Source organism: Amycolatopsis sp. NPDC005003 (assembly GCF_053600695.1).
The window spans coordinates 165,822-221,184 of the sequence record NZ_JBSGAI010000008.1 but is presented as its reverse complement, the minus strand read 5'-3'; the positions used below and the strand labels follow the sequence as shown (position 1 = coordinate 221,184).

Sequence of the window (55,363 nt, the reverse complement as noted above, 5' to 3'; positions counted from 1 at the left end):
GGCTGGGTGAACGCGATCGTCACCGTGGCGGGATCGGTGGCGGAGATGGACTTGACCTTGGCGAAGTTGTTGCGGTAGTTGGAGGCGACCTTGTCGTCGAGGTTGCGGTTGAGGCTGTAGGCGGCGTCTTCGGCGGTCATCGGCGCGCCGTCGGAGAACTTCACGCCCTGGCGCAGCTTGAGCACCAGGGTCGTCGGGTCGGCGAAGGTGTACGACTCGGCCAGGCCGGGGGAGCGGGAGTAGTCGGGCGCGACCCGGATCAGCGGTTCGCAGATGTTCGGAATTGCTGTCTCTTCCGGATAGTCCTCCACTTTCACCGGATCGAGGGAGAGCAGCGGGCGGTAGTCCCCGGACCAGGTGATCGTGTCGACGTCCTTGGTCGCGGTCCCGGTGGAGGCCTGGCCGGCGGCGATCGCGGAGACCGCGCCGCCCGAGGCCGGGGAGCCGGAACCGCTGCAGGCGGTCAGGGCGAGCAGGGCGGTGCCGGCGAGGCAGGTGCCGGCCAGCCGCGCGGGGCGGTGCTGGTTCATGAGTACCTCTTCGTGTGCCGGGGCTGTTTTTCGGGGGATCAGTCGGATTGGTGGACGAGCCGGCCGTCCACGTAGGTGCGGGCGACCCGTGCCCGGGCGATGTGCATCGGCGGGCCGTCGAAGAGGTCCCGGTCGAGGACGACGAGGTCGCCCCGCATGCCCGGCCGGATGGTGCCGGAGAGGTGCTCGACCCGGTTGGCCCAGGCCGACCCGGCGGTGTAGGCGGCGACCGCGACCGGCAGCGAGAGGCTCTGCCGGGGGGCCAGCGGATCGGTTCCGGCCGGGGCGTCGTCGAGGATCCGGTTGACCGCCACGTGGATGCCGGCGATCGGATCCGGGCTGCTGACCGGCCAGTCACTCCCCATGACGAGGGTGGCGCCGTCGCGGTGCAGCTCCCCGAACGGGTACAGCCGGGCCGTTCGCCGCGAGCCGAGGAACGGGATGGTGAGTTTGTCCATCTGCGGTTCGTGACGGGCCCACAGCGCCTGCAGGTTGGCCGCCGCGCCCAGCTGCCGGAAGCGGGCGATGTCCTCCCGCCGGACCACCTCCAGATGGGCGAGCATGTGCCGCCCGGCGGAGAAGCCGTTGGCCGTCCGCGCTTGCGCGATCGCGTCGAGGACGTCGCGCACCGCCCGGTCGCCGAGGGCGTGGAAGTGGACGTCGAAGCCGGCCGCATCCAGGGCAACGGTGGCGCGGCACAGGGTTTCCGGGTCGAGGAAGCTGATCCCGTGGTTGCCGGTGGCGTGGCCGCAGCGGTCGAGGTAGGGCTCCAGCATGGCGGCGGTGAACGTCTCGATCACACCGTCCTGCATCACCTTGACGCTGTGCACCCGGTACCGGTCGCCTTCGGCCTCGGCGTCCTTGCGGATCTCGGTCAACCGGGCCACCTGTGCCTCGATTTCCCCGATCGCGCAGGCCCGGTCCCACCACAGCGCCCCGGACACCCGGGCGGTCAGCCACCCTTCCCGCTGTGCGCGCAGGTAGGCGTCGTGCACCGACGGCTTGCCCGAGGGGCCGTCGACCCGGACGAGGGCGTCCTGCCAGCCCACGATGCCGAGGGAATGCAGGTACCGCTGGGCTTCCCGCAGTCCCTCGTCGTACTCCTCCTGGGTGTCTTCGGGCAGGAAGGGCGCGATCAGGTCCATCGCGCCTTCGTGGAGCAGGCCGGTCGGGACGCCGTCGGCGTCACGCTCGATCCGGCCGTCCGCCGGGTTCGGCGTGTCCGGGCCGATCCCTGCCCGGTCCAGCGCCGCGGTGTTCACCCAGGCGGAATGGTGATCCCGGTTCGGCAGGAAGACCGGCCGGCCGGGGACCAGCTCGTCGAGGAGCCGCCGGTCCGGCCTGCCGCCGGGGAACGAGTCCATCGACCAGCCGCCGCCGAGGATCCAGGGCCGGTCCGGGTGGCAGCGGGCGTAGGAGGCGATGATCTCCCGGCACGCGGCCGCCGAGCGGGCCCCGGTGAGATCGCAGCGCGCCCGTTCCAGCCCGCCGTTGACGGGGTGGGCGTGGGCGTCCACGAAGCCGGGCAGCAGCGTGCGTCCGTCGAGATCGACGACCTCGTCGGCCCGGGACAGGTGGTCTGCCACCGCGTCGTCCCCGCCGACGGCCACGATCCGGCCGTTCTCGACGGCGACCGCGGCGGCCCAGCTCCGGGCGGCGTCGGCGGTGAACACCCGGCCGTTGCGGAACACGGTCGTCGATGCGTCGTGGTGAGTCATGCGCGCAGCCCCTTCCTGGGGCGGGGTGCGGACCTCGTGGTCCGGAACTTGTGCCGAGACGTACGTCCGGCGGGCGGCGTGGCGCCGGATGCGGGCTCCTGGCCGTGGATCGGGGTGTGACCCACGTCCCAGGGTTCGAATTGAAGCGCGCCCGTACCGCGTTGTCAACACTGTTGACAACGTACCGTGTTACGATTCGCGCTTCGGTGAAACGGGGAGGTGACATGACCGAACGACAGCCCGGCGGCGCGAACGGATCACGGGCCCGGCGCGGCCGCACGAGCGCGCTCAGTGCGGACTTGATCGTCGACAGGGCGCTCGAGCTGGCCGAACGGGAAGGCGCCGCGGCCTTGACCATGCGCCGGCTCGGGGAGGAGCTGGGGGTCAACGCGACCGCGTTCTACCGGTACTTCCGGGACAAGGACGACCTCGTCCTGGCGTGCCTGGACCGGATCATCGGGATCGCCTACGCGGCCATCGAGCCGGGCCTCGACGGGCTGGACTGGCGGGGCGTCCTGCGCGCGGTCGCCGACCGGACCTGGCAGTCCTGCGAGGCGCACCCGGCCTTCTATTCGCTGGCGTTCTTCCGGACCACCGGCGGGCCGGGCGAGCGGAAGATGGTCGAACTGCTGGTGTCCACGCTCGCGGAGACCGGGCTTTCCCCGGAGCAGACCGTCTTGCACTACCGGCTGTTCGTCGACTCGCTGCTGGCGATGTGCGGGATGAAGGCGGGCATTCAAGCCTTGGACCCGCAGTTGCGGGAGAAGGACGCCAGCGCCTGGACCAGGATCTACGCGGTCCTCCCGCAGCAGGAGTACCCGGCCGCTCGCGCGCATGCCACCCACCTCGCCGAGGTGACCGAACGGGCCATCTTCGGCGCGGTCACGGATTCGGTGATCGCCCGCATCGACGAGTCCTTGCGCGGCGCCACTCGGTCCACGTCGGCGGACGCCTGAGCGCCGGCTACTTGGGCATGAGCTGCCTGGATCTCGCCACGCCATGGCGCGGTGCTTTCGGGGCATGTATGCGGTCGTCGTGCTCCCCAAGATGATCACTGTGCCTGGCCCGAGGTGACTTGGCCACGTTGGTCGCGCTGGAGGCCGAGCACGCCGCTCCGGCCGGGGCGGAGCCGCAGCCGGAGCGGGTTCCGCGGTGCCCTGCGGCAACTGCGAGCGACCCGAGCCTTGCTGGCCGGGCCTTGGCTGTTGGTGTCGCTGCCCTGGTGGACAACGTCGCCGTCGCCCAGCTTGGCCAGGTCCGCGGGCTCAGATCGAGAGCTCGATGAGCTGGCCGTTGTATTCGGCGCGGGCGCCGCCGTAGTTGAAGGCGCCGTAGCAGTTGCGTTGGAACGAAGAGTGATGCGATCAGCCTTGGCGGTCGTTTGGTTGTTGAACAAGGGGTTCCGACCGTCTCAACAGGATCGCTCGGGCAAGGAGTTCAAGCTGCTGACCGAGGCGATGGGACTGGAGCTGCTGCGTCCCGACCGTCGCGACGAGACTGCCGCAACGGCAATCTCGTCGCGGCGGTCGGCGCGTCGAGTCGGGCAACCAGATCCTCGAAGGCCGGCTCGATCTCGAAACCCGTCTCACCGGAGGGCCCGGTGACGTGTTGCCTGCGGGGCCGACCCCGGCTGTCTCCGGCCCTGGGTCAGAGCGAAACCTGAACGGTCTTGGTGTCGTCGGCCACCACGTCTGCCGTGCCACCGAAGGCGCCGCTGTAGCACCCCATGGTCGAGACAAGGCGGATCGTCGCACCCTTGGGGGCCACCATCTCGATGGTCGGGGTGCCCTGCGAAGCAGCCGAGCACTGGTAAAAGCGCTCACCCACGACGCGGTAGATCACCGACGGGTACTTCGCAACGCTGTTGTGAGTGACCTGGATGGTCACGGTGACGGTCTCCGTTGCGGCGCCGGCGGGGGTCGCTCCCACACCGGTGGCAACGGCAGCAGTCGCCAGCAGTCCTGACACAGCGATCTTTGCTTTGGGGGACAACACAGTCCCAACTCCTCTGCTTGATGCCGAAATACGTGATGGACAGGTAAACATCGTAGATCACATCTACGCCCTTCGACCCCTGCCGACTGGCGGTAGCCGACCTGCCGGTCGGCGGTACCGACCCCCGCCGGCCGGCTGGTTTCGCGGGACTGCTTCGGAGCCGGCGCAGACCTGTATCACGCGTCGAACAACGACTTCCGTCCGAAGTGGACGAACCGGAGGTGTCGGGTAGGGACTACGATGCGAATGCCGGGTCGGTGTACACGATCTTGCCGCCGACCATCGTCAGCAGCGTCTTCGTCGCGGCGACGTTCGCGTCGAACACGAGCTGCATGTGCTTGCTGCGAGCGTGCGGGTCGCCGTGCCGGAGGGCGCGGGACACGTCGAACAGGCCACGTTGGTCGTGGTCGAGCACGATCAGGTCGGCGAGCTTCCCCTCCCTGATCGACCCGGTCTCGTCGTCGCGATGCATCTGGTAGGCGACGCCGATCGTCGCCGCCTTCACCGCCTGCGGGAAGGTGACCATGTTGTGCTCGCCGAGCCGGCCCTCGTAGATCGCGCGCTTCGGGTCGGCCCGTCCTTGCCGGGTCGTGGCCTGCTCGATCGCCGTCCACGGCTGCCACGGGGGAGTGACCGGCCAGTCGTTGCCGATGGCCAGGATCGCGCCCGCCCTGACCAGGCGGCCGGCGGGGTAGATCTCGGCCATCGACTCGGGGGCGAGGTATCCCTCGGTCGCGTCGATCGTCCACATGTTGCGCTCGAACCAGACCGGCGACATGCTCGCCACGACCCCGAGCCGGCCGAACCGCCGGATGTCGTCGTCGCGGACGAACTCGTTGTGTGCGATCGTCGCGCGGCGGTCCCACCGCGGGTTCCGCGCGTTGATCGCCGCGATGTTGTCGAGTGCCTCGCGCACCGCTCGGTCCCCGATCGCGTGCACGTGGAGAGACCAGCGTGCTTCGTCCAGCTTGGCGAACCCGAGCGTCGCGTCCGAGCACGACGGGTCCTCGCCCCGCCGGTCACCCGGTACGAAGACCGGGTTCTGCGGTGTCCCGATGTTCTTCCGGTACGGCTCGATCATCGCCGCGGTCTGCCCGGGGTACTCCGCCACGCCGTCGGCGAAGATCTTCACGGTGTCGACCGTGATGTCGCCGGGGCTCGCCGGGCTGCGGTAGCCGTCGTACTCGGCGCGCACGGCGTTCAGTTCGGCGATGACCTTGTCGAGGACGGCCGGATCCCTCTCGCCCCGGACCGCGTCGGCCGAGATGGCCTGGTTGACGCGTACGGTGAGCTTCCCGTCATCGGCCAGCTGCTTCAGCTCGGGCGACGCCGCGAAGCCGGGGTGCTGGATGGAGGTGATCCCGACACGGTTCGCGTTCCGGTAGTCCTCGAGCGCCCCGTCCTCCTCGGCCCCTCCGTCGGGGAAGGGACCCCAGTCGGCGGAGAAGTCGGCGAACTGGCCGTTGGGGTATCCGTCCGGGTCGCGGCCGATGAAGCCGCCCGGCGGCTGGGGGGTGTTCGCGTCGAGGCCCGCGTTCCGGATCGCCTTGGTGTTGGTGAAACGCTGGTGCTCGCCCATGTCGCCGACGACGATCGGCCGGGTCGTCCCCGTGCCGAACTCGTCCTCGGACGGGTTCTTGCCGAGCCGGTCGAGGTGGTGGCGGGTCAGCGTCGTGCCGCGCGGCAGCATTCCGTTGACGTTGAACTGGGTCGCGGACAACACGTAGTTGGTCTTGAGATGCGGTGCCTGGTCGGCGCGGAGCAGGCAGGCCTTGAGCTTGGCCAGCACCGCCTCGACCGTCCCGCCCTCGTAGTCCATCCGGCACGTGCCCCGTGCCCCGCTGTGGAGGTGCCCCTCGCCCAACCCCGGCATCAACATCCTGCCGTCCAGGTCGATCACCCGGGTCCTGGGGCCGATCAACCGTCGCGCGTCGCGGCTGCTGCCGACGAACGCGATGCGGTCATCCTTCACCGCCACGGCGCCGGCCCAGGCGACGTCATGGGACATGAGATTCCCGCGCTCCGGATAGAGCAGCACCTGCCCGTTGAGAAAGACGGTGTCGGCCGCCCGGCTTCTGGCTGAAGCCGTGTCGGTGGGCACCAACACGGACGTGGACACCACCAGTCCGGCCGCCAACACGGCGCGGCGCGGCAGCGCTGAACTGTCTTGTTCACTCATCCAGGTCTCCAGCCAGTTGTGGTGTCAGCACGTTCAAGTGCGCCGAACGGCGACGCCGCCCGCGTCGCGACGATCGCGGCCGGTGGTCAGAGGGCTTTGACTGAACATGCAGTTTAAATCGGACATTGACACCGGACAAGACTGAATGAAGGTTCAGTTGAAACTTGAGGTCAAGGTCTTGCACGAGCGTTCGGTCCATCCTACAGTCCGAGCTCACTGAACATTCATTCAAACATGGGTGGTGCCATGACAGAGCGCTCGCTACTCACCACCGATCTGGCCGCCGAACAACAGGGCAGGCTGCACCGAACGTTGGGTCGCGTCGACCTGGTGTTCCTGCTCATCGCCGCAGTCGTCTCGATCGAGGTCCTCGGGCAGGTCTCGAGCTTCGGTGGGCAGACCATCACCTGGATCGTGGTACTGGCCATCACCTTTCTGCTCCCGTACGCGATGGTCTTCGCGGAGATCGGTGCGCTGCACACCGATGAGGGAGGTCCCTATGTGTGGGTCAAGGCGGCATTCGGACGGATCGCCGCGGCCGTCGCGACGATCCTCTACTGGGTCACCGTTCCCGTGTGGATCGGAGGTTCGATGGCCTTTCTGGCCTTCGAGACCTGGACAAGGTTCGTCGGGCACCTGCCCAGTGGAGGAGTAGCCGACTACCTGTTCAAGCTGGTCTTCATCTGGATCACCATCTCCTCGGCGATCATCAGCCTCAGGCGCGGCAAGTGGCTGCCGACGGTGAGCGCGATCGCCAAGGTCACCATGCTGGTGTTCTTCGTCGGCACCACGGTCATCTACGCGGCCCGGCACGGCGTGCAGGGCATCGGCTTCGGCGACCTCGCGCCCAGCACCGTCGGCTTCCTCGGCCTGGTGCCGGTGCTGCTCTACTCGTTCCTCGGTTTCGAGGCCGGGAACGGCGCGGGAGGCGAGATGCGCTCCGCCGCCCGCGACGTGCCGGTCTCCCTGGCCCGCTCCGCGGCCGTCGCGGCCGCCTGCTATCTCCTGCCGATCGCGGCGATCCTCGTCGTGCTGCCGAGTTCGGCGATCACCGGCGTGTCCGGGCTGATGGACGCCATCGTCACCGTGTACTCCGTCTACGGTGGCGCCGCGGACGTGATGATCACCGTGACCGCGGTGGCGTTCGTGCTGGTGCTGATCGGCCAGGGCTCCGCCTGGATGATCGTCAGCGACCGCACCCAGGCTACGGCCGCCGCCGACGGCGCCTTCTTCGGCGGCTTCTTCGGAGTGTTCTCCCGGCGGCTCGGCACCCCGCTGCGGATCAACGTGCTCACCGGGCTGGTCGCTTCGCTGTTCCTGGTCGCGGCGATGAACATGGTGGCGGGCACCGCCGGAGCCGTGTTCAAGGTGACGTTGAGCCTCTGCGTCAGCACTTACCTGATGGCCTACCTGCTCATGATCCCGGCCGCGGCGAAACTGCGCCGGCACCGACCGGCCGATGCGACGTCGTACCGGCTGCCGGTCTCCGATCGCATCTTCTCGCTACTCGCCTACGTCGCCACCGGCTGGGTCGTGCTGGGTTCCTGGGTGGCGCTGTTCCCGGGCACTCTCGAGGGATTGCTCGGCATCGACTACGACTTCGGGGAGAAGTGGGGTGTCTCCCGGGGCGCCTTCGAGTCCTTCACCCTCGGCACGCTGGCGGTGCTGCTGGCCCTCGGCGTCCTCGGATATGTCCGCGCCGCCCGGGTCCGCACGGCCTCCCCGCCGGTGGCGAGCACGCCGAAGGACCCGGATCCCGCCGCGACCGGCTGAGTGGTGCGGGCTGGCCGGCGTCACCACCCCAGGGCGGCGGAGGCGTAGGACATGGCCAGATCGCGGGCGAGCTCGGCGTCGACGTTCGGGTCGTCGAGTGCCGTCTGGATCATGAGCCCGTCCAGGATGGCGGCGAAGCCGACAGCGAACCGTTCGATGTCGCGGCGGGTGATCGGCAGCTCCCCGGCGATCCTGGCGATCATGGTGCGCCACCGCTGGTCCTGGGCTGCGCGAGTGGCGACCTCCTGGTGTCGGGTGGCCTGTGACCAGGCGTCGATCCACAGGGACCAGAGCCGACGCGAATCGACCTCGTGACGCTCGCGGGTCCTCCTGTCGCAGTTCAGTGGAGGGGTGCCGCACCCCTTGACAGACCATTCCGGCGCCTGCAAGTCTTGTCTGAACGTTCATTCAAATCATCGTCGAGGGTAGGTTCCCATGTCCAGGCCCCAGGATCCGCACGTCGTCGACGCGGTGGATCAGGTCATCTCCGAGCAGCAAGAGATCTTCCTGAAGCGCCAGCCGCGTAGCGCGGAGCTGGTCCGCGAGGCGGAGCAGGTGCTGGCCGGTGGCGCGACGTCGAGCTGGCAGATCGCGAAGCCGCAGGCCGTGTGGTTGAGCCACGGCGCGGGTTCGAAGGTCTACGACGTCGACGGCAACGAGTACGTCGACATGCATGGCGGGTACGGCGCCTCGATCGCCGGCCATGCCCACCCCGCCATCGTCGAGGCGGTCTCGGACCGGGTGCGGCGTGGGACGCATTTCGCGCAGCCGACGGAGGACGCCATCTGGGTGGCTGGGGAACTGGCCCGCCGTTTCGACCTGCCGTTGTGGCGTTTCGGCAACTCCGGCACCGAGTCCACGATGGACGCCATCCACCTGATGCGCACCGTCACGGGGCGCGACCTGTTCCTCAAGGTCGAGGGCGGCTACCACGGCCACCACGATGCGGTGCAGGTTTCGGTCATGCCCGACGCCGCCGAGATCGGCGGCCGTGAGCACCCCAACCGGGTCATCGCCAACGGCGGGATTCCCCGGGTCATCGCGGATCTCGCCGTCATCGTCCCGTTCAACGACCTGGCGGCTGTCGAGCGTGCCCTCGCCGAACACGAGGGCCGGATCGCGGGCATGATCGTCGAGCCGGTGATGATGAACGCGGGCATCATTCCCCCGGATCCGGGTTATCTGGCGGGCCTGCGCGACCTGTTGCACAAACACGGCGCTCTCCTGACCTTCGACGAGGTCAAGACCGGGTTCACCACCGGACCCAGTGGCGCCACCGGGCGCTACGGCGTCGTCCCGGACATCGTCTGCCTGGCCAAGGCCCTCGGCGGCGGCATCGCGGTCGCGGCCATCGGCGGCACCCGCGAGGTGATGGCCGCGATCGTCGACGGCAGGTACGTGCAAGTCGGCACCTTCAACGGCAACCCGCTGGCTATGGCCGCCGCACGCGCCACCTTGTCCGAGGTCCTCACCGACCACACGTATGCACGACTCGACGCGCTCGCCTTGTCGCTGCGCGAGCAGATGGAGCAGGCCATCGCCCACGCCGGGGTGCGGTGGAACGTCGTCAGCGTCGGCGCCAAGGGTTGTGTGACCTTCAAACCCGAGCCCGTCCGCGACTTCCGTGACTTTCTCGGTGTGGACGATCGGTACAGTCACGCGCACTGGCTCGTGCAACACAACGGGGGAGCGTTCCTGCCTCCGTGGGGCAAGGTCGAGCAATGGTTGCTGTCGGCCCAGCACGACCAGGCGGACATCGATCTCTTCGCGCAGAACTTCCGTGATTTCGTCACGGCGGTTTCACACCAGTGACCACACAGCACTACGCTTCCCGTTCCGGAACGCGGCCAGGCGAACACGAAGGCGAGCAGCCACGCACGGCCGGGTTGCGCGCCATCCTGGCACCTCGGTCGATCGCGCTCGTCGGCGCGTCGGCGCGCAACGTCGCACTCGTCACCAACGTCCAGCGTGGAACGCGCGATGCCATCGGCGTCCACCCCACCAGCACCGAGGTCGCCGGCCTGCGCTGCGTGCCTTCGATGGCGGCGCTCCGGACACCGCCTGAGCTGGCCGTGCTGGCGGTCGGCCCGTCGGCGATCGCGTCCGTCATGCGCGACGCGCTGGAGATCGGCGTGCGGTCGTTCGTGGTGCCAGGGCTCGGCGCCGAGTCCGGAACCGCCGGCCAGGACACCATTGCCGAGCTTCGCCGTCTCGCGGAGGACGCCGGCGCGGCCGTCCTCGGGCCGAACTGCATGGGTGTGGCGTCGCCGGGGCTGCCTTCGGCATGGATCGGAACGCTTCCGCCGTCCTTCACCCCCGGCCCGGTGGCCGTGGTGAGTCAGTCGGGTTCGATCGCCGACGCCTTCGTCGCGCTCGGCCCGCGACTGGGCTACCGCGGCGTGTTGTCGTGTGGCGCGGAGCTCAACCGGGACGCGGCCGACTGGATCGCCTACTTCGCCGCGGACCCAGGCACGCGGGTGATCGCGGTCTTCCTGGAGACGGTGCGGCGCCCGGACGCGTTCCGTGCCGCGTTGAGAGCGGCGGCGGAGGCCGACAAGCCGGTTGTCTGCCTGAAGATCGGGCGCAGCGAACAGGCACGCCGGGCCGCGCTGGCACACACGGGTGCGATCGTCGGGTCGCACGCGGCTTTCTCCGCGGTGCTGCGCTCCCACGGCGCCGTTCAGGTCGACGACCTACCGGACATGATCGAGCTGGTCCAGGTGTTCGCCACCGTGCCACGTCCACGCGGAACCCGGATCGGCGCGGTCACGGAGTCCGGTGCCGAGGCGGCCCTGCTCGGCGACCACGCCGAGCGTGCCGGTCTGTCGTTCCCGGAGTTGCCGCCCCACACGCGAGACCGGCTGGGTGCGGCACTGCCGCTGCTGCCACTGAGCAACCCCGTCGACCCGTGGGCCATCGCCGAGCCGGTGGCCGCTTTCTCGACCTCGATCGAAGCACTGGCCGACGCCGGCGCCTACGACATCCTGCTCGCGCAGGTCGACCTGTCACGCCACCGCGGTGCCGGCGAGCAGGCATGGTGTGCCGCCGTCGTCGAAACACTGGCGGAGGCGGGACGACGGACGAACACCTTCACCGCCGTCACCACGGTTCACCACACCGATCCACCTGACGAACTGGCCCGCTACGCCGCCGCCCACAATGTCTGCCTGCTCAAGGGAATCGGCTCGGGTCTCACCGCGATAGCCACGGCGACGCGCTGGCACGCGGTGAGTGCACACCCAACCCAGGCCGTGCTGGCGGCGCTGCCGGCAGGCACGGCCGAACAGTTCGCCGCTCGACCCGATGGTCCGTTGCCCGAGTTCGACTCCGCCATGGCGTTGGAGCAGGCGGGGGTCACGTTCGCTCGACGGGTTCGCGCCGGGTCGCCGGACGAGGCCGTCGAAGCGGCTCGCGACCTCGGGTTCCCGGTCGTGGTCAAAAAAGACGGCCCGGCGCACAAGGCACGCGAGGGCGGGGTCGTCCTCGACCTGCACACCGCCGAGGCGGTCCGCGATGCCGCCACGAAGCTGGGCGGGCGGGTCCTCGTGGCCGAGCAGGTGCCCCCGGGTCTCGAGGCGTTCTGCGGGATGGTGCGTGATCCGACGTGGGGACCCACGTTCGCGCTCGGTCGAGGTGGCGCCGACGTCGAAAGAACCGAGCCACTCGCCTTCGCCGGTCCGCTGTCGCCCGAGTTGATGCGCTCCGTGATTCGCGCCGCCGGACTCGAACGCTGGCACACACCGGTCGCCGCGGCGTTGCAGGCCATGGCGGCGGTGGCGCACGACCAGACTCGGGTGAGCGAAATAGACATCAACCCGATCATTTGCGCGCCGGACGGCAGCGCCCACGCTGTCGACGCCCTGATCGTCCTCACGGCCCAACCCGCTGACGGACATGCGTGAGATCAACTCGACCTGGAAGGGAATCCATGCTCGCGGCCTACGTATCGTCGATCAATCCCGACGCCCCCCTGGCCGGCCTGACGGTGGGTGAGCGCCCGGAGCCGGCCCGCCGCGACGGGTGGTGCACGGTGACGGTGAAGGCGGCCGCGCTCAACCACCACGACCTGTGGTCGTTGCGGGGGGTCGGACTCAAGCCCGAGCAGCTGCCGATGATCCTGGGCGGCGACGCCGCCGGCGTTGACGAGGACGGCAACGAGGTGGTGGTGCACTCGGTGGTGTGCGCACCGGACTGGTCCGGCGACGACACACTGGACCCGAAACGGTCGCTGTTGTCGGAGGTCCATGACGGCACACTGGCCGAGCGGATCAGTGTGCCGCGCCGCAACCTGGTTCCCAAGCCCGCGTCGATGAGCTTCGAGGACGCCGCGTGCATGCCGACCGCGTGGCTGACCGCCTACCGGATGCTGTTCGTGAAGGCACAGCTGCCTCCCGGCTCCACCGTGCTCGTCCAGGGTGCCGGTGGCGGCGTGTCCACGGCGTGCGTCGTGCTGGCCAGGGCCGCGGGCATCCGGGTCTGGATCACCAGCCGCAGCGCGGAGAAACGGGACGCGGCGATCGCTCTCGGCGCCGACCAGGCCTTCGAGCCGGACGCCAGGCTGCCCGAGAAGGTCGACGCGGTCATCGACAACGTGGGCGCCGCGACCTGGCAGCACTCACTTCGCTCGCTCAAACCCGGTGGTGCGGTGGTGACGTGCGGTGCGACCACCGGACCGGCGCCCTCGGCCGACCTGAACCGGGTGTTCTTCCTGCAACTGCGGGTGCTGGGGTCGACCATGGGCACCCGCGACGAGCTGCGACGGCTGCTGCGGTTCGTCGAGAGCAACGCCATCAAGCCCGTCATCGACTCCCGAGTCGCGTTGTCGGAAGCCGAGGAAGGGCTGCGGCGACTGGAACGCGGCGACGTCATGGGCAAGGTCCTGGTCATCCCGTGATCTACAGCTAATTAGCGGAAAGACGGTGTTCACCCGATGAACCACTCACAGGTCGGCTATCCCCCGGCCGTACGCGTCCACGACCGCATCTACGTCGACGGTCAGTGGGTCAGCCCGGCTACGACCGCGCGTAGCGAGGTCGTGAGCCCGTCGACCGGGGAGGTCGTGGCCGTCGTGCCGTCGTGCGGCCCGGCCGAGGTCGACACCGCGGTGTCGGCGGCCGTGACCGCGTACGACACCTGGTCGCGGTCGAGTCCGCGCCAACGCGGCGAGATCCTGCGCACCCTGCACACGCTGTGCACGGCCGCCGCCGGCGAACTCGCGCAGCTCATCCATCTCGAGATGGGCTCACCGCTGGATTTCGCCCGCCAGGAGCACGTCGGCACCCCGCTGGCGATCATCGCCGACATCGCGCGCGTCGCGGAGGAAGGCGCGGCGCAGGACGACGAGGTCATCGGTTCGTCGCTGGTGGTCAAGGAACCCGTCGGGGTGGTCGCGGCGATCCTGCCGTGGAACTACCCCCTCTACCAGCTGGTCGCCAAGGTCATCCCGGCCATCGCCGCGGGATGCACGGTCGTGGCCAAGCCCTCGGAGCTGACACCGTTGTCGAGTTACCGGTTCACCGAGCTGCTCCACGACGCCGGGCTGCCCGCCGGGGTGTTCAACCTCGTCCCGGGCACCGGAGTGGCGGTAGGGCAGGCGCTGGCCGGCCATCCCGCCGTGGACATGGTGTCCTTCACCGGTTCGACCCGCGCCGGCAGCATCGTCGCGCAGGCCGCGGCTCCCACCGTCAAGCGAGTCGCCCTGGAGCTGGGCGGGAAGTCGGCCAGCATCGTGTTGCCCGGCGCGGACCTCGACCGCGCTGTGCGCCACAGCGTCGACTACTGCATGACCAACTCCGGGCAGTGCTGCAACGCCTGGACACGCCTGCTGGTCCCGCGCCCCCTGCTGGTGGCGGCCGAACGCATCGCCGCCGACCAGGCCGCGGCCGTCGAACCGACCCTGGGGCCCCTGATCAGCAAGCGGCAGTTCGACACCGTGCAGAGCTACATCGCCCAGGGCTTGGCCCAGGGAGCCCGGCTTGTCCACGGCGGCCCAGGGCGACCGGCTGACGCGCGCCACGGCGCCTATGCGCGCGCCACCGTGTTCTCCGACGTCACCCCCGACATGACCATCGCACGTGAGGAGATCTTCGGGCCCGTTCTGGTCATCCACGCCTACGACACCGTCGACGAAGCCGTCGCCATCGCCAACGACTCGATCTACGGACTGCACGGCGGGGTGTGGGCGGCAACCACCGAGGAGGCCGTCGCCGTCGCCCGCCGGATCAGAACCGGTCAGATCGACGTCAACGGCGCCGATTTCAACGTCGCCGCGCCCTTCGGCGGGTTCAAACAGTCGGGCAACGGCCGCGAACTGGGCAGACACGGAATCGAGGAGTTCTATGAGCTGAAGTCGATCCAGCTGCCCTGAACCGGCCGGCTGGGACAGGTGCTGATAGACCTCCGATCCTGCTAACTGTCAAGCCGCGGCCGCGGTTGGTGTGCAGAGTGCGGGGTCGAAGGCCTTGGCTGGGTCGTAGGTTTGGCCGGTCTGAAGGCAGTGGTGGAGCTGTCCGAGGAAGCGGTTGAACAGGTGTCGCAGGGCGGCGGCGTGCCGGTCGCCGTGTGCTCGGCGGCGGTGGTAGTGGTCGCGTGGTGCGCCGGCTCGGCCGATGCTGGCGAAGGCCCAGACGAAGCCGGCAGCGTTGAGACGGTCGTTCTTCACAGTGCGGCGGGTGATGGAGATGCTGCGGCCCGAGGCGCGGGTGACCGGTGCTGATCCGGCGTAGGCCTTGAGGGATCGGGCGTCGGTGAAGCGTGCACGATCGTCGCCGATCTCGCCCAGGACGCGCGCGCCGGACAGATCGGCCAGTCCCGGGGAAGCTGGTTATGATCGCGTGGTCCGGGTGCTTCTGCACTCGCGAGGTTGGTGGCGCTGCCTTTGGCGAATGCGGCGAGGAAGCCGGGGTAGTACTCGCGCAGCACTGCGCGGAGCTCCTGGGTGGCGCGGGATCGCCGCCAGATGGCGTCCTGGGTCGCGCGGGACAGCACCGCGACGGCCTGGACCAGTTCGCTGTCGGCAGGCAGTGGCCGGTGCGCGTGGGCGTCGGTGCGCAGGATGTTGGCCAAGGTCATCGCATCGACGTGGTCGGACTTCTTGCGCGAGACGCTGTGTCGCTCGCGATAGCGGGCCACCGCCATCGGGTTGATCGAGTAGACCCGTCGCCCGGTCTGGCGCAGGCCGGCGACCAGCAGGCCGCGCGGGGTCTCGATCGCCACCGGGATCGGGTCGGTCGTTGTGTCGCCGGCGTCGGCGAGCATGGCCAGCAGTTCAGCGAAGCCGTCGGCCGAGTCGTCGATCCGGCGCTTGGCCACCAGAGCCCCTTCGGCGTCGACCAGGGCGACGTCGTGGTGGCTCTCGGCCCAGTCGATCCCGCAGAACACCTTCACTCTCAAGCTTTCCCCTCAACCTAGCTGTTTGCGCTGGTCACGACACCCTGACGAGAAAGCGCGGCGCCCTAATGACGAGGCTCTGCGGCCTGACCTCCGATTGAGCCGTTCGCGATCCCAGCGATCCGCGCGGGCACCGGTCTCGACGGAGAACTCGGGTGGTTCCCGGTCACTGAGGTGTCCTCCGCGCGAACGGGCTCGGACAACGAACAAACTGCCCGATCAGGTCACGGGTGAGACGCGGACACGCCGGAGGCGCCGCTCCGCGATCGTCCCACCTGGACCGAGGTCACCGGCAGCTGACCGCTCGATCCGAGGCCGCGGATCGTGACTCGATGGAAGCTCGGCTTTGCGTCACGGTCGGCCGGGTCAGCTGTTCCGCGTGACAGCTCCCGCGATCAGCGTGGCGAGGCCATGCTCCAAGGCCGGTGCAGCTCCACGCGGAACTCGGCCGATGCCGGGTCCTGCTCGTAGGCGGCGAGCATGCTGGCCGAGGGTCGGCCCTGCGTCCACAGGCCACCGGTCAGGATCATCGCCAGGAAGCACGCCGACTTGGCCTCCTCCCCGGTCTCGGGTACGTACCGGCGGACGAGCTCGGCCATCTCGTCGAGCCCCGCGAGCGCGGAACGCTTGAAGCGCACCGCGACATCCACGGACACGTTGCGGCTCGGATCGACGCCGCCGGCCAGCTCCACCGCCACCTCGGCGAGCCAGGTCCCGAGCGCGCGGTCCAGCAGTTCGAGCAGCACGGCTTCGCGGGATTCGAAGTAGCGCAGCACGTTCGACTTGGCCAGCCCGACCCGGCGGCTGAGCTCGTTGAGGGTCACCTCGGCCACCGGCATCTCGTCGAGCATCCCGAGGATCGTGCGGCGCCGCTCCTCCCGCTGCTCCGCGCTGCGCGCTCGCTGGAACGTGGCTGCGGTTCGCTCGCGGCCGGCCGCGGGTTTCACGTCGTTCGGCCGGCCAGTTTGAGCACGCAGTCGAAGAAAATGCTGCTGCCGGCTACGTCGAGCGCTGTTGTGGCGTCTTCGTGGGGTGAAGGGGTTCGCGCGGCGCGCGGGATGCCGGCCTGCAACATTCGCTGCGCGATTTCCGGGGCGGGCTGGTGTGGCAATCCCAGGACGTGGGCGACATCCCAGGTGTGGATGACGGTGCTGCTGATCTGGTCCTCGTAAAGGGTCGCGACATCGATTTCCGGTATTCCTTCGCCCCGTACGCGCAGGGCTCCCTCGGTCACGGATTCGAAGGCGTTCTCCATGAGGTGCGCCGTCTGCCGGTAGCCCACCTCGAGTCCGCAGCCGCCGTGGATATCGCTTGAGCCGTCGAATGCGGCCTTGGTGATCGGGTCGATCCACTGGCCGCCCGAAATCGCCGTGCCCGAAATGGCGGCCGCCACGCTGGTGTTCGCGTTGATGAGTCGTCGGTACAGATCGCTTACGTCGCCGCCGGTTGCCTCTACTGGCCGCGCGAGGTCGCTCCGGGTGATTTCGGAGAGAAACGCCGCGAGGTCTTCGGTCAGGGTGTGCAAGGTGGATACGTCCACGGTGTTCCTTTTCGGTGGATTTTTCATTGTGCTCTGGCGCCGGGTGAAGCCGAACGTCAGTTTCCCGTGGTGAGGACAATTTTGAACCGGGCCTCGCCCGACAGCATTTTCGCAAACGCTTTCTGGGTGTCCTCCAAAGAGGCTTCCTCGGTCCACGCGCGCACGCCCGTCTGCGCGGCGAACCGCATCGTCTCTTCGACGACGAGGGAGGTGCCGGCGGCGGCCCCGCGGATACGGCGCATGTTGTTCACCAGCTGGACCGGGCTCACGGCCAGGGCGTCCGCGGAGATGCCGACGGCGATGAGCTCGCCGCGGCGGCCGAGACCCTCGAAGGCGACCGACATGGCCTCGGCGTTGGCGGCGGTAGCGAGGATGGCTTTGGCTCCGCCGAGCTGAATGAGTACCTCGGCGACGTTCTCGGCCTGGAAGTCGAGGTAGCGGTCCGCGCCCAGCTGCAGGGCGAGGTCCGCTTTGTCGGCGCCGCGGGCGATGGCGGCGACGCGGAAGCCCATCTTGGCGGCGAACTGCACGCCGAGGTGGCCGAGGCCGCCGATGCCGAGGACGGCGACGAGGTCGCCGGGCTGAGCGGAAGACGTGCGCAGCGCGTCGAACACGGTGACGCCGGCGCAGCCCATGGGGGCTGCTTCGGCAGCGGTCAGGCCGTCCGGGATCCGGGCGAGGCCCACGGCGGGGACCACGACGTAGTCGGCGTATCCGCCCTGGAACGAGAGCCCGGGCACCTGCCGGTCGGGGCAGTTGTTGCCGTCGCCGGCGCGGCAGGCTTCGCAGTGACCGCAGCTGCCGGCCCACCAGCCGACGGCGACGCGGTCGCCGACCTGCCAGCCCTCGACGTGGTCGCCGATCGACTCGACGCGGCCCGCGAGCTCGTGGCCCACGACGGCGGGGAACCGCATGCCCGGCACGTGTCCGGCGAGCATGACGGCGTCGGAATGACAGATGCCGCAAGCCTCGACGACGACCCGGACGTGGCCGTGGCCTGGGTCGGGGACCTCGACGTCGAGGAGTTGGAAGTCGGTGCTGCCGGCCTCGGCGATTTGTAGCACGCGGGAAGTGACGGGAGACATGCGGGACGTCCTTTGCAGAGGTTTCGAGCGCCGGTCAATGGTCGCTGCCGGGAGTCAGCAGTTCGCGCGGCCCGAGTTCGCGCAGGTATTGGACGCGGATCCGGTCGGCGACAGTGACCACGACTTCGCTGCCGTCGTGGGACGGGTCGACGTAGGTGCGCAGCAGGCGGGTGAAGGCGGGCATGCCGACGATCTCGACGATCGCATCAGCGACTTTGCCGGCGTCGGCGTCGACGGGGACGTAGTCCGCGAGGCGTTGGGTGAATTCGTCTATGAGTGGGCCGTAGACCTTCTCGTAGACCGCCCCGACCTGTTCGTCCGCGGGGTGGGTGGCGTGGGCGAAGTGGTTCGTCCCGCTCGTGTACGCGCCGGGGATGACCAGCGCGGAGTCGATGCCGTACTTGACGACTTCGGCGGCGTAGGTGACGGTGAGGGAATCCATCGCGGCCTTCGACGCGAAGTACGGGCCGAAGTAGGGCGAGGCGCCGGAGTGCGTGCTGGAGCTGCCGACTCAGACAAGCAGGCCGCTGCCCTGTGCGCGCAGGTGCGGCAGTGCGGCGCGGTTGAGTCGCTGGGCGCCGACGACGTTCATGTTGTAGAGGTCGAGGTACTGCTCGGGCGTGAACGCCTCGGCGGGGCCCCACGTCATGTGCCCGGCGTTGTGCACGACCGTGTCCAGGCCGCCGACCGCGGCGAGGACCTCGGCGACCGCCGCATCCGCGGAGCCGTCGAGGTGACGTCCAGTTCGACGGCGTGCAGGTCGACGCGCCTGTCCCGTGCGTAGCCGTCGAGGTCCGCCACCGTGGCCTTGTTGTGCTCCTTCGTGCCGCGCATGGCCGCGTACACGCGGTGGCCGGCGTCCGCGAGCCCTCGGACGGTGAGGGCGCCGAAACCGCTCGACGCGCCGGTGACGAGGATGGTGCTGCTCATGCTGCTTCTCCTGCGAGGGGTCGTCAGGCGTTGTCGTTGGTGATGAGCACGACGTTGCCGTCGGGGTCCTGCACCATGGCCGCGTACGGACCGATGAGGTGGCCGGGAGCCGTGGTGCCCGGGTGGCCGGCGTCGGTGAGGCGTTGCCACGCGGCATCGACGGCCGCGTCACCGTCCACGAAGAATTCGACGACTTGCTGGTAGCCACCCTGGTCAGGGCGGACCCAGGCGGAATCGAAGCGCCGCGCGACGAGGTCGGTGGTGATGATCATCATCGTGGTGCCGCCCTCGTTGTAGAACGCGACCGGGCGCTCGGGATGGGGGTCGGACACGTCGAGCCCGAGGAGCCGGTAGAACGCGATCGAGCGCTCCAGATCCCGGACGTAGAGCACAACCATCCCGAAGCGCGCTGCGGCGGGCGTGGTGTCATGGTCGATGCGACCGGGCGTGCCCGGAGAAGCAGTTTCATTGGTCATGGTAGATAGTCTACGGCGGTGTATTAATGGCGGCAACAGGCGACGATCAGGGTCACGAACTCGGCGCGCTCCTCAGTCGGTTGCTGAGTGTCGTCGTCGAGAGGGAGGCTCCGATCCTGGAGGCCCACGGGGTCACCATGTGGGAGTACGTGATCTTGAGTCAGCTGCTGGGCGAGACCGGGCTGACGCAGAAGGAGCTCGCTCATCGCAGCCGCCGCGATCCCACCCGCCTGATCGGCCACCTCGACACCCTCGGCGACCGCGGCCTGGTCAGCCGCGAGACCGACGAGTCGGATCGCCGCCGACGCACGGTGCGGCTCACCGAGCAGGGGGATGCACTGGTCCGCGCCGTGCGCCGCGATGTCCGTCGGATGGAAGCCGAGCTTCTTGACGGCCTCTCCACTCAAGCGCAGGACGAGTTGCGCGAGTCATTGGCTGCAGTCTTAAGCCGCGTTGGTCTGTCGGGCTCGTTGCCCGGCGACCTCGGGCCAGGGTGACCCACCGCCACGTATCGGGGTTGGCGGGGGTCCCGGTCGCGGTCGTGATCAGTTCATGATTTACCTGTGTTCGAGTGTGGCGACGCGTGTCATGGCGTGGGCCGCGTCGCGGAGCTGATCGTTTTCGAGTGCCAGGCGGTGGATTTGAGCACAGGCGAGGTCCAATCGGCGCAGGTGATGATTCTGCATTCGCAGCAGGTCGCCGGCCGGGCCGTCGTGCGGGATCGGGTACGGCGCCGGCAGCACCGACCAGAACCAGTATCCGCCGTCGGCTCCGGCGCGCAGCCGTCCGCGGCCGACCGAGCGGTCGTCGGAATACTGGACGTCGTAGAAGCCGTCCTCGTCGGCCTCCCACACATCGATGCGCGCCCCGGCGATCGGATGCCCGTCGGTGTCGCGTACCTGGCCCGAGACGTAGCAGGGGAGGCCGGCCGCGCCGTGGGCGATGTCGCCGCCGAGTTCGACCTCGGGGGCGTCGTCGCTGAAGAAGGGACGAACACCGTCGCCTCGGTCGCCCCGGGCACCGCCGGTTCCCTTGATGGCGACAGTCGGCATCGACAGACCGAGAACGTCGGAGAGCAGGACGACGCAGCGGAGCGGTGAAGTCGCGAAACGGTGCCGCGAACTCCTACACCGCAAGTTGGTTCAGCAGGTCACCAGCTCCGCGTCGGTGAGCGGATCGTGGTACCCGACCGCGCGTAGCCGTTCGCCGACCTCGGCGAGCGTCGACCTGGGCCCGCGCGTGCTCAGTTCCTCGAGTGCGGCCAGCAACGCGGAATACAGCTCGCGAATCAGGTCTTGGGGCTGCAAAAATGCCGCCCAATCACTGGCGATGGCCTGCCACCACCAGTGCGGTGACTGGCCCGGCGAAGCGTTCAAGATGGTCACAGGGCCTCCCCGCCCGGACAGTCGTCTCGGACGCTGCGGGAAGTAGCAGCGCCAGTATGAGACCGCCTACCGACAAGACTGGGTGACCGACGCCGGAGATCCCACCAGCGAGGCCTCGGTGCGGTGGGTACCTGTCCGGAGTTCGGCGACTTACTGCTGGTAGGTGCTTAGCGCTCGGCCGAAACGGTGATTCTGCGCGAATCGCAGCGAACTTGGCCAGTGGCCGTACAGCGCGCAGTTCGCGGTACGGGCGCACCAGTCCGCGAAGGCGTTGAACGCCCCTTCGAGGTCCGCCGTGGCCGTTGCGAAGTAACGCGCGGCGGAGGTCATGCTGTGGTCCATGTTGGAGTCGATGGTCATGGCGCGCAGGTGGGTGGGGAACAGCTCGGCGCACTGCTGTCCGACCTGGGTGCCGTAGGAGGCGCCGTAGAAGCTGAGCTTGTCTTCGCCGAGGGCGGCGCGGATGGCGTCGAGGTCGCGCACGGCGCTGAGGGTGTCGGCGTGGTCGAAGACCGGGCCGCTGTGTGCCCGGCAGTCGGCACCGAGTTCGGCGTTGTACGCCAGCAGGTCCAGTATTCCTTTTCGCTGGCCGGGTAGCTGCCGGGGAACCGGTCGAGGAGGGACACGCACGCACCGAACTGGAGTGGGCGAAGAGCCTGAGCAAACGACTGTCTGAGGGCGCCTACACCATGGCCGATGATCCGGGTTCGTGGCGAACGGTCCACGATCCCCTCAAGATGCGCCCCTAATCAACCTTGACTAGGCGTCTCTCCTCGTGCACTCTGGCCAAGTACACAAACTTGACTAGTGCTCAACCAAACCGTTCGCAACACCGAGAGAAGGACGCGAACCCATGGGCAAGCTCGCGATCGAGACGGGAGGGTTGAGCGGAGGTGGGCGTATGTCGGCGACGAAGCTCCTGGTACTCGGTATCGTGCACCTCTCCGGCGGCGCGCATGGCTACCAGGTGCGGTCCGAACTGCAGAGCTGGGGTGCGGAGATTTGGGCCAAGATCAAGCCCGGCTCGATTTATCACGCGCTGAAGAAGGCGGCGGCTGATGGCCTCCTCACCGAACACGCCGAGCCGGGCAACTCCGGGCCGGAGCGCGTTTTGTACCGCGCGACAGCTCGGGGACGTGACGAGATAGTCGAACTGGTCCGCGACGGTCTGCGGCGCACCCACGACCCCACCATGCTCGACGCGGCCATCGCCATGTTGCCCATGCTGACCAGGACAGATGCCATCGCGCACGTTAACGAGCGGGTCGCGCGCCTGGAAGCGGAGCTCGTAGAGCAGGCCAAGGGGTGGGAGAACCCGAACCCCGACATTCCCGAACACGTCCGCGAGCAGGCCGAACTGTGGGCGGGACATGCACGCACCGAACTGGCGTGGGCGAAGAGCCTGAGCAGACGACTGTCTGAGGGCGCCTACACCATGGCCGATGATCCGGGTTCGTGGCGAACGGTCCACGATCCCCTCAAGATGCGCTTCTAATCAACCTTGACTAGGCGTTTCCTTCTCGCGTACTACTGACCAAGTAGTCAAACTTGACTAGCTCAACCAATCCGTTCGCAACACCGAGAGAAGGACTCGAACCCATGGGAACGCTCGCGATCGAGACGAGAGGGTTGAAGAAGAGCTTCGGCAAGACACACGCGGTCGCCGGTGTGGATCTGGCTGTGAGCGCCGGTGGCGTGTACGGCGTGCTCGGTCCGAACGGGGCGGGCAAAACCACGACGATCCGGATGCTGGCCACGCTCCTGCGCCCCGACGCCGGAGAGGCGCGGGTGCTCGGCTACGACGTCGTGCGTGACGCCCAGGCGGTGCGAAGCAGGGTGGGCCTCACCGGGCAGTTCGCGTCGGTCGACGAGGACCTCACCGGGGTCGAGAACCTGTTGCTGCTCGCCAGACTGCTCGGCTACTCACGCCGCCGAGGCAGGGAGCGGGCGACCGACCTGCTCGACGCGTTCGGTCTTGCCGAGGCGGCCGATCGGCAGGTGAAGAAGTACTCCGGCGGGATGCGCCGGCGCATCGACATCGCGGCGAGCCTGGTCGTCACCCCCGAACTGATCTTCCTCGACGAGCCCACGACCGGGCTCGACCCGCGCAGCAGGAACCAGGTCTGGGAGATCGTCAGGGGCATGGTGGCCGAGGGCGCCACCGTGTTGCTGACCACGCAGTACCTCGACGAGGCCGACCAGCTGGCCGATCGGATAGCGGTGATCGACCACGGGAAGGTGATCGCCGAGGGCTCGAGCGGCGAGCTCAAGGCATCGGTCGGCGCCGGCTCGCTGCACGTACGGCTACGTGCGCCCGAGCAGCGGGCCGAGGCCGAACGGGTCCTCGCCGGCGTCCTCGAGGTGCCGGTCGAGCCGTCCGCTGACCCGGCCGCGCTGTCCGCGCGGATCTCCGACCCCGAGCGGGTCGCCCGTTCCCTGGCCGAGCTGTCCCGCAGCGGCATCGACGTCACCGAGTTCGCGCTCGGTCAGCCGAGCCTGGACGAGGTGTTCCTCGCCCTGACCGGACACGGCGCCGAGGAGACACCCGAGGAGGATGCCGCATGAATGCCACGTTCGCAGAGCAGGCGTCGGCGCCGGTCACCGAGGACGCGCTGCGCAGTGTGCTGTTGGCCGGCGAGCGGCCGTCCAGCCCCGGTCCGGTGCTCACCTCGTTGACATTCGGCTGGCGCGCTTTGCTGAAGATCAAGCACGTTCCGGAGCAGCTCGTCGACGTGACCATGTTCCCGATCATGTTCACGCTGATGTTCACCTACCTGTTCGGTGGCGCGCTCGCCGGGTCGACTCAGGAGTACCTGCAGTTCCTGCTGCCGGGCATCCTGGTGCAGGCGAACGTCATGATCACCATGAACACCGGCATTACGCTGAACACCGACATCCAGAAGGGGGTGTTCGACAGGTTCAGGTCACTTCCGGTGTGGCGACCATCCCCGCTGGTCGGTGCTCTGCTCGGCGATTTGGTGCGCTACTCGATCGGGTCGGCGATCGTGATCACGCTCGGCCTGGTCCTGGGGTTCCGGCCGGAGGGTGGCGCCGTCGGGGTGGTGCTCTCGGTGGTGCTGCTGCTGGTGTTCTCGTTCTGCCTGTCGTGGCTGTGGACGATGCTCAGCCTGATCCTGCGCACGCCGAACTCGGTGGCGGGGGTCAGCATGATGGTGATGTTCCCGCTGACGTTCGTGAGCAACATCTTCGTGGACCCGAAGACGATGCCCGGGTGGATGCAGGCGGTCGTCGAGGTCAACCCGATCACCCACCTGGCGACCGTGGTACGCGGCCTGATGCACGGCTCGGTGCCCGCCGGGGAAATCGGCTGGGTGCTCGTCTCGTCCGTACTTCTCGTCGCGGTGTTCGGTCCCATCACCATGGTCCTCTACCGCAACAAGAAGTAGATGCCGCTACCGCGAGCACTTGGTCGAAATCAACCCGGACAACCCGGCCAACGCCATCACCGGTACCAGGCCCGGACACGACAAGGAGAGACGCATGAGCACCATCCCCAAGAACAACTCGGAAACCGTTGCGCACACGCCCGGGCGGGCGAGCAGCATCGGGGTCTGGATTCTGCAAGTCGTCCTGGCGGCGATAATCGCCGGCGGCGGAATCTCGAAGCTCGCCGGCGACCCGGTCATGGTGGGCATGTTCGCCGACATCGGGGCTGGCCAGTGGCTCCGGTACCTGGTCGGAGCGCTGGAGGTCGCGGGAGGGGTTGGACTTCTGATCCCGGCTCTGGCGGGCCTGGCCAGTCTCGGGTTGGCGGCATTGCTGACCGGTGCTGTCATCACCGATCAGTTCGTGCTCGAGCAGAGCCCTTGGCTGCCGCTCGCCCTTCTCGTCGTGGCGGCCGTGATCGCAAGGGCGCGGTGGTCGCGCACCGAGGCCGTCGTCGGCACGCTGCTCAGGCGCTGAGACAAACCTCTCGAACGGAGATGTGAGATGAACGAGATGGCCTTTCGCGTGACATCAAACGATGGCACCACCATCGCCTACGACCGGAAGGGAAGCGGCCCGGCTGTCGTCCTGGTAGGCGGCGCACAGGACGACGGAGCCGAGAACGCTCCCTTGGTACCTGCTCTCGCCGAGCACTTCACGGTTTACAACTATGCCCGTCGGGGACGCGGCGCGAGCGGCTTCACCGAGCCCTACGCCGTGGAGCGGGAGATCGAGGACCTGGATGCGTTGATCGCGGAGGCTGGTGGCTCGGCACACCTGTTCGGGGCGTCCTCTGGTGGCGCGTTGGCGCTGGAGGCCGCCGCGGCCGGGTCAGCCATCGACACGATCGCCGTCTGGGAGGTGCCCTACGCGGTCGGGGACGACATACGCCCGCGATTCGAGGAGTACGTCGCGGACACCCGACGCGCCTTCGACGCCGGGCGAGACGAGGAGGTTCTCGAACTGTTCATGCGCATGACCGGCGCCTCCGACGACAACATCGCGGCCAGGAAAGCGGCAGGCAAGCAGACGGCGCATTGGGCGGATTCGGTCGCCCTCGCGCCCACGCTGGTCCACGACAGCCTCTTCCACAACCGCTACCAGTTGCCGGCCTATCGACTGGCAACGGTCACCCAACCGGTCCTGATCACCACCGGAGGACCGATCACGGTCCCCTACATGGCAGGCCTGCCCTCGGACTTCTTCGACCGCGCGGCCGACGAGCTTGCAGACCTACTACCCCACGTTCAACGGGAGACCCTCGAGGGGCCGGATCACGTCGTCGACCCACAGATCGTCGGCCCGCTGTTGCTACGGTTCTTCAGCAGCGAACACTGAGGGGCCCGCGAGGTGTTGCGGGAAGACCGATCAGGCACCGCGCAAGCAGATCTTCGTCGCGCCAGGGACACGGGGTGGACAGGTGGTGTCGAGGTTGATGTCGTCGGCGGCATCACAGGCCTGATCCCGGGCGTGCTCGTCACCGACGTCTTCGTCACCACGCAAGGCCGGCCCGTCGTACTGACCTGGGCTTCAGTGGGACTCGACCCGGCCTACTCGCTGCTCATCGGCTCCGTCGTCGGTCGTACCCCGCACTCCGGGCCGACTCAGTACCGCCCACCGAAGCCCTGCGCAGCACATGACCAGGCGCCTCGGTAGGGCCAGTGATTCCGGGCTGTGGTCGCATGCGGTCACCGTTCCCGGGCGGTGGCCCGGTGCCGAAAGTCGTGCCCACGGCGTGCTCACGTCAGGAGTGCCACGATGACGCAGCCGCGTTTCCGGGTCGACCTGTACGCGGCGATCCGACGGGATGCCCGATCTGGGATGTCCGACCGCGCGCTGCAGCGCAAGCACGGCGTCGGCTTCCGAACCGTGACAGCGGCGCTGGAATCTGCATGGCCGAAGGAGAGAAAGCAACCGCCCAAACGCGGCTCACGGCTTGACGCGTACCGAATGGTGATCGACGAATGGGTGCGCTCGGACCTCGACGCGCCGCGGAAGCAGCGACACACGGCGAAGCGGATCTTCGATCGACTGCTTGACGAACATGACGGGTACCCATCGCCATCGGCCGGCGTAGCGCCGTGTGACCCGACCACGGCTTCTGCGTGCCAGGACGACCCGACCAAGAAGAGGGCGACGGCGCAGCAGCTGAGGGTCACCGGGGAGCCAGTTTATTCTTGCTGTGGTCAGCTTGCTGATCATTGTCGGTGGTTGGACATCAGGAGGGCTCGCTGTGTCGCAAGTGGGGCCTTGAGCTCCTGGGAATCGGGATTCTGCCGCACGATTGCGAACGCGGCCCACCTGGGGCCGTGAATTTCGCACCGCCAATGGGATCGGTGCGCCAGGAACGTTCCTGTGGACGGTGAGGACGTGCAATCCCTTGACTCCGGCTGCGACGGAGGCTAGAAGATAGAGCGCCCTTGCGGACCGCGCCGATCGTTGATTTGCCACGTTCGACATTCCGCGCGGCCGATTTCCTGACGCCAAAAACATTTTCATGGTTCCGAAGGAGTGACTGTGCAATCGTTCAAGATGCGTCTGGCCGGTGTCGCCGCGTTGGCCGCCCTGGTTCTCACCGCGTGCAGCGGCCCGGAGGCGGAGCAGCGCACCGCCGCCGACGTGCCGGGTCCGAGCGGTGGGAAGCTGAAGGTCGCGGTCGTCACGCACGGCAGCCTGGGGGGTGCGTTCTGGAACGTGGTGCAGAACGGCGCCTTGCAGGCAGGGAAGGACCTGGACGTCAGCGTGACCTACTACTCCGACGGCGATCCCGTCTCCCAGGCCAAGCTGATCGACAACGCCGTCGCCCAGAGGGTCGGCGGGCTGGTGGTCTCGATGGCGAATCCGCAAGCACTGCAGACGTCGGTGCAGAATGCGGTCAAGGCCGGCATCCCGGTTGTCACGATCAACTCGGGCGAGGACTCCAGCGTGGCGTTCGGCGCCATCGCGCACGTCGGGCAGAGCGAAGGACTCGCCGGGCACGGCGCGGGACAGCGGCTGAAGGACGCGGGCAAGGCGCACCTGCTGTGCGTGATCCATGAAGCCGGGAACATCGGCCAGAACCAGCGCTGCGAAGGGTGCGAAGCAGAGCTTCAGCCACGCGACCACGCTGCAGGTCGACATCAACAACCCGAACGACGTCCAGGCGCGCATCCGCGGCGCGCTCCAGGCGAACCCGTCGATCGACGCGGTCCTCGCCCTGAACTCGCAAATCGCGGCGCTCGCGTACAGCGCAGCGAAGGAGGCGAGCTCGAAGGCCCAGGTCGCCACGTTCGACCTCAACAACGAGGTGGTGTCGGGCATCAAGAGCGGCGACATCCTCTTCGCCATCGACCAGCAGCAGTATGAGCAGGGCTACCTGCCCATCGTGATCCTCAAGCTGTACACGCAGAACGGGAACACCCTCGGCGGCGGCAAGCCGGTGCAGACCGGCCCCGGGTTCGTGGACAAGTCGAATGTCGACGCAATCACGCCGTACATCCAGGGCGGGACCCGTTGACGGGTCATGGCTCCGCGCCCGCCAACCGGGAACGGTTCCGCTACGTGCCCGCATGAGTTCCACACTGCGAGACCAGTTGGGCTGGTTCAGCCGAGCAGGTCAACAGGATGGTGGAGATGTACGGCGGTGCTGCGTGCTCGTTGCGGTGTGCGCGGTTGGCTGCCGCGGTGTGCCCGCGCCAACGACTGCCGGCTCACGATCGCTATCTACGCCGTCCCGCGTCTCGACTTGGTCGGCTGCGACCTGGACAACGATGAGAAGTACGACGTCGACGGCCTTGACCCGTCTGCGTGCTGACGGTCGCCCGCACCTCCTGACATACCCGGGGAAGACTGTCCGTCGCCCCGGGGTTGGTCCTTTGGCTGAATCCGGTGACGCACGTCGGGCAGGACCAATGGCGATGCGGCGACGATGACGGATTCGAACTCGTCATCATCGGGTAGCCGATCGGGTCATCGCCATTCGCCACTTCTGCTCGCCGGTATCAGTGACCGTCGACTTCGGCGCCAGCATGCTGACCAGCGGCGCGTCTGGGAAGGCCGAGCCGATCGCGATCCCGTCGGCGCACCTGAACGCGACGTCGTCGAGGCGCAGGAGCACGCTGGGATCGACGTCGGCCGGCGAGCGAAGCTGGGCAGGGCGTCGGGATGCACCACGCCTCGCTGGAGCGCATCGGATCGGTAATCGGCCTGCTCCTGGCCGTCACGCAGGAGAGCCAGGCGTGGCTGCCGAGCTGATTCGAGCCGCACGTCAGCCTGGTGCTCGTGGCCGAGCGCCAGGCCGTGGTGGGCAGTTCTGCGCCGGTGGCGATCCGCTCCCTGCTCGACGCGGACGTGCCGAAGGAGAAGGCGGCGAGCTTGCGCTGTCTCGGCGCCGGCGCGACGCCGCTGCGGCTCGAGGACGCGGACGACCTCTACGCTCGCTACGGCTTTCCGGTACCGCCCTCGAGAGTTGGCAACGTGCCTTCCGCATCTACCGGATCCAAGGGCGCCCCGACGACGCGGCGCAAGTGCGGTCGTACCTCGCCTCACTCATTCGCACCAGTGACGACCAATCCATCGAATCAGCAACCTAAGAGGGACTGTTCCAAGATCGGCTCTGGCGGACTTTCGGTGGTGGGGCGGTGGTCCCCGACCGAGACGGGGTCGAGGGGCTTGCCATGATCGTTTGTGGCTGAGATGGCGAAGCTGGTCGGTGCGGTGTTCTCGGGGCTGTCGGCGCTGTCGATCGACAGTGTTGAGGACGCTGGCGATGCGATCGTGGTCCGGCATCAACCAGGGGCGATGCGGTGGCGTGCCCCGGCTGTGGGACGCCGACAGGCCGAGTTCATGCCTTCCACGAGCGAGTCCCCGCAGATGTGCCGGTCGATGGACGCCGGGTGCTGGTGCGGTTGCGGATACGCCGGATGCGGTGCCCTGTCACAGAGTGCACGCGCCAGACTTTCCGGGAGCAAGTGCCGGGCTTGATCGAGCGATATCAGCGACGCACCGTCCGGCTCGGTGAGCAGGTCCGGGCTGTCGTGCGGGAGCTGGCCGGCAGGGCCTCTGCCCGGTTGCTGCCGGCGATCGGGATCGCACTCGGGCGGGACACCGCGGTTCGAGTATTGCTGGGCATCCTGTTACCGGATCACGCGGTGCCGCGGGTGCTGGGGATCGATGATTTCGCCCTGCGCAGGAGTCATGACTACGCCACCGTGATGATCGACGCCGACACCGGCGCCCGGATCGACGTGCTGCCCGGGCGCGGCGCCGAGGTGGTGGCCGGTTGGCTGCGGGCACATCCAGGAGTCGAAGTCGTGTGCCGGGACGGTTCGGCAGCCTATGCGCAAGCCGTGCGGGATGCGCTGCCGCAAGCGATCCAGGTAGCCGACCGATGGCATCTCTGGCACGGCCTGTGCGACGCCGCGGGCAAGGAGGTCGCAGCCCACAGCGCGTGCTGGGCCTCGGCCACCGGACTGCGCGAGGGAAAGCTTGCCGAGACCACTCTCCAGCGGTGGCAGCAAATCCATGCCCTACTCGAGGCCGGAGTCGGGCTGCTGGACTGCTCACGCCGTCTCGGCCTGGCGCTGAACACAGTCAAGCGGTACGCCCGCGCGGCCACACCGGAGCGCATCCAGCGGGTCCCCAAGTACCGGGCCTGCATGGTCGACCCGTACCGGGACCATCTACGCGTCCGCCGTGAACAGGAGCCGGGTGTGGGAGCTACCGCATTGCTGGACGAAATCCGCGCTCTGGGCTACAACGGCAGCCAGAATCTCCTCGTGCGGTATCTTAACCAGGGGCCGGCATCTCGACGAGCATCCGCATCTCTCGCCACGCCGGGCAGCCCGGCTGCTGCTGACCCGGCCCGAGAATCTCACCGAGCGGCAACGCGAACGACTCGAAGCTCTAACGGTGGCCTGCCCCGAAATGACGGCGCTGGCCCAGGTTGTGCGTTCCTTCGCTGCCCTGCTCACTCCTCACAAAGACAACCCGGCCAAGCTGGCGGCATGGACGACCGCGGCGCGGGAAGCGGATCTACCACACGTGCACTCCTTCGCCCGAGGCGTCGAACAGGACCTCGACGCCGTCACCGCTGCGATCACCCTCGAGCACCACAACGGGCGAACCGAAGGCGTGAACACCAAAACGAAGCTCCTCAAGCGACAGATGTACGGAAGAGCCGGCTTCGCTCTCCTGCGCCACCGCATCCTCCTCGGATAACCCCACCACCGAAAGTCCGCCAGAGCCGATCACGGGATAGACCCGCGCCTTGATGTACAGCAGGGTGGCGGGGGCGAGGATCACCGAAGACAGCAGGAGGAACTTCAGGCCGGCGGCCTCGAAGAGGAACAGCGTGTAGACGGTCGCGATCCCGGCGATGATGGTGTCTCCGCGCCGTGTCCTGGCAGGCGCGTCCTCGTAGGATTCGCCGGTGAGGCCGAGCTTCAGGGCGTATGCGGCGGCGAGGAAGTAGGGTACCAACGCCAGGCTGGTGCACAGGTCGAGCATGAAGTTCAGCGCGTCGGTCAGGAAGAGGGTCACGGCGAGGAGCATCTGGACTCCCAGCGAACTGACGACGAGCGCGGTGATCGGCGTCTTCTTGTCGTTCTCTCTGCCGAGGAAAGCCGGGAAGTCCTCGTTACGGGCCGGCATGTACATCACTTCGGCGGCCATCAGGGTCCAGGCGAGGTACGCGCCGAGGACGGAGATGATGACGCCGGCGCTGATGAACCAGGCGCCCCAGCCGCCGACGACGTACTCGAACAGGCCGATCATGGAAGGTTGGCGGGTCCTGGCGATCTGGGGCTGGGCCATCACGGAGTAGCTCGACAACGTCACCAGCGCGAAGATCGCCAGTACGGTCAGGAACCCCAGGACGGTTGCTTTGCCGACGTCTGTGCGCTTCTTGGCGTAACGGGAGTAGACGGTCGCGCCCTCGATGCCGAGGAAGACGAACGTCGTGATGATCATGGTGTTGCGGACCTGCTCGTTGAGCGAGCCGAGGTCGCCGTAGCCGGTGGCGATCCAGTTGCCGGAGAAGACGCCGGCGTCGAGTGCGATGAACAGCACGACGATGAAGACGAGGATGGGCAGGATCTTGAGGATGGTCACGATCCGGTTGATGACGGCCGCGTCGCGGACTCCCCGCGCGATCAGGTAGTGGAACAGCCAGACGCCGGTGGTGGACAGTGCCACCGCGAGGACGGTGTTGCCGTCGCCGAAGGCGGGGGAGAACGCGCCGAGGGTCGCGGTGATGAACACCCAGTAGAAGGCGTTTCCGGCGATGGCACTGGACCAGAAGCCGATCGCCGAGTTGAAGCCGCCATAGTCACCGAAGCCGGCCTTGGCGTGGATGAAGACACCTGAGTCCAGGTGGGGTTTGCGGATGGCGAGGTTTTGGAAGACGAAGGCGAGCATCAGCATCCCCGTTCCGGCGATCGCCCACGCGATCAGCGATCCGAGGATGCCGGTTGCCACACCGAAGCGCGCCGGCAAGGAGAACACGCCCGCGCCGACCATGCTGCCGATCACCATCGCACAGAGCGTGGGCAGGCTCATCCTGCCCGGCGTCACGACCGGAGGGTCGGCAACGGGGGCGTCCGCGAGCGGAGTGTGAGCCGCCGAGGCGTCGGGGGCCGAGCTGTCGGCGGCTGCGGGGACTGTATCTGCCATGATCAGTCACTCCCTTTGGTGGTGGCGGGTCGAGTGCGGCCGCCTCGACGTTCTCGATCCGGTGGCCGTTCTTCTCAGAAGTCGACGGCGTCGCGGATCAGCGGGCACGTCATGCAGTGGCCGCCGCCGCGACCGCGGCCGAGTTCGGTGCCGGTGATCGTGATGACCTCGACGCCGGCGCGACGCAGCAGGGTGTTGGTCTGGGTGTTGCGGTCGTAGGTGAACACCACGCCGGGTTCGACCGCGACGGCGTTGTTGCCGCTGTCCCACTGCTGCCGTTCCGACGCGTACACGTCACCGCCGGTCTCGATGATTCGGACGGCGCTGCGGGGTCACCCTGGTTGACGTGCTCGAGACCCCGAGGGACCACACATGACCCGCGGACGCATCGCCGTCGGGGCGGTCGTCCTGGTCGTGCTGCCGGCCTTGGTCGGCGGGGTCGCGGGCGCGTTGCTCCGATACCGGCCGGCAGATGTGCGGTTGGCGTTGGCGGCGACGTAGGAAGCGGCGGGCCGGTGGTGCGCGGTCATGCGCTCGTTCTCGCCGGTCGTGCCCGGGTGGGGTCCCAGCCGCTGACCGCGCCACGGAAGTCGGTCCGGTCGGCGGCGACCGTGGAGTTCGCGGGCGCCGCCCTGGGGTCAGGTGCGGGTCCACCTCTGGTTGGTGCCGCCGTGGCAATCCCAGATGATGACCTGCGTTCCGTTGGCGGTGGCGCCGCCGTTGACGTCCAGGCACTTGCCCGACGCGACCGCCGTCACGCTGCCGTCGGAGTTGATGCGGAACTGCTGGTTGCCCTGGCCGTTGCAGTCCCACAACGTCACGGCGGTGCCGTTGGCCGTGCCCTGGTTGTAGACGTCCAGGCACTTCGCGCCGTCGTAGGCGCGCAGCTCACCGGCCGTGGTCGTGGTGAAGCGCTGGTTGGTCTGGCTGGTGCAGTCCCAGATCCGGGCCAGGGCGCCGTTGGTCGGCGTGCTGCCGGGGATGTCCAGGCAGCGGCCGGAGCTCTGGCTCACCAAGGAGAACGACGTGGGCGCGGGGCCTCCGCCGCCGCTGACGACGTACACCGCGGTGCCGTGCGCCGGGACACTGGCCGAGATGGCGCCGGACGTGGTGGTCGTGCCGTTGGTCCAGGCGTCGCGCAGCGTGAACGAGCTGCCCGACAGGCCGATCGCGCTCGCCGTGGTCGAGACGGTGGTCGTGCTGCCGCCCTGGTTGAACAGGGCGACCGCGACGGTGCCGTCGGCCAGCTGCTTGGCCAGGACGCGCCGGGTGCCGTCGTTGGAGACCTGCCTGGCCTGCAGGCCGAGGCTGTCCTGGTTGATGGCGATGAGGTTCGCGTTCTTCAGGATGGTCGAAGTGGCGGCGTCCATGTTGCGCGGGTCGTTGCCCGCGATGAGGGGCGAGGCCATGACGGCCCACAGGGCGAAGTGGCTGCGCATCTCGGTGTCGTTCATGCCGCCGCGCCCGACTTCCATCATGTCGGGGTCGTTGAACCCGCCGGGCTTGGCGTAGGAGGCCAGGGGCACGGTGACGTTGACGATGTTCTGGATGCCCATCGGGTAGCCGTTGGTCTGCCCGGTGTCCCACTTGTTGGTGATGTCCTCGGTGGTGCGCCACATGTTCGCCACGTCTCCCCAGTTGCGCCGGGGCCCGGTCTTGTCGTGGATGCTGTTGGAGTTGATGCTGTAGACGATCGGGCGGCCGGCGGCGCGCAGGGCGTCGCGCATTTTGGCGAACGTGCGCACCTGGTCGTCGATCGTGCCGCTGGGCGAGCACCAGTCGTACTTGAGGTAGTCCACGCCCCAGGCCGCGAACTGGCGGGCGTCCTGCTCCTCGTGGCCCAGCGCTCCGGTCGAACCGGGGTAGGAGTTGAAGTACTGGGCGCACGTCTCGGCCAACGGCGCCTGGTAGATCCCGAATTTGAGGCCCTTGCCGTGGATGTAGTCGCCGAGCGCCTTCATACCGCTGGGGAACCGGCTCGGGTCGCCTTGGAGGTTGCCCGCCGAGTCCCGGTTCGGGTTCATCCAGCAGTCGTCCACCACGACGTACTGGTAGCCCGCGTCACGCATGCCGGAGTTGACCATCGCATCGGTCATCTGCCTGATCAGCGCTTCGCTGATGTTGCAGCCGAACGTGTTCCACGAGTTCCATCCCATCGGTGGCGTGCGTGCGACACCGTTGTCCAACGCCTCCGCGGGCGACGTGGGCAGTACCGTCGTCATCGCGGACAGCAGCACGCCTGCTGCCAACAGCGTTGCCGCCCTGCGAGGACGGGGAAGTCGTGTTGCGGTCACCCTGATCTCACTCCTCGGTGCGTACGGCTTTCCGGCTGCCATCCGTGCTGCCGCACGGCCGGGCACAGCGCTGCCCGACGCTCCGGAATTCCGGGTTCGACAAATTCGCCGGCGGGCTGTGCCGCGGCGGCTTCCGTCAGCGGCGCAGGCGGAGACAGTGTGGCACTCGATGTTCACGCTCACAAGAGTGTCTCCGCAAGAAGGAAGGTGTGCGGCAATCCGGGTGAACCACCGTTCGGGACGGAGCCCTCGTTCAGGGCTTCAGCACTGCGTCTATCTGCGGTTACGTGGTTCCTCTCCAACTGTTCGACGATGGTTCGGCGCCAGGTAAATTTCATTGGAGCTAGCATTCAGCACGGGAAGAAGAGGGAGATCGAGCGAACCGCGAGGGCCCGCTCGATCTTGTCGATGATCGGCGCGAAGAATTGCTTGCGATGGTCGGAACCACTCATCTGTTCCGCGGTCACCGGCGGGACGACGATCAGGCCGAGCAGGACGAACACCGCGAGTCCGACCACCAGGGCCTGGACGAGCCGGCGGGTGAGTTCACCGCCGACCGGCGGGAGTCCGCCCGCGCCCGCGCGCCCGCCGGTCGGGCCGTGGGCGGCGGACGCGGGGGCGGGTCCACAAGGGACCGGCGGTCAAACCTTGCCGGCCACGAATTCGGCCGCGTCGGCGGCGTTGCCGCCGTAGCTGAAGTGGGCCAGGGGATTCGTGCCGAGGAACTGGCAGATCGTGTCGCCGTCGGCGCAGTAGTCCTTGGTGTGGCTCTCGTAGGTGCCCGTGACGCTCCGGCCGTCCGACCGGATGGGGTTGCCGAACAGCAGGATCGCGGCGACGCGCGTTCACCCCACCAACGGTGCTGCCCGCAGCCTGCACGAATCCAGCGACTCGGTTGCGGCGGTGGTGTCCCTCGCGCTGGTGGTCCAGCCGTCAAATTCGTGCCGGCGGTCCGTTTTCGCCGGGGCCACGGTCGCTGGTGGTGACCCGGGCACGGTGGCGTCGTAGCGCTTTGCGGAGCTCTTCGAATGCGAGCACGGTGGCGGCCAGTGCGGTGGCGACGGCCCAGTCGGCCGCAGTGAGGTCGGCCGTGCCGAACAGGGCCTGCGCTGCGGGGACGTGAACCGCGCAGATCTGCAGGACCAGCACCGCGGCGAGAGCGGCCCACAGGCGCCAGTTCCGCAGCAGCAGTGGGCCGAACACCGTGGCGTTTTCGTCGCGGACGTTGAAGAGGTTGAACACCTGGTAGAGCACAAAGGTCGTGAAGGCCAGGGTTTGCGCGATGTCAGTGCCGCGGTCAAGGCCGAGCCGGTAGGCGTAGAGGGTTCCGGCGGTCATGAGCAGGCCGGTGGCGGTGATGCGGGCGAGACGGCGTCCGGTGAGGATGTGCGCGCCTGGGGGCCGGGGTGGTTCGTGCATGACGGCCCGGCGGGCGGGTTCGAGGCCGAGGGCCAGTGCCGGTGGTCCGTCGGCGATGACGTTGACCCACAACAACATCAGCGGGGTGAGCACGGCGGGTTCGGACAGGAAGACCACCGATCCGGCGACCATGGTGAGGATCGCGGCGAGGTTGGTGCTGATCTGGAAGCGGACGAACTTGACGATGTTGTCGTAGATCGTGCGGCCTTGGCGGACGGCGCCGACGATGGTGGCGAAGTTGTCGTCGGTGAGGACCATCGAGGCGGCCTCTTTGGACACGTCGGAGCCGGTGATGCCCATGGCCACGCCGATGTCGGCGCCTTTGAGCGCGGGCGCGTCGTTGACGCCGTCTCCGGTCATGGCGACGGTTTCGTGGCGGCGTCGCAGGGTCTGCACGATGCGGATCTTGTGTTCGGGGGCGACGCGGGCGAACACGCCGACGCCGGGAGCCTCCTGTTCGAGGGCGCTGTCGTCGAGCCGGTCGATGTCCTCGCCGGTGATGCCGCGGCCGGTGATGCCGAGGGCGTGGGCGATCGAGGTCGCGGTGGCGAGGTGGTCGCCGGTGATCATCTTGACGTCGATGCCGGCGGTGTGGCACTCGGCGACCGCGTCGGCGACTTCGGGGCGGGGCGGGTCGAGGATGCCGACGAGGCCGGCCAGGACGAGCTCGTCCGGCAGCAGCGGGGTGCCGGTGGCGTCGGTGTCGATGCCGGGCCGGTCGGCGAGGGCGATGGCCAGCACGCGTTCGCCGCGGCCGGCGAGTTCCTCGAGCACCGCGGAGATCTCGCGGTGGCGCTGCTCGTCCAGCGGGCGGTCGCCGTCGGTGCCGCGGACGTGGGTGGCGTGGCGGAGCAGGACGTCCGGGGCGCCCTTGACGCACGCCCGCACGCCGGATCCGTGGTGGTGGAAGGTGGCCATGTACTTGCGGCCGGAGTCGAACGGGATCTCGGCGATGCGCGGGGCGGCCTGGCGCAGTGCGGTGACGTCCAGTCCGGCTTTGCCGGCCAGAGTGACCAGGGCACCCTCGGTGGGGTCGCCGACGAGCGTGCCGTCGTGGACGACGGAGTCGTTGCACAGGGCGGCGGGCGCCAGCACGTCGCGCAGGTCGGGAATCGGGCTTCCGTCTTCGGCGGTGATCGTCCCGTCGGGCCGGTAGCCCTCGCCGCTGATGCGGTAGCGGCGGCCGGCGTGCCACAGCGAGCGGGCGGTCATCTGGTTGAGGGTGAGCGTGCCGGTCTTGTCGGTGCAGATCACCGTGGTGGAGCCGAGGGTCTCGACGGCGGTGAGGCGTTTGACGATGGCCCGGCGGCGGGCCATCCGACGCATACCCAGGGCGAGGGTGACCGTGACGACCGCAGGCAGCCCCTCCGGGATGGCCGCCACACCCAGTGCGACGGCGAGCGTGATCACCTCGCCCAGGCCGCTGCCGGTGACGAACTGGATCACTGCGACCAGGATGACCGCCATCCCGGCGAGGTAGGCCAGCCGTACCCCGAGCTTGTCCAGCTGCCGCTGCAGCGGGGTGCGGACGGCCTCGGTGCGTTGCAGCAGACCGGCGACCTTGCCGATCTCGGTGGCCATGCCCGTGGCGGTGACCAGCACCTCGCCGCGGCCGCGGGTGACGACGCTGGTCATGTGGGCCATGCAGGTGCGGTCGGGCAGGCCGACGTCGCCGGGCAGAGCCTTGCCGGTCTTGGCGACCGGTACCGACTCGCCGGTCAGGCCGGACTCGTCAGTTTCCAGGGTGACCTGGGCGAGGACCCGGCCGTCGGCGGGGATCCGGTCTCCGGCTTCGACCAGCACGATGTCACCGGGAACGAGGTCGGTGGCGGGTACCTCCACGACATCTCCGTCGCGACGGACCCGCGCCGACGGGCTCAACATCTCGCGCAGGGCGGCGACGGCCTGGTCGGCGCGGCGTTCCTGGAAGAACCCCAGCACGCCGTTGAGCCCCAGGACCAGCCCGATGACCAGCGCTTCCCGGAACGACCGTTCGGCCACGCCGGCCAGCACGGCGGCGAGCACCAGCACCACGTTCAGCGGGTTGGCGACCTGCGCGAGCAGCGCCTGCCACCACGGCCGGGCCGCCGGTTCGGCCAGCCGGTTCGGCCCGGCGTCCGCGAGCCGGCGAGCCGCGTCCGCTTCGTCCAGGCCGCGGGCGGGGTCCACGCCGAGCTGCGCCGAGACGTCGGCCGTCTCCAGCCGCCACGGCTGCGAAACCGCCGGCAGCGCAGTGCGGTCACCGGTCACCAGAAGACCACCGCGTTCCCGGCCGGTCACGGCCGGGGCGGCGGGACGACGGCCACCGGGCAGGCGGCGTGGTAGATGAGGGCGTGGCTGGTCGAACCCAGGAGCAGACCGCGGAAGCCGCCCCGCCCGCGGGAGCCGACCACGACCAGCTGAGCGTTCTCGGCTTGTTCGAGCAGGGTGTGCGCGGGTCGGTGCCGGGCGATGACCAGCTCCACCGGCACGTCCGGGTACTCGGCTCGGGCCGGCGCGAGCCACTCGCCGACCAGCGCGTGTTGCTCGCGCTCGATCACCGCCCAGTCCACTTCCACGCCGATTTCCCCGAACCCGCCCAGCGGCAGGTCCAGCCAGGCGTGCACCGCGACCAGCGGCACACCGCGCGAGGCGGCGGCGCGGAACGCGAACGGGATCGCCGCCGCACTCGTGGGTGACCCGTCCACGCCGACGACCACGGGCCCCTCGGTCCCGGCGTCGGCGCCGCGGACCACCACGATCGGGCAGTGGCCGTAGGTGGCCACCGCCACCGCGATCGACCCCACCACCAAGCCGGTGAACCCGCCCAGGCCCCGTGATCCCAGCACGACCAGCTCCGCCGACGCCGAGCGGGCGATCAGCTGCTCGGCCGCCGAGCCGCGGGCCAGGTCCGTGCTCACCCGCGCGTCCGGGGCGGCCTCTCGCGCCGCCGACTCCGCCGCGTCGAGCCACTCGCGGCCGTACTCGAGCTGCGCGCGGTGGTAGGCGGGCACCAGCGCTTCCGCGTACGGCACGGCCACCGGCACCAGCGCGCACGCGTGGACGACCACCAGCGGCACGTCGCGCCGGACCGCCTCCTGCGCGGCCCAGCTCACGGCGTGGGTCGCGGCGGTCGAGCCGTCCACGCCCACCACGATCGGCCGCACGCTTGCTTCCGTCATCTCCGGTCCCTCCACGAAAGTCGGTGATCAGGCGCTGAGCCGGTCCGGCTCCAGCAGAACGTCGGCCACGGACCGTCGCGGCGTCCACGCCACCGGCTTGCCCCGGCCCAGTCGCAGGACGATCTGCGGCCACAGCCCGCCGCCGAGCAGGTCGCGCAGCTCGTTGCGGACGCTCGTGACTTCGACCGGCTGGGAGATGAACGACGCGTCGAGCCCGGCGGCGGTGGCGGTCAGCAGCACTCGCTGCATGGCTTGCCCGGCGCGGAGCTGGTCGAGCCGGGTGTCGTCGAAGGAGCCGATGACCACGACCAGCGGGTCGGATTCGTCGATCCGGCCGCGCCGGGGCGAGGACTCGGTCCCGAAGTCCCGGAGGATCCAGCCGCCGTCGTCGGCGGGCATCGCCCCGGCGGCGTAGCCGGGGACGCCGTCGCGGCTGCCCCGCCCACGCCCGGTCCAGTACCGCCACTCCGCGACGAACGCCGGATCGGCCAGCTGGGCGTGGTGACTCTTGTTGACCAGTTCCCGCAGCCGGTCCAGCTGGACGGCGTCCAGCCGGGGCAGCCAGGCCTGTTCGATCTCGGCGGCGTGACGGAGCTTGGCGACCACGGAGGTGGGGATGGCGGCTTTCTCGAACGGCGTGCGGTTGGTGTGCCGGCGGGGGATCGCGTCGGCCAGCTCGACCGACCGCGGGTCGGGTTTGTGGGCGGCGAAGGGCCGGATGACGGCCAACAGGTTCGGTTCGTCACGGCGGGGGAGAAGGGTCGTGGCGGGGTGGGCGCCCAGAGCGTGGATGGCGGTGCGGAGGTTGAACAACGCCGCCCCGCAGGAGAGCAGTAGTTCCCGCTGGCCGGTGTCGACGACCGGAAGTGCGCGCTCGGTGTCCGCGTGCAGCTCGAGGCCCAGGGGGGTGCAGCGGAACCGCCAGGGCTGCGTGTTGTGTGTGGACGGGGCCAGCACCGCGGCACCGATCACGGATTTCACTTGATCGGAGTCCAGCAGGCCGACCGGCGTGATGGCTGAAGTCATGTCTCCCCCCATGCCGCGGCGCGGCCCGCTGTGGATCGGAAGGCTCGGCTCGAGGATCTCCCGGGTGGCCCGGGGTCCGAAAGAGCACAAGGTCACCAGCGGTGAGCCGCTGGGGTCGGTGGAGCCTTTGGTCCTTCGGGCAAGGGACCTGTGGTTCTGGGATGGACTCGCACAGGGCGAAGACGATCAGGGCATGCAGATCCACATCAGCACCGACAAGAACGTGCACGGCAGTGACGCCCTGATGCGACGCGTCGAGCAGGAGCTCGAGTCCGCGTTCTCCCGGTCCTCCGAGCGAATCACCCGTCTGGAAGCCCACCTCGGTGACGAAATCGCCGCTCGCGCCGCCGGGCTGGACCGGCGGTGCGTGCTCGAGGCCCGTCTGGCCGGGCACGGGGTTGTTTCGGTGACCCAGCACGCCGGTTCGGTGACCGACGCCTGCCACGGCGCCATCCGCAAGCTCGAAAGCGTGCTGGAGCGCAAGTTCGGCCGGCTGTACCAGCACAAGGGCGGGGAGTCCGTCCGGCACCTGGACGTGCCGGCCGACCCGGCCCAGACCGTTGCACCCACGGCCGGCGCACACTGACGCCATCCACCCGAAACGCGGGCGAAGCGGCCTTTCCGGCGAGGACCAACCGCCCCTTCGAATGAGGACCTACGGCACCCTGCGATAAACCGTTGTGCAGTGTCCGGCACGGTTCTGAACCGGTGGGATGGAGCAGGCCGAGGACCGACCGCACGGCCCGGCGGACGCCGGAAGGCACAGTCTACTTCGGACACCGACGTGGAGATGACGATGCGCAAGTACGTGTACGACTTCGCCGAGGGCAACCGCGCCATGGCGGACCTGCTCGGCGGCAAGGGCGCCAACCTCGCCGAGATGACCGTGATGGGCTTGCCGGTGCCGCCGGGGTTCACGATCACCACCGAGGCGTGCCGGGCGTACCTGGCCGCCGGTGCGCCGCCCGAGGGGCTGGCCGAGGAGGTGGCGGAGCACCTGCACACGCTGGAGCGCGCGATGGGCCGCAAGCTCGGCCAGGTGGACGAGCCGCTGCTGGTCTCGGTCCGCTCCGGCGCGCGGTTCTCGATGCCGGGGATGATGGACACCGTCCTCGACATCGGACTGACGGACGAATCGGTGGCCGGGCTGGCCGCGTGGTCGGGGGACGAGCGGCTGGCGTGGGACTCCTACCGGAGGCTGGTCCAGATGTTCGGCACGACCGTGCTGGGCGTCGATGCTGCCTGCTTCGCCGGCGCGTTGCGGGCCGCGAAGCAGGCCAAGGGCGTCACCGGTGACCTCGGCCTGGACGTGGCCGATCTCCGGGCGCTGACCGCCACGTTCAAGGACATCGTCCGGGAACAGGCGGGCCGGGAGTTCCCGCAGGACCCGCGCGAGCAGCTGAACCTCGCGATCAACTCGGTGTTCGAATCGTGGAACACCGACCGCGCTCACGTCTACCGCCGCGCCGAGCACATCCCCGAGGACCTGGGCACCGCGGTGAACGTGTGCGCGATGGTGTTCGGCAATCTCGGCGAGGATTCCGGCACGGGCGTCGCATTCACCCGCGATCCGGCCACCGGGGCGCCGGGCGTCTACGGCGACTACCTCGCCGACGCCCAGGGTGAGGACGTCGTGGCCGGCATCCGCAACACCCTGCCCCTGCACCGGCTCGCCGACCTGCAGCCCCGGGCGTACGAGCAGCTCCTGGGAATCATGCGGACGCTGGAGGAGCACTACCGCGACCTGTGCGACATCGAGTTCACCGTCGAACGCGGCCGGCTGTGGATGCTGCAGACCCGGGTCGGCAAGCGCACCGCGGCCGCCGCGTTCCGCATCGCCGAGGCCCTGCAAGAGGAAGGCGTGATCGACGCCGACGAAGCCCTGCGGCGGGTCAGCGGCGCGCAGCTGGCCCAGCTGATGTTCCCCCGCTTCGCCGACACCGCCACCCCGCCCGTCGCCACCGGCGTCGCGGCGTCCCCGGGCGCGGCGGTCGGCGAGGCGGTGTTCGACTCGGCCACCGCGGTCCGCCGGGCGGAGGAAGGCGCCGCCGTCATCCTGGTACGGCGGGAAACCAATCCCGACGATCTCGACGGGCTGATCCACGCCCGGGGCGTGCTCACCAGCCGCGGCGGCAAGACGTCGCACGCCGCCGTCGTCGCCCGTGGGCTGGGGCGCACGTGCGTGTGCGGCGCCGAGTCCTTGGACGTCGATGTGGTGAACCGCCGGTTCACGACCGCGGACGGCACGGTGGTCGCCGAGGGCGACGTGATTTCCATCGACGGCACCGCCGGCGAGGTGTACCTCGGCGAGCTGGCCGTGGTGCCGTCGCCGGTCGTCGACTACTTCGAAGGCCGCCGCGAGCCCGGAACCGATGCGCTGTTGCGGGCGGTCGATCGGATCATCACGCACGCCGACACCCGGCGGCGGCTGGAGGTGCGGGCGAACGCCGACACTCCGGAGGACACGCGACGGGCCCGCCGTCTCGGCGCGACCGGGGTCGGACTGTGCCGCACGGAGCACATGTTCCTCGGCGACCGCCGGGTGTTGGTCGAACGGCTGATCCTGGCCGGGACCGACGCCGAGCGCGAGTCCGCACTCGCGGCGCTGCTCCCGCTGCAACGAGCGGACTTCGTGCGGATTCTCGAGGAGATGGACGGGCTGCCGGTCACGATCCGGCTGCTGGACCCGCCCTTGCACGAGTTCCTGCCCGACCGCACGGCGTTGACCGCCGAAGTGGCGGTGGCCAAGGCACTGGGCCGCCCGGGTGCGCCGGAAGACCTGCTGCGCGCGGTCGACCGGCTGCACGAAGAGAACCCGATGCTCGGTACCCGCGGAGTCCGGCTCGGGCTGGTCGTGCCCGGTCTCTACGAGATGCAGGTGCGCGCCATCGCCGAAGCCGCCGCGACCCGGGTGCGCGCGGGCGGTGCCCCGCGCGTGGAGATCATGATCCCGCTGGTCGGCGACGTGCGGGAGCTGGACATCATGGCCGGCCGGGCCCGGCGGATCCTCGACGAAATCACCGCCGGAACGGGATTCCCGTACGAGATCGGCACCATGATCGAGCTGCCCCGGGCCGCCGTGACCGCGGGCCGCATCGCCGGTTCGGCGGAGTTCTTCTCCTTCGGCACCAACGACTTGACCCAGACGGTGTGGGGATTCTCGCGGGACGACGTCGAGGCGTCGTTCTTCCCCACCTACCTCGCCGAGGGCATCTTCGGGGTGTCCCCGTTCGAGACGATCGACCGCGACGGTGTCGGCACGCTCATCTCCGGCGCCGTGGAAGCGGGCCGGACCACCCGCCCGGGCCTGGTCATGGGTGTGTGCGGCGAACACGGCGGCGACCCCGCGTCGATCGGATTCTTCCACGAGGTGGGCCTCGACTACGTGTCCTGCTCGCCCTTCCGGGTGCCCGTCGCCCGCCTCGAAGCCGGCCGCGCCGCCGTCGGCCTGGCCGACAGCGCTGTCGACAACCGATAGGAGACGAAGTCGCCGCGGCATCCCCTCTCCCGGAGAAGGACTTCGGGGTATCCACAGAGGACTTTGGTCCCTGTCGGGCGGGGCGGGTGCCGCGGTCGACTGTCGCGTGCGATGATTGGACAGACAGGAGTGCCCGTGACGGCCACGAGACCCGGCCCGCCCTGTCGGTCGCGGTGTGGGCGCACCACATGTACGCCACCGGCGCCGTGCTGCTGCCGTTCTTCTCCTTCATGACCTTCCTGGTCGCCGTGCCCACCGGCGTCAAGTTCTTCAACTGGATCGGCACGATGTGGAAGGGGCAGGTGACGTTCGAGTCACCGATGCTGTTCTCCGTCGGCTTCCATACCACGTTCCTCGTCCAGCACTGGCTGGGCAACGAAGGCATGCCGCGCCGCTACGCCGACTACCTGACCACGGACGGGTTCACGACACTGAACACGATCTCGACGATCGGCGCGTACCTGCTCCGTCGCGAAGGCGAAATCACTCTCACCGGAAAACCGGAAACCCCCGCGACCGGGGAAGATCCACCGCTCCTCCCCGCGGATCAATGACGGACCCTGTTACCACTGACGAAAGGCAGAAGGTGTCGCGCACGCTCAACCTGGCCGTGGACATCTCGGGTGACGTCGTCCCGGCCGCCCGGGAGTACGTCCGCCGCCGGATCGGCGCCGTGCTCCGGCGGGTGCCGGGCCAAGTCGAATCCGCGAAGCTCAAGCTCACGGTGTACCGGAAGCCGGCTGTGCCACGGCCCGCGCTCGTCCAGGCGAACCTCGTCGTCGACGGGCAGCCGGTACGGGCCCAGCTGACCGGCGTGTTCTTCCAGGAGGCAGCCACCCTGCTCCGCAAACGGCTCGGCGAACAGCTGGCGCGGCTGCAGAACCCGGCCGTGCCGAGGCCGTGGCCGCCACCGCCGGGCGGGCCCCCGTCGCTTCCGCGTCCGACCGGGCAACGGGAGATCGTGCGCCACAAGCGCTGTCCACTGAGGACGATGCGTCCGGACGACGCGGCACTGACCATGGATCTGATGGACTATCGCGTCCACCTCTTCGTCGACGCCGACACCGGCGAGGACGCGGTGGTGTACCGCGGCGGTCCGACCGGCTACCGGCTCTCCCGGCCGGCCGGCCTCGCCCCACCGGCCGGAACCGTCACGGCGCCGTGGGTCGTCGACGTCCACCCGGTGCCTCGGCTGACCGCCGAGGCGGCCGGCGAACGGCTCGACGCCCTCGAGTTGCCGTTCCTGTTCTTCCGGGACTCCCGCACCGGACGGGGCGCTGTTCTGTACTTGCGCTACGACGGGCACTACGGGCTCGTCACCGCGGCATGACCGGCACCCCGCGCATCGCGGTCGTCGGCGGCGGGATCTCCGGGCTCGCCACGGCCTGCTTCCTGCGGCAGCGTCCCGATCCGCCCGAGGTCCTCCTCGCCGAGGCCGAGGACCGCCTCGGCGGGAAGATCCGCACGCACGACGTCGAGGGCCTGCCGGTGGACACCGGACCGGACGGGTTCCCGGTCCGGGCGCCCCGGATGCGGGCGCTGGTCGACGAACTCGGCCTGTCGGCCGCGCTCAAGGCACGCGCTGCCGCACGGTCCTGCCTGTGGACCCGGAACGCCCTGCGTACCTTGCCCGCCGGCGCGGCCTTCGGCGTCCCCACGCCGGGTGCTGCCGCTGCTGCGCTCCCGCCTGCTGCCCCGGCCGGGCTGGCCTCGTACTCCCGGCCACGCGCCTGCCCGGCGGCCCCTCAGCCGCCGAAGTGGTCGTCGCGGATACCGCGAAAACGATCGTGCGGGCCTGAACGCCTGCGTCGGCGTTCCGGCGGAAGCCGGAACGCCGCCTCAGTTTTCCGGGTTGTCGGCGGCGTCGAGCCGATAGCCGGGCACCAGCCGTGCGTGGCCCGGGGTGAATTCGATCCACACAGAACCGGGGCGGAGGTCGGGTGCGTGGTCGACCACGACTCCGGTCTGGCCGTCGAACTGGCCGCTGTGTGCGCGCACGCGCAGGCCGGTGGGGAATCCGCCCGCCCGAGCTGGACCGAGATGCTTCGTGCGGTGAACGAGTCGCATGTCGGCCTCCGGTTCGGTGGAAGGGGTCTTGGTCTTCTCCCCGTCCCTCGATGGTGCCGCTCGGCGGGCAAGTGGGCGCAGAGGAGAAGGCCAAGACCCGGCGGGCCGATCTGCCCGTCCGGATGGAGTCGTTGTTCCCACGCCCGGCGCAGTGCACACAGGCGGTCAGGACTTCCGGAGGAGGTCTTCCGAGGCGGCGGTTGGTGGCCAAGGGCCCTGTGCGGACCCGGGGCCGGGGGCATGGTGAAGGGGTGAACAGTTCATCCGCGACGGTCACCGCTGAGGTCGGACCCGGCATCGATCCCACTCTGCTCGACGACGCGCTTTCGCGGGCCCGGGCATTCTGCGCAACGAACTCGCTCGACCTTCTCGTCACCACCCAGCCAACGGCTCACGAACGCGACCGCGCGACTCCTCGCTGATCCAAGCCACCTTGCGCCCGAGGCGGTCCGGCTGGCCTTCCACGCTGCTTGTGACCGGGTCGTGCTGGTCACCGACGCGCTGGCCGCCGGCGGCTGCCCGGATGGCCACTACCGGCTCGGCGATGTCGAGTTCACCGTGTCCGGCGGTACCGCCCGGCGCGCCGGGCGGTACCGCCATCGGAACCACGATCACCCCCGCTCGACGCCATCCGCGACGCGTGCGCGGCAGGGATACCGCTGGAAGCCGCGGTCACCGCGGCGACTCGCACGCCGGCCGAACTGTTCCCGCGCAGCGGCCTGGGGTTGCTGCGGCCGGGAGGCGGTGCGGACGTCGTTGTCCTCGACGACTCACTGGCGCTGCGGACGGTTCGGCGAGGCGCGCGATCTCGAGAGGTGAACGTCGCGGGCTGTGCACTGTCGGCGGCGACGTCAGTGCTCGGGTTCGCGCGGTGTCGGGGAGGAGCTGAACTGGCCCTGCCAGGTGGCCTGGGCACCGGAATCCCCGATGCGGACGATGTCGTAGCAGGCCGCGCCCGCGGCCGCGATCGACAGCACGGCGAGCACCACGGTCACCGCGGTCGATGCCGGGGCCAGGAAGGTGCGGCGGCGGGTGGTGACCGCGGTCGAGCCAGTGCCCGCGGTGTCGGCCGTGTCCACCCGGAGGCTTTCGCGGCGGCGCCACCAGACGACGAGGGCGAGGACGGCCACCGGGAGTGCGACGTAGAGGGCGGTGTCGCCGAGTTCGGTGTGGGCGCGCACGAGCGGCGTCGAAGCCACGTGGCGTTCCAGCCATTCGCCCGCTTCCGTGGTGATCGGAACGAGGACCACGACGAGGACGGACAGGATCGCGTTCGGCCCGGCGACCTTGCGGCGGATGGCGGGCCATAGCGCGCTCAGCACCAGCAACAGGGCGGCGAGGGGGAGCAGGACGACGATGGCGTGCACGAGCAGGATGTGGGCGGGCAGGCCGTTGACGGTGGTCATGATGTCCTTCGTGGAGGGTGTCGGGTTGTCGGGGCAGTTCCGGTTCAGGGGGCACGAGCGAGCGCGGCGACCTCGCATCCCGGTGCCCGAGCCGAAACCCACTGTTCGACGTCTTCGCCCCCGCGGGCGAAGGCGGCGGTGGCGCAGGCGTCGGCCCACTGCAGGGCCGGGCCGGTGACCGTCACCGGAAGCAGCTCGGCGGTGTGCGGGTCGACGATGTGCGGGCCGCGGGCGGCCGAGCAGGGCGTCGCGAGACCGCCGGTACGCAGCTCCAGCACGGAGGCCCGGCCTTCACCGGTGGGCCGCGTCGATCGCGGACTGCAGGGACTGCCGGTAGCCCTCGGAGGTGTAGGTCGCGCCGCTCACGGTGTCGATCTGCGCGCTCTGGGCCTGCAGTGTCTCCTCGTTCAGTTCCGGTACGGCGGCGGAGTTGATCCGGACGTCGCGGCCGCTTTCTTGGGGGTACTGGACGGCCTGGGCGTCGGTGATCTTGCCGTCGGCGACGCTGATCCGCACCTGCACGGGACCGTAGCGGGTGTCGGCCTCCTCACCGGTGAACGTGCCGCTCCCGCCTGCGGAACCCGGTGTCGCGGGGGTGGCCGGGGTCGTGGTCCGAGTCGGCTGCGTCCCGCCGCCGAGTGGCCGCCCGGTGGCGACCGGGGTCCGGTCGGTGCTGGTGCGGTAGCTGAACAGCAGCACGACGACCGAGATGGTCGCCGCGGCGGCGATGGCGATCCTGCGCATCGGAAGTCCTTTCCTACCAGCCGAACCGTTCGGAGTGGACGCGGTCGGCGGGGACGCCGGCCCGGCGGGCGGTGTCGAGTACGGCGCCGGTCCACGCGTCGGGTCCGCAGACGTAGACGTCGTGGTCGGCGATGTCGGGCACGAGGTGGCGTAGCACCGTGTCATCCGGCACCGGCGCGTAGCCCACCGGCAGCCAGGACGCGCGGTCACGGGAGCGGCGGCCGAGCAGGTAGTGGAGCCGGATGCCGCGCCGCGCCGCGAGAGTTTCGAGCTCGGCGCGGAACAGCAGGTCCCGCTGCCTCCCGGCACGGAAGAACAGCACGGCTTCGCCGGGCCGGTAGGGCAGTTCCTCCAGCAGCGCGCGCAGCGGAGTGATCCCGATGCCGGACGCGAACATCGCCAGTTTCCGTCCTTTCCGGACAGTGCCGGTGAGCCTGCCGTACGGCCCCTCGAACAGCGCGGGAGTACCGGGCGGCAGAGTCGCCAGCCGGCGGCTGCCGGGCCCGAGGTCCTTCGCCGTGATCCTGAGCCGTCGGCCGTCGGGAGCGGCCGAGAGGGAGAACGGTTTGCCGCGCGTCCAGCCGGGACCCGAGACGAACCGCCACACGAAGAACTGGCCCGCCGCGACGGGAAGCCGGTCGAGCCGGCGGCCGCGCAGGTACACCGAAACGACACCGGGCCCCTCCCGCTCCACCTGGTCGACGACGAGCCGGTGCCGGACGTTGAGGCGGACCGGCAGTCCGACGCGGAACACGAGTACCGCCCCCGCTGCCACGGCGTACGCGGTCCACCAGAACGCGGTCGCGACGGGGGACGCGGTGAAGTCGGCGCCGGTCCACAGCTGGTGTGGCAGGGCGAGGCCGGCGCCGAGGTAGGCGTAGAGGTGCAGCAGGTGCCACGACTCGTACCGCAGGCGCCGCCGGGCCACGCGCGCCGACGTCACCGCGACCATGACCAGCGCCGCCGTGCCCGCCGCGGCCAGGAGCATGCCCGGGTACGTCGTGACCAGCGTCCAGGCTTCGGTCACGACGCCGGAGCGGTCGGTCGCCGCGTAGCCGAGGGCGATGAGCACGAGGTGCGCGGCCAGCAGCGTGATCGAAGTGAACCCGGCCAGCCGGTGCCGGCGGGCCAGCTCGTCCTGGCCGTAACTGCGCTCCACCCACGGGATCCGGGCCATCAGCAGCAGTTGCAGCAGCAGGAGGTCGGCCGACAGCAGCCCGGTGAGCCGACCGGCGGAAGTCAGGACGTCGGCGCCGAGGTCCTGCAGGCCTCCTCCGGACACCCAGAGGGCGACCACGAACAGCACGCTCAGCCAAGCCGTCAGGCCCGCGGCGTCCCGCCACCACGTGCGGACCAGAGGCGGTGCGACGCGGCGGGCGGCCAGGGTGGACATCGGGCTCCTTGAGGGGTGATCTCTCTCGGAACCACCCTTCCGGAGCCCGGTTAGCCGTCGACGTGACCAGGGTGAGAAATCGGTAAGAGAAGATCAGGTCCGACGGTGAACCCGACCACCGCGCCGCCACCGGGGCGCGGCTCGGCGAACACGGAGCCGCTGTGGGCGACGGCGATCTCGCGCACGATGGCCAGCCCGAGACCGGAGCCGGGCAGGCTCCGGGCCTCGTCCGCGCGGTGGAATCGGTCGAACACCCGCGGCGTGTCTTCGTCGCCGATGCCGGGCCCGCGATCGAGCACCTGCACGCGTCCGTCGCGCACGACGACCTCGATCGGTCCTTCCGGAGCGAACTTCACGGCGTTCTCCAGCAAGTTGGACACGGCGCGCTCGAGGCCCTTCGGCTGGCCGGTGAGGGCGGACGCGTCGGCCTCGACGGTGATCGTGCGCCCCGACCGGCGCCGGACGCGGTCGGCGGCGCGCTCGGCCACGTGGCCCAGCTCGACCGGCGCCGGTTCTTCGGCTTCGTAGCGGCGGGTGGCGAGCTCGACGAGCTCGTCGATGAGGTGAGTCAGCTCGCGGGCCTCGCCGTCGACGTCGTCGAGCAGCCTGCTCCGGGCGTCGGGACCGAGCTCGCCGAACCGGCGCAAGACGCTGGCGTTGGTGCGCAGGCTGGTCAGCGGGGTGCGCAGTTCGTGGGCGGCGTCCTGGACGAGGCGTTCCTGGTCGGCGCGGGCATCCGCGAGCCGGCCGAGCATGCGGTCGAACGACGTCGAGAGCCGGCCGACCTCGTCGCGCCCGCTCACGGGGACCGCGACGTCGGCGAGGTGGCCGTCGCCGACCTGCTCGGTCGCCAGGGTCAGCCGGACCAGCCGACGGGTGATCTGCCGGGCCAGGAGCCACCCGGCCAGCGCCGCCGCGACCAGGACGATCGCGCTGACCCCGGTGATGCGGGCGGCCAGCTCGGCCAGCACGTGCCGGGACTCGTCGACGTCGATGCCGAGCTGGATCGCGCCGCGGCCGGACCCCAGCGCCACGGTGATCACGCGGTAGTCGTCGCGGCCGGCGGTGAAGTTCCGGTAGCGGTGGTCGGCGAGGGCGCCGGTCGCGGCGAGCGCGCGGTCGGCGTCGTCGACGGCGAGGTGGACCGGCCGTCCGCCCAGCCGGCGGACTGTCCCATCCGGCGCGATGGCCTGCGCCACCATGGGCTGGGCCTCGTCGTGGTCGTCGTCATCGGGGCCGCGGGTGACCGGGCTCGGCGCGAGGACCTGCGTCGCCCCGGCGGCGACCTCGGCCGACGTCGTGAGCAGCGACCGGTCCAGCTCGGCGTTGATCCGCTGCGAAGCGGCCTGGTAGCTGAAGACCCCGACGAGGATCGCCGCCGCCGCGCCGACCCCGGCGAACGCGATGGCGAGCTTGCTGCGCAGGTTCATGCCGGCCGCACCGAGTAGCCCACGCCGCGCACCGTGTGGATCAGTTCGGTGGCGCCGGCCTGCTCCAGCTTGCGTCGGAGGTAGCCGATGTAGACGGCGAGGTTCTTGGAGTCCGCGCCGAACTCGTAGCCCCAGATCCGCTGGTAGATCGTGGCCCGGTCGAGCACGATCCCGGCGTTGCGCACGAGCAGCTCCAGCAGGTCGAACTCGGTCTTCGACAGCGTGATCTCCGTGCCGTGCCACCACACCCGCCGGGCGGCCGGGTCGACCGCGAGCTCACCCAGCCGGAGCGTGCGCCGCGCTTCGGGCTCCGGCGACGTGCGGCGCAGCAGGGCCCGCAGCCGCGCGAGGAGCTCGTCGAGTTCGAACGGTTTGGGCAGGTAGTCGTCGGCTCCGGCGTCCAGCCCGGCCACCCGGTCGGGGGTTTCGACCCGGGCGGTCAGCATGAGGATCGGCGTCCGGTCGCCTTCGGCTCTGAGGACGCGGCACACGCCGAGGCCGTCGACGCCGGGCATCATCACGTCGAGGATCAGCACGTCGAACTCGTCCCGCCGGGCGGTGGCCAGCGCGCTGACGCCGTCGACGACCTCGGTGACGTGGTAGCCCTCGAGGTCGAGGGCGCGGACGAGGGACTCGCGGATGGCGCGGTCGTCGTCGGCGAGCAGGACGCGGTGCGGCATGGCCGCCATGATGCCCGCGTGCGGGCTTCGCGTCCTGCCGGGTTTTCGGGACATCAGCGGCAAGTTAGCGGTCGGCAAAGTGCGGCTTCCGTGTCGTCAGGGAGGCCCCGATTCCGTCATGTCGTCCGCGTCCGGCCGGAAGGCGAGCCGGCGGCCGTCGATCCGGTCGACGCCGATCCGCAGCAGCCGGTCGCGCGGCGGGGGAGCCCACGAGCGCAGGTCGGCGCCGAGCTGTGCGGCCACGGTTTCGACGTCCGTGATGAGGGCGGCAATCCCGGTGACGATCACGCTCCAGCCGGTGTGGCCGCCGGGGTCGTAGGCGTCGGCTTCGAACGTGACGGGCTGCCCGTCGAGCCGGTCGGCCCAGGAGTTGCGGCCTGACCGCAGCCAGATCGCGTCGCCCGCCACGGTGAAGTTGACCGGCCGGATCGCCGGGCGTCCGCCGTGGACGAAGCCCAGGCGGCCGAGCGGGACGGAGGCGAGCAGCGCGCGGCAGCGGGCCGGGCCCAGCGGACGCAGATCAGGGATGTTCATCGGTCTCGGTGCGGTACTTGAGCTTGGCCAGCCGCGTCGCGGCGAAGATCGCGGCGACGGCGATCGCGCCCAGCGTCGCCACGAGGCGGTTCACGTCGATCGCCGGTTCCCAGCGGAGCTTGCCGTCCTTGATGACGTACGCGCCGACCGGTTTGGCCGACAGCCCGAACCCGGCGCCTTCGCCGGAGCGGCCTTTCTCGTCGCGGCTGTCGCCGCCACCTCCGCCGGTGCCGACGGTCGACGCCACGATCACCGTGACCCCGTCGACCTCGTACGGCTCGCCGAAAACCATCCTGGTCTCCAGCCCGTCCTTCGCCTTCGCGAGCAGTTCGTCGACCTTCATGCCACGAAGTCTCGGCGCGCGGGGGCGGGAGCGGCAGAGCCGATGGTCCCTTCCGCCGGTGACCGACGGCCCCCGCACCGATGGCGTTCGCCGGCGGCGGTGGCGAGCTCGTCCCGATTGGCTGGTCACACCACGAACCAGCGACTTCGGAGGCCGCCATGGCACACCGACCCGCACTCGCCGAGCTCGGGTTGAACACCGGCAAGAAGACGAGGCTGCACCGCATCCTGCACGAGCAATCACGATCGTCTCGGCATCCTCGGTGCGGTACGACCGGGTGGGATTACGCGGGCGAGTTGCCGCTGGTGCTGAAGCTCAACGGCAAGACCGAAATCCCGTCCGACGCCGAAGCGCTGTCGCCGCTGCACGGCAGTGTCGAGGACGCGGTCCGGCTGGGCGCCGACGCCGTCGGCTACACGCTCTACGTCGGGACTCCGGCCCAGGAGCCGGACTTCGCTCAGCTGCGGCAGGTCCGCGCCGACGCGCACCGGCTGGGGATGCCGCTGATCGTGTGGGCTTATCCGCGCGGTTCCGCCATCGAGGGCAAGGGCGGGAAGGACTCGTTCTACGCCGTCGACTACGCCGCGCGCACCGCGTCCGAGCTGGGCGCCGACGTCGTCAAGGTCAACTTTCCGCATCCGGCGAAGATCGACAACGTCCCGGCCCCGTACGCGAAGGAGACGACCAGCCAGCAGGCGATCGACGCGGTGGTCCGGTCGGCGGGGCGGACGCTGCTGCTCGTTTCCGGCGGGGGCAAGGCCGGCGACGAGACGATGCTGGAGAAGGCGCGCGAGTCGATGGAGGCCGGGGCGACCGGCCTGATCTTCGGCCGCAACGTCTGGCAGCGCAACCACGACGAGTCCCTGCGGTTCGTTTCGGCGCTGCGGGACATTCTCGCGAAGTACCCGAGCGCATGAGCGGGGTCGAGGTCCGCATCCACGGCCGCGGCGGCCAGGGCGTGGTGACGGCGGCCGAGCTGTTGTCGGTCGCCGCGTTCACCGAGGGACGGCACGCGCAGGCCTTCCCCAGCTTCGGCTCCGAGCGCACCGGCGCGCCGGTCGTGTCCTTCTGCCGGATCGCCGACCGGGTGATCCGCACGCGGGAGCCCATCGTCCGGCCGGACGCGCTGATCCGGGACATGGGCGTCGTCTTCGAGCAGAACAGCCGCGTCACCGACGCCGCCGCCGCGAGGGCCGAAGGCGGATTCGATGCGGTCTTCCTCGCCGTCGGCGCCCAGGTCGGCAAGCGCGCCCACATCCCCGCGGGCGACTCCGCACGCGTTCTCGACGCAGTGTCGCTGCTGCACGACATGGAAGACGGCGAACCGCCGCTGCTCGGCCGCCGCGTCGCCGTCTACGGCGGCGGCAACACGGCCATGGACGCCGCCCGCACGGCGAAGCGGCTCGGCGCCACCGACGCCGTGGTCGTCTACCGCCGCACCCGCGATCGGATGCCCGCGCACGAATCGGAGCTGGCCGAGGCGATCGAAGAGGGCGTTTCGATGCGCTGGCTGTCCACGATCAGCGAGATCGACGGCGACGGCATCACGGTCGAGAAGGTGCGGCTCGACGAGTCCGGGTTCCCGCAACCGACCGGCGAGTTCGAACGGCTGGCTGCCGACAGCGTCGTGCTGGCCCTCGGCCAGAACAGCGATCTGTCCCTTGTGAATAGTCTACCGGACGTCGACCACGCGGACGGCGTCGTTCGGGTCGGCGCGGGCATGACGACCGGGCACCCGGGCGTCTTCGCCGGCGGGGACATGGTGCCGTCCGGCCGGACCGCGACCGTCGCGGTGGGGCACGGCGCGAAGGCTGCCCGCGAGATCGACGCCTGGCTGCGCGAGACCCACGTCCCGGCACCGTCCGATCCGCGTCCGGCGACGTTCGAGAACCTCAACACCTGGTACTACAGCGACGCCGACCGGACCGTCCGGCCGCACCTCGACCTGTCCCGGCGCGTGTCCACCTTCGACGAAATCAACGGCGGCCTGGACGGGTCGACGGCGTTGTTCGAGGCACGCCGCTGTCTGTCCTGCGGCAACTGCTTCGAGTGCGACAACTGCTACGGCGTCTGCCCGGACAACGCGGTGCTCAAGCTCGAGCCGGGGGAGAAGTACGCGATCGACCTCGACTACTGCAAGGGGTGCGCCATCTGCGTCGCCGAATGTCCCTGCGGCGCCATCGAAATGGTGCCCGAAGAAACCTGAGGAGGACACATGCGCGAGAAGCGCTGGCAAGTGGAGATCGTCATCGACGAGGACGAAGGGCGTACCCGGGCGACGGCTCGGCTGCACACCGCCGGCGACACGCGCGTCTCCGGAACCGGGACCGCCCGGCTCAACCCGGCCGACCGCAACGTGCCCGAGGTCGGCGACGAACTCGCCGCGTCCCGCGCGTTGAGCGACCTGGCGCACAACTTGTTCGAATGCGCGGCCGGGGACATCGAAGAACTGACCCACCAGCCGGTCCGGCTGGAACGCTGAGGAGGCGGACATGCGAACTGTCATCGTGTTCGAGTCGATGTTCGGCGCCACCGAGAAGGTGGCCCGGGCCATCGCCGACGGCCTGTCCGAGTCGGTGGGGGCCGAGGTGGTGAACGTCGACGATGCACCATCGGACCTCTCCGGGGTCGAGCTGCTCGTCGTCGGTGGGCCCACCCACGTGCACGGCATGAGCCGGGCCGCCACCCGGAAGTCGGCCGCGGACCAGGTGGCTTACCCGGTGCGGTCGCGGACCGGGATCCGGGACTGGCTGAGCTCCCTCGGGCCGCTCCCGCACGGGCTCCCGTTCGCGGCGTTCGACACCCGGATCGACAAGCCGCGCGTGTTCACCGGTGCCGCCTCGCTCGGCGTCACGAAGCGGCTGGACCGGCTCGGGGGCCGGGCGGCGGCGCCCGCCGAGAGCTTCTTCGTCGGCACCGATCCGATCGACGCCGGCCCGGAGCCCGGTGAGCTCGCCCGCGCCGAGGCGTGGGGTGCGGCGCTCGGCGTGGCCGTGCGCCGGACCGTGGCCTGAACGGCCGGCTGCCGTCCGCCGTGCTCACCGGCGGACGGCTGTGGGGCCGGTTCACTCCAGCCCCGGCAGGCGGCGAAGGGCGACGCCGGTCGCCGCCGACGTGGCCGCCGCCATCACCAAGCCGCCGAGGACGCCGATCAGGATTGTCAGTGCCGGGTTCTGCCCGGGCTGCCACAACGGCATCGTGACGCTCAGGAACACGGCCAGGCCGAGCAGCCAGGCACCGGCGGTGGTGAAGATCCAGCGAGCCGAGCGGGCGAGGTGGCGGCGCAGGATG

55 protein-coding genes and 7 pseudogenes (2 of these 62 only partly in view) are annotated in these 55,363 nt (G+C 69.6%); 25 read left to right on the top strand and 37 right to left on the bottom strand.

Annotation, left to right across the window (positions count from 1 at the left end; genetic code table 11):
• Positions 1 to 530 carry the start of an ABC transporter substrate-binding protein gene (locus ACWED2_RS12740; protein WP_449690588.1) on the bottom strand. It extends 1,123 nt beyond the left edge of the window, so only the first 530 of its 1,653 coding nucleotides appear in the window; its start codon is at positions 528 to 530; the stop codon falls past the left edge of the window.
• 38 nt (positions 531 to 568) lie between these two features.
• A complete protein-coding gene (locus ACWED2_RS12735; RefSeq protein ID WP_449690587.1) occupies positions 569 to 2,248 on the bottom strand; it encodes an amidohydrolase in 1,680 nt (559 codons plus the stop codon).
• Positions 2,249 to 2,472: 224 nt separating this feature from the next.
• Between ACWED2_RS12735 and ACWED2_RS12730 the strand changes: the two genes are divergently transcribed.
• Positions 2,473 to 3,204 carry a TetR/AcrR family transcriptional regulator gene (locus tag ACWED2_RS12730; RefSeq protein WP_449690586.1) on the top strand — a complete coding sequence of 244 codons (732 nt, stop codon included), beginning with the start codon at positions 2,473 to 2,475 and terminating at the stop codon, positions 3,202 to 3,204.
• Positions 3,205 to 3,633: 429 nt separating this feature from the next.
• Positions 3,634 to 3,868: pseudogene (locus ACWED2_RS12725) on the top strand (hypothetical protein); the annotation flags it as partial.
• A gap of 27 nt (positions 3,869 to 3,895) precedes the next feature.
• Here ACWED2_RS12725 and ACWED2_RS12720 read toward each other — a convergent pair.
• Together ACWED2_RS12720 and ACWED2_RS12715 are read right to left on the bottom strand one after the other, a co-directional pair.
• Positions 3,896 to 4,135: a hypothetical protein gene (locus ACWED2_RS12720; protein WP_449690626.1), complete on the bottom strand. Its 240-nt coding sequence runs from the start codon at positions 4,133 to 4,135 to the stop codon at positions 3,896 to 3,898.
• Between the two features lie 343 nt (positions 4,136 to 4,478).
• Positions 4,479 to 6,422 carry an amidohydrolase gene (locus tag ACWED2_RS12715; RefSeq protein WP_449690585.1) on the bottom strand — a complete coding sequence of 648 codons (1,944 nt, stop codon included), beginning with the start codon at positions 6,420 to 6,422 and terminating at the stop codon, positions 4,479 to 4,481.
• 246 nt (positions 6,423 to 6,668) lie between these two features.
• Between ACWED2_RS12715 and ACWED2_RS12710 the strand changes: the two genes are divergently transcribed.
• Entirely contained in the window at positions 6,669 to 8,195 is a 1,527-nt protein-coding gene (locus ACWED2_RS12710) for an APC family permease (protein ID WP_449690584.1), read from the top strand.
• A 20-nt stretch (positions 8,196 to 8,215) separates the two neighbouring features.
• Here the strand turns inward: ACWED2_RS12710 and ACWED2_RS12705 are convergent, their stop codons facing one another.
• Positions 8,216 to 8,584 (bottom strand): TetR family transcriptional regulator C-terminal domain-containing protein, encoded by a 369-nt coding sequence (locus ACWED2_RS12705; protein ID WP_449690583.1) that lies wholly within the window; start codon positions 8,582 to 8,584, stop codon positions 8,216 to 8,218.
• Between the two features lie 82 nt (positions 8,585 to 8,666).
• Here ACWED2_RS12705 and ACWED2_RS12700 point away from each other — a divergent pair, with 82 nt between their 5' ends.
• The 4 genes from ACWED2_RS12700 to ACWED2_RS12685 are packed head-to-tail and all read left to right on the top strand — an operon-like array spanning position 8,667 to position 14,562.
• Positions 8,667 to 10,007: an aspartate aminotransferase family protein gene (locus ACWED2_RS12700; RefSeq protein WP_449690582.1), complete on the top strand. Its 1,341-nt coding sequence runs from the start codon at positions 8,667 to 8,669 to the stop codon at positions 10,005 to 10,007.
• Positions 10,004 to 12,097 carry an acetate--CoA ligase family protein gene (locus ACWED2_RS12695; RefSeq protein WP_449690581.1) on the top strand — a complete coding sequence of 698 codons (2,094 nt, stop codon included), beginning with the start codon at positions 10,004 to 10,006 and terminating at the stop codon, positions 12,095 to 12,097. The genes ACWED2_RS12700 and ACWED2_RS12695 overlap by 4 nt, the downstream gene beginning before the upstream one ends.
• 26 nt (positions 12,098 to 12,123) lie before the next feature.
• Positions 12,124 to 13,089, top strand: a complete 966-nt coding sequence (locus ACWED2_RS12690; RefSeq protein WP_449690580.1) for a zinc-binding dehydrogenase — start codon at positions 12,124 to 12,126, stop codon at positions 13,087 to 13,089.
• Between the two features lie 36 nt (positions 13,090 to 13,125).
• The gene (locus ACWED2_RS12685; protein ID WP_449690579.1) at positions 13,126 to 14,562 is read left to right on the top strand and encodes an aldehyde dehydrogenase family protein; all 1,437 of its coding nucleotides are present in this window, start codon (positions 13,126 to 13,128) and stop codon (positions 14,560 to 14,562) included.
• Positions 14,563 to 14,610: 48 nt separating this feature from the next.
• Here ACWED2_RS12685 and ACWED2_RS12680 read toward each other — a convergent pair.
• The 8 genes and pseudogenes from ACWED2_RS12680 to ACWED2_RS12645 form a co-directional block, all read right to left on the bottom strand.
• Positions 14,611 to 15,581 (bottom strand): annotated as a pseudogene (locus ACWED2_RS12680) (IS110 family transposase).
• Between the two features lie 398 nt (positions 15,582 to 15,979).
• Positions 15,980 to 16,531, bottom strand: a complete 552-nt coding sequence (locus tag ACWED2_RS12675) for a TetR/AcrR family transcriptional regulator (RefSeq protein WP_449690578.1) — start codon at positions 16,529 to 16,531, stop codon at positions 15,980 to 15,982.
• Positions 16,528 to 17,124, bottom strand: coding sequence for a hypothetical protein (locus ACWED2_RS12670; RefSeq protein WP_449690577.1), 597 nt, complete (start codon positions 17,122 to 17,124; stop codon positions 16,528 to 16,530). Before ACWED2_RS12670 ends, ACWED2_RS12675 begins: the two co-directional genes overlap by 4 nt.
• Before the next feature lie 56 nt (positions 17,125 to 17,180).
• Positions 17,181 to 18,209, bottom strand: a complete 1,029-nt coding sequence (locus tag ACWED2_RS12665; RefSeq protein WP_449690576.1) for an alcohol dehydrogenase catalytic domain-containing protein — start codon at positions 18,207 to 18,209, stop codon at positions 17,181 to 17,183.
• Positions 18,210 to 18,243: 34 nt separating this feature from the next.
• Positions 18,244 to 18,651: a hypothetical protein gene (locus ACWED2_RS12660; RefSeq protein WP_449690575.1), complete on the bottom strand. Its 408-nt coding sequence runs from the start codon at positions 18,649 to 18,651 to the stop codon at positions 18,244 to 18,246.
• A 69-nt stretch (positions 18,652 to 18,720) separates the two neighbouring features.
• The gene (locus ACWED2_RS12655) at positions 18,721 to 18,876 is read right to left on the bottom strand and encodes a hypothetical protein (protein WP_449690574.1); all 156 of its coding nucleotides are present in this window, start codon (positions 18,874 to 18,876) and stop codon (positions 18,721 to 18,723) included.
• Positions 18,855 to 19,139 carry an SDR family NAD(P)-dependent oxidoreductase gene (locus tag ACWED2_RS12650; RefSeq protein WP_449690573.1) on the bottom strand — a complete coding sequence of 95 codons (285 nt, stop codon included), beginning with the start codon at positions 19,137 to 19,139 and terminating at the stop codon, positions 18,855 to 18,857. Before ACWED2_RS12650 ends, ACWED2_RS12655 begins: the two co-directional genes overlap by 22 nt.
• Before the next feature lie 23 nt (positions 19,140 to 19,162).
• The gene (locus ACWED2_RS12645) at positions 19,163 to 19,615 is read right to left on the bottom strand and encodes a VOC family protein (RefSeq protein WP_449690572.1); all 453 of its coding nucleotides are present in this window, start codon (positions 19,613 to 19,615) and stop codon (positions 19,163 to 19,165) included.
• A gap of 26 nt (positions 19,616 to 19,641) precedes the next feature.
• Between ACWED2_RS12645 and ACWED2_RS12640 the strand changes: the two genes are divergently transcribed.
• A complete protein-coding gene (locus ACWED2_RS12640; RefSeq protein ID WP_449690571.1) occupies positions 19,642 to 20,112 on the top strand; it encodes a MarR family winged helix-turn-helix transcriptional regulator in 471 nt (156 codons plus the stop codon).
• A 60-nt stretch (positions 20,113 to 20,172) separates the two neighbouring features.
• On the opposite strand, the gene ACWED2_RS12635 is transcribed toward ACWED2_RS12640, so the two are convergent.
• From ACWED2_RS12635 to ACWED2_RS12625, 3 genes are all read right to left on the bottom strand, one after another.
• Positions 20,173 to 20,667 carry a dioxygenase family protein gene (locus ACWED2_RS12635; RefSeq protein WP_449690570.1) on the bottom strand — a complete coding sequence of 165 codons (495 nt, stop codon included), beginning with the start codon at positions 20,665 to 20,667 and terminating at the stop codon, positions 20,173 to 20,175.
• Between the two features lie 90 nt (positions 20,668 to 20,757).
• Complete coding sequence (locus ACWED2_RS12630; protein ID WP_449690569.1) at positions 20,758 to 21,000, bottom strand: hypothetical protein; 243 nt, start codon at positions 20,998 to 21,000, stop codon at positions 20,758 to 20,760.
• Positions 21,001 to 21,150: 150 nt separating this feature from the next.
• The gene (locus ACWED2_RS12625) at positions 21,151 to 21,630 is read right to left on the bottom strand and encodes an alpha/beta fold hydrolase (RefSeq protein ID WP_449690568.1); all 480 of its coding nucleotides are present in this window, start codon (positions 21,628 to 21,630) and stop codon (positions 21,151 to 21,153) included.
• 223 nt (positions 21,631 to 21,853) lie between these two features.
• Here ACWED2_RS12625 and ACWED2_RS12620 point away from each other — a divergent pair, with 223 nt between their 5' ends.
• The 6 genes and pseudogenes from ACWED2_RS12620 (at position 21,854) to ACWED2_RS12595 (ending at position 27,943) form a co-directional block, all read left to right on the top strand.
• Positions 21,854 to 22,495: a PadR family transcriptional regulator gene (locus ACWED2_RS12620; RefSeq protein WP_449690567.1), complete on the top strand. Its 642-nt coding sequence runs from the start codon at positions 21,854 to 21,856 to the stop codon at positions 22,493 to 22,495.
• 104 nt (positions 22,496 to 22,599) lie between these two features.
• Entirely contained in the window at positions 22,600 to 23,565 is a 966-nt protein-coding gene (locus tag ACWED2_RS12615) for an ATP-binding cassette domain-containing protein (protein ID WP_449690566.1), read from the top strand.
• Positions 23,562 to 24,407 carry an ABC transporter permease gene (locus ACWED2_RS12610; protein ID WP_449690565.1) on the top strand — a complete coding sequence of 282 codons (846 nt, stop codon included), beginning with the start codon at positions 23,562 to 23,564 and terminating at the stop codon, positions 24,405 to 24,407. Before ACWED2_RS12615 ends, ACWED2_RS12610 begins: the two co-directional genes overlap by 4 nt.
• 94 nt (positions 24,408 to 24,501) lie before the next feature.
• Complete coding sequence (locus ACWED2_RS12605) at positions 24,502 to 24,924, top strand: DoxX family protein (protein ID WP_449690564.1); 423 nt, start codon at positions 24,502 to 24,504, stop codon at positions 24,922 to 24,924.
• 27 nt (positions 24,925 to 24,951) lie between these two features.
• Positions 24,952 to 25,785 carry an alpha/beta fold hydrolase gene (locus tag ACWED2_RS12600; RefSeq protein ID WP_449690563.1) on the top strand — a complete coding sequence of 278 codons (834 nt, stop codon included), beginning with the start codon at positions 24,952 to 24,954 and terminating at the stop codon, positions 25,783 to 25,785.
• A gap of 1,194 nt (positions 25,786 to 26,979) precedes the next feature.
• Positions 26,980 to 27,943 (top strand): annotated as a pseudogene (locus ACWED2_RS12595) (sugar ABC transporter substrate-binding protein).
• 432 nt (positions 27,944 to 28,375) lie between these two features.
• Here ACWED2_RS12595 and ACWED2_RS12590 read toward each other — a convergent pair.
• The gene (locus ACWED2_RS12590) at positions 28,376 to 28,543 is read right to left on the bottom strand and encodes a hypothetical protein (protein ID WP_449690562.1); all 168 of its coding nucleotides are present in this window, start codon (positions 28,541 to 28,543) and stop codon (positions 28,376 to 28,378) included.
• Between the two features lie 569 nt (positions 28,544 to 29,112).
• Between ACWED2_RS12590 and ACWED2_RS12585 the strand changes: the two are divergent.
• Positions 29,113 to 30,645: pseudogene (locus ACWED2_RS12585) on the top strand (ISL3 family transposase).
• 51 nt (positions 30,646 to 30,696) lie between these two features.
• On the opposite strand, the pseudogene ACWED2_RS12580 reads toward ACWED2_RS12585, so the two are convergent.
• Positions 30,697 to 31,983 (bottom strand): annotated as a pseudogene (locus ACWED2_RS12580) (basic amino acid/polyamine antiporter); the annotation flags it as partial.
• A 188-nt stretch (positions 31,984 to 32,171) separates the two neighbouring features.
• Positions 32,172 to 32,408, bottom strand: coding sequence for an arginine deiminase family protein (locus ACWED2_RS12575; RefSeq protein WP_449690622.1), 237 nt, complete (start codon positions 32,406 to 32,408; stop codon positions 32,172 to 32,174).
• 61 nt (positions 32,409 to 32,469) lie between these two features.
• Here ACWED2_RS12575 and ACWED2_RS12570 point away from each other — a divergent pair, with 61 nt between their 5' ends.
• On the top strand, positions 32,470 to 32,598 hold the full coding sequence (locus ACWED2_RS12570) for a hypothetical protein (RefSeq protein WP_449690561.1): 129 nt from the start codon (positions 32,470 to 32,472) through the stop codon (positions 32,596 to 32,598).
• 137 nt (positions 32,599 to 32,735) lie between these two features.
• On the opposite strand, the gene ACWED2_RS12565 is transcribed toward ACWED2_RS12570, so the two are convergent.
• From ACWED2_RS12565 to ACWED2_RS12540, 6 genes are all read right to left on the bottom strand, one after another.
• Entirely contained in the window at positions 32,736 to 34,346 is a 1,611-nt protein-coding gene (locus tag ACWED2_RS12565) for a glycoside hydrolase family 27 protein (protein ID WP_449690560.1), read from the bottom strand.
• 395 nt (positions 34,347 to 34,741) lie between these two features.
• Positions 34,742 to 34,894: a hypothetical protein gene (locus tag ACWED2_RS12560; protein ID WP_449690559.1), complete on the bottom strand. Its 153-nt coding sequence runs from the start codon at positions 34,892 to 34,894 to the stop codon at positions 34,742 to 34,744.
• 138 nt (positions 34,895 to 35,032) lie between these two features.
• The gene (locus tag ACWED2_RS12555; protein WP_449690621.1) at positions 35,033 to 35,221 is read right to left on the bottom strand and encodes a cutinase family protein; all 189 of its coding nucleotides are present in this window, start codon (positions 35,219 to 35,221) and stop codon (positions 35,033 to 35,035) included.
• A 103-nt stretch (positions 35,222 to 35,324) separates the two neighbouring features.
• The gene (locus ACWED2_RS12550) at positions 35,325 to 38,060 is read right to left on the bottom strand and encodes a cation-translocating P-type ATPase (protein WP_449690558.1); all 2,736 of its coding nucleotides are present in this window, start codon (positions 38,058 to 38,060) and stop codon (positions 35,325 to 35,327) included.
• 26 nt (positions 38,061 to 38,086) lie between these two features.
• The gene (locus ACWED2_RS12545) at positions 38,087 to 38,971 is read right to left on the bottom strand and encodes a universal stress protein (RefSeq protein WP_449690557.1); all 885 of its coding nucleotides are present in this window, start codon (positions 38,969 to 38,971) and stop codon (positions 38,087 to 38,089) included.
• A 27-nt stretch (positions 38,972 to 38,998) separates the two neighbouring features.
• Positions 38,999 to 39,997, bottom strand: a complete 999-nt coding sequence (locus tag ACWED2_RS12540; RefSeq protein ID WP_449690556.1) for an Acg family FMN-binding oxidoreductase — start codon at positions 39,995 to 39,997, stop codon at positions 38,999 to 39,001.
• A 64-nt stretch (positions 39,998 to 40,061) separates the two neighbouring features.
• Between ACWED2_RS12540 and ACWED2_RS12535 the strand changes: the two genes are divergently transcribed.
• The 4 genes and pseudogenes from ACWED2_RS12535 to ACWED2_RS12520 all read left to right on the top strand — a co-directional run bounded on the left by ACWED2_RS12535 (position 40,062) and on the right by ACWED2_RS12520 (position 44,805).
• Positions 40,062 to 40,583, top strand: coding sequence for an HPF/RaiA family ribosome-associated protein (locus tag ACWED2_RS12535; RefSeq protein WP_449690555.1), 522 nt, complete (start codon positions 40,062 to 40,064; stop codon positions 40,581 to 40,583).
• A gap of 210 nt (positions 40,584 to 40,793) precedes the next feature.
• Positions 40,794 to 43,475, top strand: a complete 2,682-nt coding sequence (ppdK, locus tag ACWED2_RS12530; protein ID WP_449690554.1) for a pyruvate, phosphate dikinase — start codon at positions 40,794 to 40,796, stop codon at positions 43,473 to 43,475.
• 158 nt (positions 43,476 to 43,633) lie between these two features.
• A pseudogene (locus ACWED2_RS12525) lies at positions 43,634 to 43,942 on the top strand (cbb3-type cytochrome c oxidase subunit I); the annotation flags it as partial.
• Positions 43,943 to 44,061: 119 nt separating this feature from the next.
• Positions 44,062 to 44,805 (top strand): sigma 54 modulation/S30EA ribosomal C-terminal domain-containing protein, encoded by a 744-nt coding sequence (locus ACWED2_RS12520; protein WP_449690553.1) that lies wholly within the window; start codon positions 44,062 to 44,064, stop codon positions 44,803 to 44,805.
• Here the strand turns inward: ACWED2_RS12520 and ACWED2_RS12515 are convergent.
• A complete protein-coding gene (locus ACWED2_RS12515; RefSeq protein ID WP_449690625.1) occupies positions 44,781 to 44,945 on the bottom strand; it encodes a hypothetical protein in 165 nt (54 codons plus the stop codon). The two genes, ACWED2_RS12520 and ACWED2_RS12515, sit on opposite strands and share 25 nt — an antisense overlap.
• Between ACWED2_RS12515 and ACWED2_RS12510 the strand changes: the two are divergent.
• Positions 44,868 to 45,029: pseudogene (locus ACWED2_RS12510) on the top strand (FAD-dependent oxidoreductase); the annotation flags it as partial. The gene ACWED2_RS12515 and the pseudogene ACWED2_RS12510 overlap by 78 nt on opposite strands.
• 285 nt (positions 45,030 to 45,314) lie before the next feature.
• Here ACWED2_RS12510 and ACWED2_RS12505 read toward each other — a convergent pair.
• From ACWED2_RS12505 to ACWED2_RS12460, 10 genes are all read right to left on the bottom strand, one after another.
• Positions 45,315 to 45,473 (bottom strand): hypothetical protein, encoded by a 159-nt coding sequence (locus ACWED2_RS12505; protein WP_449690624.1) that lies wholly within the window; start codon positions 45,471 to 45,473, stop codon positions 45,315 to 45,317.
• Between the two features lie 441 nt (positions 45,474 to 45,914).
• The gene (locus ACWED2_RS12500) at positions 45,915 to 46,142 is read right to left on the bottom strand and encodes a hypothetical protein (RefSeq protein WP_449690552.1); all 228 of its coding nucleotides are present in this window, start codon (positions 46,140 to 46,142) and stop codon (positions 45,915 to 45,917) included.
• A gap of 251 nt (positions 46,143 to 46,393) precedes the next feature.
• Positions 46,394 to 46,948 (bottom strand): DUF2231 domain-containing protein, encoded by a 555-nt coding sequence (locus tag ACWED2_RS12495; RefSeq protein ID WP_449690551.1) that lies wholly within the window; start codon positions 46,946 to 46,948, stop codon positions 46,394 to 46,396.
• Positions 46,949 to 46,992: 44 nt separating this feature from the next.
• Positions 46,993 to 47,226 carry a hypothetical protein gene (locus ACWED2_RS12490; RefSeq protein WP_449690550.1) on the bottom strand — a complete coding sequence of 78 codons (234 nt, stop codon included), beginning with the start codon at positions 47,224 to 47,226 and terminating at the stop codon, positions 46,993 to 46,995.
• A 13-nt stretch (positions 47,227 to 47,239) separates the two neighbouring features.
• Entirely contained in the window at positions 47,240 to 47,692 is a 453-nt protein-coding gene (locus tag ACWED2_RS12485) for an FMN-binding protein (protein ID WP_449690549.1), read from the bottom strand.
• A gap of 13 nt (positions 47,693 to 47,705) precedes the next feature.
• Complete coding sequence (locus tag ACWED2_RS12480) at positions 47,706 to 49,085, bottom strand: ferredoxin reductase family protein (protein ID WP_449690548.1); 1,380 nt, start codon at positions 49,083 to 49,085, stop codon at positions 47,706 to 47,708.
• Positions 49,086 to 49,135: 50 nt separating this feature from the next.
• Positions 49,136 to 50,515 carry an ATP-binding protein gene (locus ACWED2_RS12475; RefSeq protein ID WP_449690547.1) on the bottom strand — a complete coding sequence of 460 codons (1,380 nt, stop codon included), beginning with the start codon at positions 50,513 to 50,515 and terminating at the stop codon, positions 49,136 to 49,138.
• Positions 50,512 to 51,204, bottom strand: a complete 693-nt coding sequence (locus tag ACWED2_RS12470; RefSeq protein WP_449690620.1) for a response regulator transcription factor — start codon at positions 51,202 to 51,204, stop codon at positions 50,512 to 50,514. Before ACWED2_RS12470 ends, ACWED2_RS12475 begins: the two co-directional genes overlap by 4 nt.
• A gap of 87 nt (positions 51,205 to 51,291) precedes the next feature.
• Positions 51,292 to 51,729 (bottom strand): pyridoxamine 5'-phosphate oxidase family protein, encoded by a 438-nt coding sequence (locus ACWED2_RS12465; protein ID WP_449690546.1) that lies wholly within the window; start codon positions 51,727 to 51,729, stop codon positions 51,292 to 51,294.
• Positions 51,716 to 52,072, bottom strand: a complete 357-nt coding sequence (locus ACWED2_RS12460; protein WP_449690545.1) for a spore germination protein GerW family protein — start codon at positions 52,070 to 52,072, stop codon at positions 51,716 to 51,718. Before ACWED2_RS12460 ends, ACWED2_RS12465 begins: the two co-directional genes overlap by 14 nt.
• A gap of 158 nt (positions 52,073 to 52,230) precedes the next feature.
• On the opposite strand from ACWED2_RS12460, the gene ACWED2_RS12455 reads away from it, so the two are divergent.
• Genes ACWED2_RS12455 through ACWED2_RS12440 form a run of 4 tightly spaced genes read left to right on the top strand, consistent with a single transcriptional unit; the run spans position 52,231 to position 55,086 of the window.
• Positions 52,231 to 52,989 (top strand): class I fructose-bisphosphate aldolase, encoded by a 759-nt coding sequence (locus tag ACWED2_RS12455; RefSeq protein ID WP_449690544.1) that lies wholly within the window; start codon positions 52,231 to 52,233, stop codon positions 52,987 to 52,989.
• Positions 52,986 to 54,278 carry an FAD-dependent oxidoreductase gene (locus tag ACWED2_RS12450; RefSeq protein WP_449690543.1) on the top strand — a complete coding sequence of 431 codons (1,293 nt, stop codon included), beginning with the start codon at positions 52,986 to 52,988 and terminating at the stop codon, positions 54,276 to 54,278. Before ACWED2_RS12455 ends, ACWED2_RS12450 begins: the two co-directional genes overlap by 4 nt.
• Positions 54,279 to 54,287: 9 nt before the next feature.
• Positions 54,288 to 54,554: a DUF1876 domain-containing protein gene (locus ACWED2_RS12445; RefSeq protein ID WP_449690542.1), complete on the top strand. Its 267-nt coding sequence runs from the start codon at positions 54,288 to 54,290 to the stop codon at positions 54,552 to 54,554.
• 10 nt (positions 54,555 to 54,564) lie between these two features.
• Positions 54,565 to 55,086 carry a flavodoxin family protein gene (locus tag ACWED2_RS12440; RefSeq protein ID WP_449690541.1) on the top strand — a complete coding sequence of 174 codons (522 nt, stop codon included), beginning with the start codon at positions 54,565 to 54,567 and terminating at the stop codon, positions 55,084 to 55,086.
• Positions 55,087 to 55,137: 51 nt separating this feature from the next.
• Here the strand turns inward: ACWED2_RS12440 and ACWED2_RS12435 are convergent, their stop codons facing one another.
• Positions 55,138 to 55,363 carry the end of a hypothetical protein gene (locus tag ACWED2_RS12435; protein ID WP_449690540.1) on the bottom strand. The gene runs 794 nt beyond the window's last position, so the window shows 226 of its 1,020 coding nt (coding positions 795–1,020); its start codon lies off the right edge, out of view; it ends in the stop codon at positions 55,138 to 55,140.

Bases quoted from the DNA above. Each gene is read 5' to 3' on its own strand.
- ACWED2_RS12455 (WP_449690544.1), top strand. From the start codon at position 52,231: ATGGCACACCGACCCGCACTCGCCGAGCTCGGGTTGAACACCGGCAAG.
- ACWED2_RS12500 (WP_449690552.1), bottom strand. From the start codon at position 46,142: ATGGCGGTACCGCCCGGCGCGCCGGGCGGTACCGCCGGACACGGTGAA.
- ACWED2_RS12635 (WP_449690570.1), bottom strand. From the start codon at position 20,667: ATGCCGACTGTCGCCATCAAGGGAACCGGCGGTGCCCGGGGCGACCGA.
- ACWED2_RS12470 (WP_449690620.1), bottom strand. From the start codon at position 51,204: ATGGCGGCCATGCCGCACCGCGTCCTGCTCGCCGACGACGACCGCGCC.
- ACWED2_RS12485 (WP_449690549.1), bottom strand. From the start codon at position 47,692: ATGCGCAGGATCGCCATCGCCGCCGCGGCGACCATCTCGGTCGTCGTG.
- ACWED2_RS12460 (WP_449690545.1), bottom strand. From the start codon at position 52,072: ATGAAGGTCGACGAACTGCTCGCGAAGGCGAAGGACGGGCTGGAGACC.
- ACWED2_RS12640 (WP_449690571.1), top strand. From the start codon at position 19,642: ATGGCGGCAACAGGCGACGATCAGGGTCACGAACTCGGCGCGCTCCTC.
- ACWED2_RS12445 (WP_449690542.1), top strand. From the start codon at position 54,288: ATGCGCGAGAAGCGCTGGCAAGTGGAGATCGTCATCGACGAGGACGAA.
- ACWED2_RS12735 (WP_449690587.1), bottom strand. From the start codon at position 2,248: ATGACTCACCACGACGCATCGACGACCGTGTTCCGCAACGGCCGGGTG.
- ACWED2_RS12570 (WP_449690561.1), top strand. From the start codon at position 32,470: ATGACCCGCGGACGCATCGCCGTCGGGGCGGTCGTCCTGGTCGTGCTG.
- ACWED2_RS12610 (WP_449690565.1), top strand. From the start codon at position 23,562: ATGAATGCCACGTTCGCAGAGCAGGCGTCGGCGCCGGTCACCGAGGAC.
- ACWED2_RS12545 (WP_449690557.1), bottom strand. From the start codon at position 38,971: ATGACGGAAGCAAGCGTGCGGCCGATCGTGGTGGGCGTGGACGGCTCG.
- ACWED2_RS12495 (WP_449690551.1), bottom strand. From the start codon at position 46,948: ATGACCACCGTCAACGGCCTGCCCGCCCACATCCTGCTCGTGCACGCC.
- ACWED2_RS12540 (WP_449690556.1), bottom strand. From the start codon at position 39,997: ATGACTTCAGCCATCACGCCGGTCGGCCTGCTGGACTCCGATCAAGTG.
- ACWED2_RS12615 (WP_449690566.1), top strand. From the start codon at position 22,600: ATGGGAACGCTCGCGATCGAGACGAGAGGGTTGAAGAAGAGCTTCGGC.
- ACWED2_RS12605 (WP_449690564.1), top strand. From the start codon at position 24,502: ATGAGCACCATCCCCAAGAACAACTCGGAAACCGTTGCGCACACGCCC.
- ACWED2_RS12620 (WP_449690567.1), top strand. From the start codon at position 21,854: ATGGGCAAGCTCGCGATCGAGACGGGAGGGTTGAGCGGAGGTGGGCGT.
- ACWED2_RS12475 (WP_449690547.1), bottom strand. From the start codon at position 50,515: ATGAACCTGCGCAGCAAGCTCGCCATCGCGTTCGCCGGGGTCGGCGCG.
- ACWED2_RS12710 (WP_449690584.1), top strand. From the start codon at position 6,669: ATGACAGAGCGCTCGCTACTCACCACCGATCTGGCCGCCGAACAACAG.
- ACWED2_RS12600 (WP_449690563.1), top strand. From the start codon at position 24,952: ATGAACGAGATGGCCTTTCGCGTGACATCAAACGATGGCACCACCATC.
- ppdK (WP_449690554.1), top strand. From the start codon at position 40,794: ATGCGCAAGTACGTGTACGACTTCGCCGAGGGCAACCGCGCCATGGCG.
- ACWED2_RS12685 (WP_449690579.1), top strand. From the start codon at position 13,126: ATGAACCACTCACAGGTCGGCTATCCCCCGGCCGTACGCGTCCACGAC.
- ACWED2_RS12465 (WP_449690546.1), bottom strand. From the start codon at position 51,729: ATGAACATCCCTGATCTGCGTCCGCTGGGCCCGGCCCGCTGCCGCGCG.
- ACWED2_RS12690 (WP_449690580.1), top strand. From the start codon at position 12,124: ATGCTCGCGGCCTACGTATCGTCGATCAATCCCGACGCCCCCCTGGCC.
- ACWED2_RS12715 (WP_449690585.1), bottom strand. From the start codon at position 6,422: ATGAGTGAACAAGACAGTTCAGCGCTGCCGCGCCGCGCCGTGTTGGCG.
- ACWED2_RS12645 (WP_449690572.1), bottom strand. From the start codon at position 19,615: ATGACCAATGAAACTGCTTCTCCGGGCACGCCCGGTCGCATCGACCAT.
- ACWED2_RS12730 (WP_449690586.1), top strand. From the start codon at position 2,473: ATGACCGAACGACAGCCCGGCGGCGCGAACGGATCACGGGCCCGGCGC.
- ACWED2_RS12650 (WP_449690573.1), bottom strand. From the start codon at position 19,139: ATGAGCAGCACCATCCTCGTCACCGGCGCGTCGAGCGGTTTCGGCGCC.
- ACWED2_RS12440 (WP_449690541.1), top strand. From the start codon at position 54,565: ATGCGAACTGTCATCGTGTTCGAGTCGATGTTCGGCGCCACCGAGAAG.
- ACWED2_RS12660 (WP_449690575.1), bottom strand. From the start codon at position 18,651: ATGGATTCCCTCACCGTCACCTACGCCGCCGAAGTCGTCAAGTACGGC.
- ACWED2_RS12665 (WP_449690576.1), bottom strand. From the start codon at position 18,209: ATGTCTCCCGTCACTTCCCGCGTGCTACAAATCGCCGAGGCCGGCAGC.
- ACWED2_RS12480 (WP_449690548.1), bottom strand. From the start codon at position 49,085: ATGTCCACCCTGGCCGCCCGCCGCGTCGCACCGCCTCTGGTCCGCACG.
- ACWED2_RS12450 (WP_449690543.1), top strand. From the start codon at position 52,986: ATGAGCGGGGTCGAGGTCCGCATCCACGGCCGCGGCGGCCAGGGCGTG.